Origin of the sequence: Nocardioides sp. SYSU D00038 (genome assembly GCF_016924665.1) — a bacterium.
In the GTDB taxonomy this organism is placed as follows: Bacteria; Actinomycetota; Actinomycetes; order Propionibacteriales; family Nocardioidaceae; genus Nocardioides.
On record NZ_JAFFJT010000026.1, the window covers coordinates 113,651 to 170,672 of the forward strand.

51 protein-coding genes and 2 tRNA genes (2 of these 53 cut by a window edge) are annotated in these 57,022 nt (G+C 73.6%); 15 read left to right on the forward strand and 38 right to left on the reverse strand.

The window, feature by feature from the left end; translation table 11 throughout:
• From JT721_RS16120 to JT721_RS16150, 7 genes are all read right to left on the reverse strand, one after another.
• Positions 1–104, reverse strand: the 5' end (the start) of a protein-coding gene (locus JT721_RS16120) for a methylated-DNA--[protein]-cysteine S-methyltransferase (RefSeq protein ID WP_205474278.1). Its footprint begins 379 nt before the window's first position; 104 of the gene's 483 nt are visible here — the first part of the coding sequence; it begins with the start codon at positions 102–104; its stop codon lies beyond the left edge, outside the window.
• Positions 105–106: 2 nt separating this feature from the next.
• The gene (locus tag JT721_RS16125; RefSeq protein ID WP_205474279.1) at positions 107–1,588 is read right to left on the reverse strand and encodes an AlkA N-terminal domain-containing protein; all 1,482 of its coding nucleotides are present in this window, start codon (positions 1,586–1,588) and stop codon (positions 107–109) included.
• Positions 1,589–1,706: 118 nt separating this feature from the next.
• Positions 1,707–1,779, reverse strand: a tRNA-Glu gene (locus tag JT721_RS16130).
• 108 nt (positions 1,780–1,887) lie between these two features.
• A tRNA-Gln gene (locus JT721_RS16135) sits at positions 1,888–1,959 on the reverse strand.
• A gap of 54 nt (positions 1,960–2,013) precedes the next feature.
• A complete protein-coding gene (locus tag JT721_RS16140; RefSeq protein ID WP_307828093.1) occupies positions 2,014–2,967 on the reverse strand; it encodes a type II CAAX endopeptidase family protein in 954 nt (317 codons plus the stop codon).
• 2 nt (positions 2,968–2,969) lie between these two features.
• A complete protein-coding gene (gene gltX, locus JT721_RS16145) occupies positions 2,970–4,430 on the reverse strand; it encodes a glutamate--tRNA ligase (RefSeq protein ID WP_205474281.1) in 1,461 nt (486 codons plus the stop codon).
• Positions 4,427–5,236 (reverse strand): fumarylacetoacetate hydrolase family protein, encoded by an 810-nt coding sequence (locus JT721_RS16150; protein ID WP_205474282.1) that lies wholly within the window; start codon positions 5,234–5,236, stop codon positions 4,427–4,429. The genes gltX and JT721_RS16150 overlap by 4 nt, the downstream gene beginning before the upstream one ends.
• A 32-nt stretch (positions 5,237–5,268) precedes the next feature.
• On the opposite strand from JT721_RS16150, the gene JT721_RS16155 reads away from it, so the two are divergent.
• Positions 5,269–6,132 carry a 3-methyladenine DNA glycosylase gene (locus tag JT721_RS16155; RefSeq protein WP_205474283.1) on the forward strand — a complete coding sequence of 288 codons (864 nt, stop codon included), beginning with the start codon at positions 5,269–5,271 and terminating at the stop codon, positions 6,130–6,132.
• A gap of 50 nt (positions 6,133–6,182) precedes the next feature.
• Complete coding sequence (locus JT721_RS16160; RefSeq protein ID WP_205474284.1) at positions 6,183–6,590, forward strand: hypothetical protein; 408 nt, start codon at positions 6,183–6,185, stop codon at positions 6,588–6,590.
• Positions 6,591–6,661: 71 nt separating this feature from the next.
• Here JT721_RS16160 and JT721_RS16165 read toward each other — a convergent pair whose 3' ends face one another.
• Positions 6,662–7,240 carry a TetR family transcriptional regulator gene (locus JT721_RS16165; RefSeq protein WP_205474285.1) on the reverse strand — a complete coding sequence of 193 codons (579 nt, stop codon included), beginning with the start codon at positions 7,238–7,240 and terminating at the stop codon, positions 6,662–6,664.
• 152 nt (positions 7,241–7,392) lie between these two features.
• Here JT721_RS16165 and JT721_RS16170 point away from each other — a divergent pair, with 152 nt between their 5' ends.
• Genes JT721_RS16170 through JT721_RS16180 form a run of 3 tightly spaced genes read left to right on the forward strand, consistent with a single transcriptional unit; the run spans position 7,393 to position 9,327 of the window.
• Entirely contained in the window at positions 7,393–8,016 is a 624-nt protein-coding gene (locus JT721_RS16170; protein ID WP_205474286.1) for a biotin transporter BioY, read from the forward strand.
• 1 nt (position 8,017) lies between these two features.
• Positions 8,018–8,719 (forward strand): ABC transporter ATP-binding protein, encoded by a 702-nt coding sequence (locus tag JT721_RS16175; RefSeq protein WP_307828094.1) that lies wholly within the window; start codon positions 8,018–8,020, stop codon positions 8,717–8,719.
• A gap of 8 nt (positions 8,720–8,727) precedes the next feature.
• Positions 8,728–9,327, forward strand: a complete 600-nt coding sequence (locus tag JT721_RS16180) for a CbiQ family ECF transporter T component (protein WP_205474287.1) — start codon at positions 8,728–8,730, stop codon at positions 9,325–9,327.
• Positions 9,328–9,345: 18 nt separating this feature from the next.
• Here JT721_RS16180 and JT721_RS16185 read toward each other — a convergent pair whose 3' ends face one another.
• The 4 genes from JT721_RS16185 to JT721_RS16200 form a co-directional block, all read right to left on the reverse strand.
• Positions 9,346–10,002: an SDR family oxidoreductase gene (locus JT721_RS16185; protein ID WP_205474288.1), complete on the reverse strand. Its 657-nt coding sequence runs from the start codon at positions 10,000–10,002 to the stop codon at positions 9,346–9,348.
• Positions 10,003–10,011: 9 nt separating this feature from the next.
• Positions 10,012–10,566: a GNAT family N-acetyltransferase gene (locus JT721_RS16190; RefSeq protein WP_374220892.1), complete on the reverse strand. Its 555-nt coding sequence runs from the start codon at positions 10,564–10,566 to the stop codon at positions 10,012–10,014.
• Positions 10,536–11,870, reverse strand: coding sequence for an amidase (locus tag JT721_RS16195; RefSeq protein WP_205474289.1), 1,335 nt, complete (start codon positions 11,868–11,870; stop codon positions 10,536–10,538). Before JT721_RS16195 ends, JT721_RS16190 begins: the two co-directional genes overlap by 31 nt.
• Positions 11,871–12,089: 219 nt before the next feature.
• Entirely contained in the window at positions 12,090–12,638 is a 549-nt protein-coding gene (locus JT721_RS16200; protein ID WP_205474290.1) for an NADPH-dependent FMN reductase, read from the reverse strand.
• A 140-nt stretch (positions 12,639–12,778) separates the two neighbouring features.
• Here JT721_RS16200 and JT721_RS16205 point away from each other — a divergent pair, with 140 nt between their 5' ends.
• Positions 12,779–13,390, forward strand: coding sequence for a TetR/AcrR family transcriptional regulator (locus JT721_RS16205; protein ID WP_205474291.1), 612 nt, complete (start codon positions 12,779–12,781; stop codon positions 13,388–13,390).
• A 9-nt stretch (positions 13,391–13,399) separates the two neighbouring features.
• Here the strand turns inward: JT721_RS16205 and cimA are convergent, their stop codons facing one another.
• A complete protein-coding gene (cimA, locus tag JT721_RS16210; RefSeq protein WP_205474292.1) occupies positions 13,400–14,992 on the reverse strand; it encodes a citramalate synthase in 1,593 nt (530 codons plus the stop codon).
• A 183-nt stretch (positions 14,993–15,175) separates the two neighbouring features.
• Positions 15,176–16,906 carry a serine/threonine-protein kinase gene (locus JT721_RS16215; RefSeq protein WP_205474293.1) on the reverse strand — a complete coding sequence of 577 codons (1,731 nt, stop codon included), beginning with the start codon at positions 16,904–16,906 and terminating at the stop codon, positions 15,176–15,178.
• 199 nt (positions 16,907–17,105) lie between these two features.
• On the opposite strand from JT721_RS16215, the gene JT721_RS16220 reads away from it, so the two are divergent.
• Genes JT721_RS16220 through JT721_RS16230 form a run of 3 tightly spaced genes read left to right on the forward strand, consistent with a single transcriptional unit; the run spans position 17,106 to position 20,073 of the window.
• Complete coding sequence (locus JT721_RS16220; RefSeq protein WP_307828096.1) at positions 17,106–18,149, forward strand: iron ABC transporter permease; 1,044 nt, start codon at positions 17,106–17,108, stop codon at positions 18,147–18,149.
• Positions 18,146–19,270: an iron chelate uptake ABC transporter family permease subunit gene (locus JT721_RS16225; RefSeq protein ID WP_205474294.1), complete on the forward strand. Its 1,125-nt coding sequence runs from the start codon at positions 18,146–18,148 to the stop codon at positions 19,268–19,270. Before JT721_RS16220 ends, JT721_RS16225 begins: the two co-directional genes overlap by 4 nt.
• Complete coding sequence (locus tag JT721_RS16230) at positions 19,267–20,073, forward strand: ABC transporter ATP-binding protein (protein ID WP_205474295.1); 807 nt, start codon at positions 19,267–19,269, stop codon at positions 20,071–20,073. Before JT721_RS16225 ends, JT721_RS16230 begins: the two co-directional genes overlap by 4 nt.
• Before the next feature lie 378 nt (positions 20,074–20,451).
• Here JT721_RS16230 and JT721_RS16235 read toward each other — a convergent pair whose 3' ends face one another.
• Positions 20,452–21,501, reverse strand: a complete 1,050-nt coding sequence (locus JT721_RS16235) for an ABC transporter substrate-binding protein (protein WP_205474296.1) — start codon at positions 21,499–21,501, stop codon at positions 20,452–20,454.
• Between the two features lie 46 nt (positions 21,502–21,547).
• On the reverse strand, positions 21,548–22,603 hold the full coding sequence (locus JT721_RS16240) for an iron-siderophore ABC transporter substrate-binding protein (RefSeq protein WP_205474297.1): 1,056 nt from the start codon (positions 22,601–22,603) through the stop codon (positions 21,548–21,550).
• A 149-nt stretch (positions 22,604–22,752) separates the two neighbouring features.
• Between JT721_RS16240 and JT721_RS16245 the strand changes: the two genes are divergently transcribed.
• A complete protein-coding gene (locus tag JT721_RS16245; protein WP_205474298.1) occupies positions 22,753–23,379 on the forward strand; it encodes an SRPBCC family protein in 627 nt (208 codons plus the stop codon).
• A 1-nt stretch (position 23,380) separates the two neighbouring features.
• Positions 23,381–23,725, forward strand: a complete 345-nt coding sequence (locus JT721_RS16250) for a helix-turn-helix transcriptional regulator (RefSeq protein WP_205474299.1) — start codon at positions 23,381–23,383, stop codon at positions 23,723–23,725.
• A gap of 13 nt (positions 23,726–23,738) precedes the next feature.
• Here the strand turns inward: JT721_RS16250 and JT721_RS16255 are convergent, their stop codons facing one another.
• From JT721_RS16255 to JT721_RS16265, 3 genes are all read right to left on the reverse strand, one after another.
• Positions 23,739–24,815, reverse strand: coding sequence for a branched-chain amino acid aminotransferase (locus JT721_RS16255; RefSeq protein ID WP_205474300.1), 1,077 nt, complete (start codon positions 24,813–24,815; stop codon positions 23,739–23,741).
• A 113-nt stretch (positions 24,816–24,928) separates the two neighbouring features.
• Positions 24,929–26,029, reverse strand: a complete 1,101-nt coding sequence (locus JT721_RS16260; RefSeq protein ID WP_205474301.1) for a 3-isopropylmalate dehydrogenase — start codon at positions 26,027–26,029, stop codon at positions 24,929–24,931.
• Positions 26,030–26,039: 10 nt separating this feature from the next.
• Entirely contained in the window at positions 26,040–26,177 is a 138-nt protein-coding gene (locus JT721_RS16265) for a hypothetical protein (RefSeq protein WP_205474302.1), read from the reverse strand.
• A gap of 371 nt (positions 26,178–26,548) precedes the next feature.
• On the opposite strand from JT721_RS16265, the gene JT721_RS16270 reads away from it, so the two are divergent.
• Complete coding sequence (locus tag JT721_RS16270; protein WP_205474303.1) at positions 26,549–27,118, forward strand: O-methyltransferase; 570 nt, start codon at positions 26,549–26,551, stop codon at positions 27,116–27,118.
• A gap of 160 nt (positions 27,119–27,278) precedes the next feature.
• Here JT721_RS16270 and JT721_RS16275 read toward each other — a convergent pair whose 3' ends face one another.
• Positions 27,279–27,965, reverse strand: a complete 687-nt coding sequence (locus tag JT721_RS16275; protein WP_205474304.1) for a YitT family protein — start codon at positions 27,963–27,965, stop codon at positions 27,279–27,281.
• A gap of 61 nt (positions 27,966–28,026) precedes the next feature.
• Between JT721_RS16275 and JT721_RS16280 the strand changes: the two genes are divergently transcribed.
• Entirely contained in the window at positions 28,027–29,457 is a 1,431-nt protein-coding gene (locus tag JT721_RS16280) for a PLP-dependent aminotransferase family protein (RefSeq protein ID WP_205474305.1), read from the forward strand.
• A gap of 19 nt (positions 29,458–29,476) precedes the next feature.
• On the opposite strand, the gene JT721_RS16285 is transcribed toward JT721_RS16280, so the two are convergent.
• Both JT721_RS16285 and serA read right to left on the reverse strand, forming a co-directional pair.
• Positions 29,477–30,538, reverse strand: coding sequence for a family 16 glycosylhydrolase (locus JT721_RS16285; RefSeq protein WP_205474306.1), 1,062 nt, complete (start codon positions 30,536–30,538; stop codon positions 29,477–29,479).
• Positions 30,538–32,136, reverse strand: coding sequence for a phosphoglycerate dehydrogenase (gene serA, locus JT721_RS16290; protein ID WP_205474307.1), 1,599 nt, complete (start codon positions 32,134–32,136; stop codon positions 30,538–30,540). The genes JT721_RS16285 and serA overlap by 1 nt, the downstream gene beginning before the upstream one ends.
• A gap of 251 nt (positions 32,137–32,387) precedes the next feature.
• Here serA and JT721_RS16295 point away from each other — a divergent pair, with 251 nt between their 5' ends.
• A complete protein-coding gene (locus tag JT721_RS16295) occupies positions 32,388–33,998 on the forward strand; it encodes an ABC-F family ATP-binding cassette domain-containing protein (protein ID WP_205474308.1) in 1,611 nt (536 codons plus the stop codon).
• Here the strand turns inward: JT721_RS16295 and JT721_RS16300 are convergent.
• The 12 genes from JT721_RS16300 to JT721_RS16355 form a co-directional block, all read right to left on the reverse strand.
• On the reverse strand, positions 33,976–38,430 hold the full coding sequence (locus JT721_RS16300; RefSeq protein ID WP_205474309.1) for a carboxypeptidase regulatory-like domain-containing protein: 4,455 nt from the start codon (positions 38,428–38,430) through the stop codon (positions 33,976–33,978). The two genes, JT721_RS16295 and JT721_RS16300, sit on opposite strands and share 23 nt — an antisense overlap.
• 124 nt (positions 38,431–38,554) lie before the next feature.
• Positions 38,555–42,163, reverse strand: coding sequence for a carboxypeptidase regulatory-like domain-containing protein (locus JT721_RS16305; protein WP_205474310.1), 3,609 nt, complete (start codon positions 42,161–42,163; stop codon positions 38,555–38,557).
• Positions 42,164–42,332: 169 nt separating this feature from the next.
• Positions 42,333–43,598, reverse strand: coding sequence for an iron uptake transporter deferrochelatase/peroxidase subunit (efeB, locus tag JT721_RS16310; protein ID WP_205474311.1), 1,266 nt, complete (start codon positions 43,596–43,598; stop codon positions 42,333–42,335).
• Between the two features lie 2 nt (positions 43,599–43,600).
• Positions 43,601–44,770, reverse strand: coding sequence for an iron uptake system protein EfeO (gene efeO / locus JT721_RS16315; protein ID WP_205474312.1), 1,170 nt, complete (start codon positions 44,768–44,770; stop codon positions 43,601–43,603).
• Positions 44,771–44,793: 23 nt separating this feature from the next.
• Positions 44,794–45,663 carry an iron uptake transporter permease EfeU gene (gene efeU, locus JT721_RS16320; protein ID WP_205474313.1) on the reverse strand — a complete coding sequence of 290 codons (870 nt, stop codon included), beginning with the start codon at positions 45,661–45,663 and terminating at the stop codon, positions 44,794–44,796.
• Between the two features lie 179 nt (positions 45,664–45,842).
• Positions 45,843–46,550, reverse strand: a complete 708-nt coding sequence (locus tag JT721_RS16325; protein ID WP_205474314.1) for a DsbA family oxidoreductase — start codon at positions 46,548–46,550, stop codon at positions 45,843–45,845.
• Positions 46,551–46,779: 229 nt separating this feature from the next.
• Positions 46,780–47,808 (reverse strand): ketol-acid reductoisomerase, encoded by a 1,029-nt coding sequence (ilvC, locus tag JT721_RS16330; protein ID WP_307828098.1) that lies wholly within the window; start codon positions 47,806–47,808, stop codon positions 46,780–46,782.
• A gap of 54 nt (positions 47,809–47,862) precedes the next feature.
• Positions 47,863–48,405: an acetolactate synthase small subunit gene (ilvN, locus tag JT721_RS16335; protein WP_205474315.1), complete on the reverse strand. Its 543-nt coding sequence runs from the start codon at positions 48,403–48,405 to the stop codon at positions 47,863–47,865.
• A 2-nt stretch (positions 48,406–48,407) separates the two neighbouring features.
• Positions 48,408–50,147, reverse strand: a complete 1,740-nt coding sequence (locus tag JT721_RS16340; protein ID WP_205474316.1) for an acetolactate synthase large subunit — start codon at positions 50,145–50,147, stop codon at positions 48,408–48,410.
• 410 nt (positions 50,148–50,557) lie between these two features.
• Positions 50,558–51,382, reverse strand: coding sequence for a 4a-hydroxytetrahydrobiopterin dehydratase (locus tag JT721_RS21835; protein ID WP_205474317.1), 825 nt, complete (start codon positions 51,380–51,382; stop codon positions 50,558–50,560).
• Positions 51,379–51,795 (reverse strand): VOC family protein, encoded by a 417-nt coding sequence (locus tag JT721_RS16350; RefSeq protein ID WP_205474318.1) that lies wholly within the window; start codon positions 51,793–51,795, stop codon positions 51,379–51,381. The genes JT721_RS21835 and JT721_RS16350 overlap by 4 nt, the downstream gene beginning before the upstream one ends.
• A 110-nt stretch (positions 51,796–51,905) precedes the next feature.
• Entirely contained in the window at positions 51,906–52,541 is a 636-nt protein-coding gene (locus JT721_RS16355) for a GNAT family protein (RefSeq protein WP_307828100.1), read from the reverse strand.
• 102 nt (positions 52,542–52,643) lie between these two features.
• On the opposite strand from JT721_RS16355, the gene JT721_RS16360 reads away from it, so the two are divergent.
• Complete coding sequence (locus JT721_RS16360) at positions 52,644–53,333, forward strand: Pr6Pr family membrane protein (RefSeq protein WP_205474319.1); 690 nt, start codon at positions 52,644–52,646, stop codon at positions 53,331–53,333.
• 29 nt (positions 53,334–53,362) lie between these two features.
• On the opposite strand, the gene JT721_RS16365 is transcribed toward JT721_RS16360, so the two are convergent.
• From JT721_RS16365 to JT721_RS16380, 4 genes are all read right to left on the reverse strand, one after another.
• Positions 53,363–53,707 (reverse strand): UBP-type zinc finger domain-containing protein, encoded by a 345-nt coding sequence (locus JT721_RS16365; protein ID WP_205474320.1) that lies wholly within the window; start codon positions 53,705–53,707, stop codon positions 53,363–53,365.
• Positions 53,708–53,726: 19 nt separating this feature from the next.
• On the reverse strand, positions 53,727–54,947 hold the full coding sequence (locus tag JT721_RS16370; RefSeq protein WP_205474321.1) for an aminotransferase class V-fold PLP-dependent enzyme: 1,221 nt from the start codon (positions 54,945–54,947) through the stop codon (positions 53,727–53,729).
• 179 nt (positions 54,948–55,126) lie between these two features.
• Complete coding sequence (locus tag JT721_RS16375; protein ID WP_205474322.1) at positions 55,127–56,038, reverse strand: endonuclease domain-containing protein; 912 nt, start codon at positions 56,036–56,038, stop codon at positions 55,127–55,129.
• 256 nt (positions 56,039–56,294) lie between these two features.
• Positions 56,295–57,022, reverse strand: the 3' portion of a protein-coding gene (locus JT721_RS16380; protein WP_205474323.1) for a hypothetical protein. 313 nt of this gene lie beyond the right edge of the window; only the last 728 of its 1,041 coding nucleotides appear in the window; its start codon lies off the right edge, out of view; it ends in the stop codon at positions 56,295–56,297.

Consider the following 57,022-nt stretch of genomic DNA (forward strand, 5'->3'; position numbering starts at 1 on the left):
CGGCCGTCGGCGTCGCGGAACGGCGAGAACTCGATCTGGGTGATCGCGTCGTGGGCGGCCACGAGGCGCAGCTCGCCGATCGGCGAGTCGATGACGGTGTACATCTTCAGTCCTCCTGGACGGGCGGGAACAGGGTGCTCCAGAGATGGAGCAGGGCGTAGGAGCGCCAGGGGCGCCAGCGCTCGGTGTCGGCGAGCACGACGGCCGGGTCGTGGCCGAGTCCGGTGAGCGCGTTGCGGACGCCGAGGTCGGTGGGCAGGAACACGTCTGGGTGGCCGAGCGCCCGCATGGCGACGTAGTCGGCGGTCCAGGGGCCGATGCCGGGCAGCGCGACCAGCGCCGCGCGCACGGCCTCGCGCTCCGGGCCGCGGTCGAGGGCGACGGTGCCGTCGGCCAGCGCCCCCGCTAGCGCGACCAGGGCGCGCCCGCGGCTGCGCGGCATCGGCAGCGTCGCGGGGTCGACCTCGGCCAGGGTGGCGGCGTCGGGGAACAGGTGGGTGAGCCCCGGCACCGACGTCTTGACCGGGGTGCCGTGTGCGGCGACCAGCCGCCCGGCGACCGTGCGGGCCCCGGCCACGCTGACCTGCTGGCCGATCACCGTGCGGATCGCGGTCTCGTCGCCGTCGACCTGCCCGGGCACCCGCAGGCCCCGCCGCTGACGGGCCAGGGGACCGATGACGGGATCGCCGGCGAAGTGGTCGGCGACCGCCACCGGGTCGCAGTCGGCGTCGAGCAGCCGACGGGCCCGCTCCACCGCGGCGGCGGTGTCGCGCAGGTCGTGGAGCTCGAACCTGGCCTCGACGAACGCCGTCTCGCCCTCGCTGGGGGCGTCGTCGACGGCCAGCCGCACCGTGCCGGGACCGTGGGGCAGGTCGAGCGTGCGGGCGTACCAACCCGGCCCCGCGGCCTCGACGCCCGGCACCAGGTGGAAGGCCAGGAAGTCGAGCAGCGCCCGGCCGGCGAACGGCGTGCGCACCGCCAGCCGCATGGTCACCCCGCCGGTCGCGGGCGGCCCGCCGCGACGGCCGCGGAGCTCGGTGGGGTTGGCGGCGTAGACCTCGCGGATGGTGTCGTTGAACTGGCGGATGCTGGCGAAGCCCGCCGCGAACGCCACGTCGGCGTGGGTCAGCCCGGTCGTCTCGAGCAGCACCCGCGCGGTCTGGGCGCGCCGGGCCCGGGCGAGCGCCAGCGGACCGGCGCCGAGCTCGCTGGTGAGCAGGCGGGAGAGGTGGCGCGAGGTGTAGCCGACCCGGGCGGCCAGGCCCTCGACCCCCTCGCGGTCGACCACCCCGTCGGCGATCAGCCGCATCGCGCGGCCGGCGACGGTCGCGGCGACGTCCCAGTCGGGGCTGCCGGGGGTCGCGTCGGGCAGGCAGCGCTTGCAGGCGCGGTAGCCGGCCGCCTGGGCGGCCGCGGCGGTGGGGTGGAAGGTGACGTTCGCGAACGCCGGGGTGCGGGCCGGGCACGAGGGGCGGCAGTAGATGCCGGTGGTGCGGACCGCGGTGTAGAACACCCCGTCGAAGCGCCGGTCGCGGGACTTCACCGCGCGGTAGCAGCTCTCGGCGTCGAGGCGCTCGGTCGTGGTCATGGCCCTATCCTGCCCGCTGCCGACGACGCCTTCTGGCGGGAATCGGACACGGCCATGCCGCAGCCTACCGGGCGGGGAAGCAGCGAGGCCCGGTCCTGGTGGACCGGGCCTCGTTCTGTACCCCCGACCGGATTCGAACCGGCGCTACCGCCTTGAGAGGGCGGCGTGCTAGGCCGCTACACAACGGGGGCTTGCTGGTGCTGCTGCGGGACCTGCTCCGAGCAACCTGCGGAACTCTAGCGAAGGCTGTCGTCCGCACAAAATCGCGGCCTCCGCCGTGGGCGCCGGCCGCGATCTCGCTGGGATACTAGGACTCGAACCTAGAATAACTGAACCAGAATCAGTCGTGTTGCCAATTACACCATATCCCACTGTGTTACTGGTGTTCAGCGCTCCCGGGACAGCCCCGAACACGAGTAGAAACCTTACACGCGAGGGATCGAGGGCTCCAAAATGCCCGGCTCGGCGCGGTTGCCGATCCCCATCCGGCGGGCCACGGCCACGGCGAGAGCGAGGTAGACCAGCGACTGGGTGAGCGTGACCGGCAGGCTCCACCACGACCCGCCCGTCGGGTTCAGCGCCGAGCTCATGTCGCCGAAGGCCAGCGCCAACCCGAAGGCCAGCCAGTTGTTGAGCACGTGCATGGCGATGCCCGCCTCCAGGCCACCGGTGGCGATCACCAGGTAGCCGGCGACCAGGCCGAACGCGAACCGGTCGACGAACACCGGCGCGTCCTGGGCGCCGTGGGCCAGCGCGAACAGCAGCGCGGGCACCAGCAGCGCCACCCAGCGGTTGCCGAACAGGCCGCCGAAGGCCTGGGTGAGGTAGCCGCGGAAGGCGTACTCCTCCCCCGCCGCCTGCAGCGGTGTGAGCAGCAGGACGACGAGCACGAAGTCGCGGGTCGTCGACGTCCAGTCGTTGAGCTCGCCGGACACGCTGCTGTCGCTGGTCTCGGGCACCAGCGCGCTCACCACGATCGTGGCCACCAGCGCCACCACCGACAGGCCGAGGCAGACCAGCAGCCAGCGCCAGCGCAGCCGGCCGGCCACCGAGGCCAGCCAGCCCGGGCGCTGCCGGTGGAGCAGCAGCGCGACCAGCATGGTGACCGGGATCGCCGCCGCCAGCGAGAGGTTGAGGTAGGCCAGCGACACCGGGGTCACGTCGCCGGTGTCGGCGATCCGGTCGAGGGCCGCCTCCAGGCCGGCCGCCGAGGTGGTGCCGGTGGCGACGTAGCCGAGCAGGAAGACCAGCACCAGCACGACCTGCACGACGACGAGCACCAGCACACCGAGCAGCAGGGTGCCGAGCAGCGGGCGCCACCAGCTCCACGGCCGGCGGCGCTGCAGCAGGTGGTAGTCGCCGTCGGCGACGCGCGCCACGCTCACCCCAGGGCGCCGGCGAGCCGGGCCAGGCTGCGCTCGCGGCCGAGCAGCTCCATCGACTCGAAGAGCGGGGGCGAGACCCGGCGACCGGTCACGGCGACCCGCACCGGACCGTAGGCGTGGCGCGGCTTGAGCCCCAGCCCGTCGACCAGCGCGGCCTGCAGCGCCTCCTGGATCGCCTCGGTCGACCACGTCTCGAGAGGGGCGACCGCGTCGTGGGCCGCGCGGACGACGGCGCGACCGGCCTCGTCGAGCAGCTTCTCGACGTCCGCCTCGTCGCGCGTGAACGACGCCTCGTCGGCGAACAGGAAGCCGAGCATGTCGACGGCCTCGGTGAGCTTGTTGATCCGCTCGCCGACCAGGGGCATCGCGAGGTCGAGGAGCTGCCGGTCCGCGGCCGAGGCGGGCTGGTCGACGACGCCCGCGGCGGCGAGGAACGGCAGCACCCGCTCGGTGATCTCCTCGAGCGGCAGCATCCGCAGGTGGGCGGTGTTGATCGCCTCCGCCTTCTTGAGGTCGAAGCGCGCGGGGTTGGGATTGACGTCGCCGATGTCGAAGGCCTCGACCATCTCGGCGAGCGTGAACACGTCGCGGTCGGCGGCGATCGCCCAGCCGAGCAGCGCCAGGTAGTTGAGCAGGCCCTCCGGGATGAAGCCCTGGTCGCGGTACATGAACAGGTGGGCCTGGGGGTCGCGCTTGGACAGCTTCTTGTTGCCCTCGCCCATGATCAGCGGCAGGTGGCCGAACTCCGGCACCGCCTCGGAAATGCCGAGCTCGACCAGCGCCCGGTGGAGCGGGAGCTGGCGGGGGGTGCTGGAGAGCAGGTCCTCGCCCCGCAGCACGTGGGTGATCCGCATCAGGGCGTCGTCGACGGGGTTGACCAGCGTGTAGAGCGGGTCGCCGTTGGCCCGGCAGAGCGCGAAGTCGGGCACGAACTCGGTCTCGAACGTGATCTCGCCGCGCACCAGGTCGGTCCAGGTGATCGCGCCGTCGGGCATCCGGAACCGCACGACCGAGGAGCGCCCCTCGGCCTCAAACGCCGCGCGCTGCTCGGTCGAGAGGTCGCGGCAGAACCCGTCGTACCCCTGCACCTTGGAGCCGCCGGCCCGGCGCCGGGCGTCGACCTCGTCGGGGGTGCAGAAGCAATCGTAGGTGTACGACGACTCGGCGAGCCGGGCGAGCACGTCGCGGTAGATCTCGGTGCGCTCGGACTGGCGGTAGGGGCCGTGGGGGCCGCCGACGACCGGTCCCTCGTCCCAGTCCAGGCCCAGCCACTGCATCGACTCGACCATGGCGTCGTAGGACTCCTGGGTCGAGCGCTCCTTGTCGGTGTCCTCGATGCGGAACACGAAAGTGCCGCCGTGGCGGCGCGCGAACACCCAGTTGTAGAGGGCCGCCCGGGCGAAGCCGACGTGCGGCGAGCCGGTCGGGGACGGGCAGAAACGGACGCGGACGGTCACCGCTGGGCCACCTTGTTCGTGAGGGATCCGAGGCCGGCGATCGAGACCTCGACCTCGTCACCGACCTGCATGGGACCGACGCCCTCGGGGGTGCCGGTGAGGATGACGTCGCCGGGCAGCAGTGTCATCACGCTAGAGACGTGGGCGACCAACGCGGGGACGTCGAAGATCAGGTCGCTGGTCGAGCCGTCCTGCACGAGCTCGCCGTTGAGGTAGGTCTGCACGGCGCGACCCTCGGCGAAGTCGTGGGGGTCGAGGTCGGTCTCGATCCACGGGCCCAGCGGGCAGAAGGAGTCGAAGCCCTTGGCCCGGGTGAACTGGCCGTCCCGGCGCTGCAGGTCGCGAGCGGTGACGTCGTTGGCGATCGTGTAGCCGTGGATGACGTCCGTGGCCTGCTCGGCCGGCACGTCGCGGCAGATCCGCCCGATCACGACCGCGAGCTCGCCCTCGTAGTGGAGCTCGCTGGTCTGCGGCGGGTAGAAGACCGGGTCGCCCGGCCCGACCACGCTGGTGTTGGGCTTGAGGAACATCAGCGGCTCCTCGGGGACGTCGTTGCCCATCTCCGCGGCGTGGGCGGCGTAGTTGCGCCCGATGCCGACGACCTTGCTGCGCGGCAGCACCGGCGCCAGCAGCCGCACGTCGGCGAGCCGGTGCTCCTGCTCGAGCAGCTTCACCCCGACGTAGAGCGGGTCGCCGGCGAGGGCGACGACGACCGCGTCCTCCCCGGGCTGGCCGTTCTCGTCGAGCTCTCCGGTGACCACGCCGTAGAGCGGGTCCTCCCCCGTGGTGAATCTGGCGATGCGCACCCGCCGAGCCTATCGACCTACGGTTGGTCCCCATGGAGGTGCTGTCCGAGGACGTCTGGCGCGAGCACGCCGCACGGCACGCCGCACGAGTCGACGCCTTCGTGCGCCCCCACCTCCAGCGCCGGGAGTCGCGGGTCAAGCACCCCGTGCACGACTTCCTGTTCACCTACTACGCCCAGCGTCCGGCCCAGCTGCGCCGCTGGCACCCCGGCTTCGGCGTGCGGCTGGCCGACGCCCCGGAGTACGACGGGCTCAAGGGCTACGCCGACGGCGCGGTGACGGCGTCGTACGCCGAGGGGCAGGCGCCGCTGCTGGAGTCGCTGCACGCGCTGCTCACCGCCACCGCCGCCCGACCGGCGAGCCTCGGCTGCTTCGGGCTGCACGAGTGGGCGATGGTCTACCGCCTCGCCGAGGACGAGACCCGCCACGCCGACTGGCCGCTGCGCCTCGGCCCCGAGGGCACCGACCGGGTCGTGGAGTCGCACCGGATCGCCTGCTCCCACTTCGACGCCTACCGGTTCTTCACCGGGCCGGCCCGGCCGCTGAACACGCTCCTCCCCACCGCGCAGGACCGGCCGGCGTTCGAGCAGCCCGGCTGCCTGCACGCGGGGATGGACCTCTACAAGCACGCGTTCCGGCTGACCCCGATGATCTGCTCCGACCTGGTGGCCGACTGCTTCGAGCTGGCGCGCGACATCCGCGAGCTCGACATGCGGGCGGCGCCGTACGACCTGGCCGGCCTCGGGTTCGAGCCGGTGCGGATCGAGACCCCCGAGGGCAAGCAGGAGTACGTCGCTGCCCAGCGCGCCTTCGCCGAGCGCGGCGCCCCGTTGCGGGCCCGGCTGATCGAGGAGTGCGAGCGGCTGCTCGCGGTCGCCAGGGTTTCCTCGGCCTGACGCGGGGCAGGAGCCCACCAGCATCCCGACCCGGAAGGAACCTCCCGGCCATGTCTCCCCGCCGCCTCGTCCCCACCGGACTGCTGGCCGTCGCCGCGCTGCTCGCGTCCTCGCTCGTCGCCGCGCCCGCGCAGGCCGCGGGCTGGACGACGCTCTTCCGCATCCACGGCGCCAAGTCGCAGGCCTGCAAGGTCTCGATCGACGGCGGCCGCGCCTGGCGGGTCCGGGTGCGGCTGGTCAACGACTCCGCGCACGCCCACCTGTCCGAGTACGCCGTGCAGGTCGACGGCCGCGAGGTGCGCCGGATCGGCTTCCGCACCGCGCCCCGGCGTACGAGCGCGACGAAGACGATCGACGTCGTGCGCAACGGGCGTCAGGTCCTGGTCGGCGGCATCGGTGAGCTGACCGGCGAGGGCCTCGGCAGCGACGTCGGCATGGGGCAGATCTCGCGCTGCTGAGCCCGCCGACCGGGGTAGTCACGGACGTTCGGCATCCGGATCGGCCCGATCGAGGTGCCGAACGTCCGTGACTACCGCGCCGCGGCCGACCCGACCCGCCGCCGGCTCCCGGCGAGCCCCCCCTCGAGCCCGGTCGCGAAGTCGGAGGCGGGGCGGGGCGCGTCGTCGATCGCGCCGGCGCTGCCGGCCTGGAGGTGGAGCTGCTCGTCGGTGGCGTGGCCCAGCACGAAGTGCAGCAGCGTGCGGGCGGCGGTGTCGGCCAGCGACGGGTCGCAGCCGGCCTCGACGAGCAGGACGACCAGCTCGTCGTGGGGCGCGGCGGCGCCGAGGCCGTAGGCGCGCACGGTGGTGACCAGCTCGGCGCCGTCGCGCCACGCGAGTACCGCCTCGCGCAGCCCCGCGCAGACCGCGGCGACCCGCTCGTCCCACGGGGCGCCGGGGTCGTCGAGCCGCGCCGGGCGGTGGCCGCGGCGCAGGATCTCGTCGGCAACCTCGGCCAGCAGCAGCTGCTTGGTGCGGAAGTGGTGGTAGAGCGCGCTCGGGCGGACGTCGAGCTCGGCGGCCAGCCGGCGCATGGTCAGGTCGGCGAGCCCGAACCCGTCGAGCACGGCGAGGGCGGCGGCGACGACGGCGTCGCGGCGGTGGCCCATCTCACTCCTCGCCGACGGACGGGCCGGGTTGACCCGTGGGGGTCGCCAGCCTAACCTGAACGCCGTTCACCTGAACAGCGTTCACAAACCTGTTCAGCCCACCCGTGGCCGCGACTGGTCACGCAGCGCTCCGGAGCCCGAGAATCATGCCCATGCAGGACGAGGCCCGCGACCACACGGCGCCACCGACCGAGATCGTCTCGACGGTCGAGCGTCCGGGGTTCGCCCCCACCGACCTGGCCCTCATCGCCGCCTTCGCCGCGCTGATCTCCGCCTGCGCCTACATCGGCGCCATCCCCACCGGCGGCTCCGGCGTGCCGATCACCCTGCAGACCTTCGGCGTGATGCTCTCCGGCTGCCTGCTGGGCCCGGTGCGCGGGTTCCTCGCCGTGGCGCTCTACCTCGGTCTCGGCGCCATCGGGCTCCCGGTCTTCGCCGAGCACTCCGCCGGCCTCGGGGTCTTCTCCGGCCCCACGGCGGGCTATCTCGTCGCGTTCCCGCTCGCCGCGCTGCTGGCCGGCTTCCTGGTCAAGTACGTCGCGGGCCGGCGCCGCACCCGGGCCTGGGCGGTCTTCCTCTGCTCGATCGCCGGCAGCGCGCTGGTCATCCACCCGCTCGGGATCACCGGCATGAAGCTCCACTTCGACGTCTCCTGGCACGAGGCGTTCAACTACGACACCCCGTTCTGGGTCGGCGACCTGCTCAAGACCACGCTGGTCGCGATCGTGGCCGCCGAGGTGCACCGCGCCTTCCCCGCCCTGCTGCGGCGCCGCTGACGTGGCTCCGGCCACCATCTCCCTCGACGGCGCCGGGGTCACGGTCGAGACCGACGACGGTCACCGGGTGCTGCTCGAGCCCACCACGCTCAGGCTGACCGAGCGCCGGATCGGCGTCATCGGCGCCAACGGCTCGGGCAAGTCCACGCTGGTGCGCCTGCTCAACGGACTGGTCGCGCCGACCACCGGTCGGGTCGAGGTGCACGGCGTCGACGTGGGCCGCGACCCCCGCGCCGCCCGGCGGGTCGTCGGGTTCGCGTTCACCGACCCCAGCGCCCAGCTGGTGATGCCCACCTGCGTCGAGGACGTCGAGCTCTCGCTGCGCCGCCACGTGCGCGCCGGGGCCGAACGGCGGGTGCGGGCGCTCGAGGTCCTCGACCGGTTCGGGCTCGCCGACCACGCCCACGACAGCGTGCACTCGCTGTCGGGCGGGCAGCGCCAGCTGCTCGCGCTGGCCGGGGTGCTGGCGATCGAGCCGGCCCTGCTGGTGGCCGACGAGCCCACCACGTTGCTCGACCTCGCCAACACCCGCCGCGTCGCCGACGTGCTGTTCGGCCTCGACCAGCAGCTGGTGCTGGTCACCCACGACCTCGAGCTGGCCGCCCGCTGCGAGCGGGTGGTCGTGGTCGACGCCGCCCGGGTCGCCTACGACGGCCCCGGCGAGGCCGCCGTCGCCCACTACCGCGACGCGGTGTCGGCTTGAGGTCGGCGATGCCCGCCGGCGCCTTCCGGCCGGGCACCACGCTGCTGCACCGCCTGTCCCCCGGCACCAAGGTGGTGGCCCTGGTGGTGCTCAGCGTCGCCACGGTGGCGATCCGCGACCTGGGCGCGGCCCTCGTCGCGCTGGGGGTCGCCGTGGTCCTCTCGCTGCTGGCGCGGGTGCGGCTGCGCGCGCTGGCCCGCGCGCTGCGCTACGTGCTGCTGCTCGCGGTGGTGGCGGGCGCGGTGCAGTGGTGGTTCCACGGCCGCGACAAGGCGATCGAGACGTTCCTCGACCTGGTGACGCTCACCCTGCTCGCCCTGGTGCTGACGACCACCACCTCGGTCAACGCCATGCTCGACGGCATCGTGCGCTGGGCCGGGCCGTTCCGCCGGCTCGGCTTCAGCCCCGAGCGGCTGGCGCTGACGTTCTCGATGGCGATCCAGGCCCTGCCGGCCACCTTCGCGATCGCGGTCGAGACCCGCGACGCCGCCCGCGCCCGCGGGCTCGACGGGCGGCCGCGGGCCTACCTCACGCCGTTCGTCGTCCGGGTGGTCGCCCGCGCCCACGAGACCGGGGACGCCCTGCAGGCACGCGGGATCGGCGACTGACGCGTCGACGGCGGCGGCTCAACCGGAGTAGGGCACCTCGGTGCGCCACTCCGCCTCGTCCTGCCGGGCCGCGGCCCACAGCGCGTCGGCGACCCGGTCGGGGGTGAAGGCGCCCTCGTCGGACAGCACGCCCCGCACGGTCACCGAGACCGCCCGGATGCCGTCGGCCGCGAGGGTCGTGTCGATGCTGTGCACCAGGTTGCGCACACCGGCCTTCTGCACGCCCAGCGACGCCGCGCGGTGCCACGGCCGGTCGGCCGCCATGCTGCCGGTGACGGTCACCCTCCCGCCCGCCGACAGGAACGGCCGGGCGGCCTGCACGGCGGTGAGCAGCGCGCCCACGCCGAGGGCGACGTCGGCGAGCAGCTCGGCGACGGTGAGCTCGAGGGGGTCGCGCTCGCGGAACGCACTGGGGTTGAAGTGGAGGTGGTCGATCCTCCCGGCGTGCTCCCCCAGCCGGCCGATCGCGGCCCGGGCGGCGGCGTCGTCGGTCACGTCGACGACCGCGTGCCCGACGTCGACGCCGTGCTCGCGGACCGCCTCGGCCAGCTCCGCCAGGCGCTGCTCGTCGGTGCCGAGCAGCCCCACGTCGTAGCCCTCCGCGGCGGCCCGGCGGGCCAGCGACCCGCTGACCCCGGGGCCGGCTCCGACGACGACGAGGACGGGTCTGCTCATGACTCCGGTCTACCAGACGTCGCCCTCGCGCCAGTCGCAGGCGAGGTCGTCGTCGAGGTCGAGCCCGTCCGGCCCACCGAGCACGAGCACGCTGCCGTCGTCGTCGGGGGTGGGCTCGACGCCGGTGGGGCCCAGCACCGACGTGCGGCCCCGCCACGCTGTCCAGCCGCGCGAGCGGTAGAGGGGCAGCCCCTCGTCGGAGCTGCTCAGCGCCAGCAGGTCGTACGCCGGCGCGAGCGCCTCGAGCGCCGCCATCACCTCGTGGCCCAGACCGCGACCGCGGTGGGTGGGCGCCACGGCCACCGCCTCGACGTAGCCGGTGCGCAGCGACCGGCCGCCGGCGACCAGCCGGCGCATCACCAGCGACCCGTGGGCCACGAGCACGCCGTCGTCCTCGACCAGGGCGTGCATGCCGCCGAGCCCGTGCTCCCAGTCGTGGTCGCCGAAGTCGTCGAACGAGGCGTCCATGAGCGCCCGCGCCCGGGTGAGCTCGTCGGCGCTGAGCTCGGCGGTGTGGCAGCGCCGCACGGGGCTCACCACCCCGCCGGCTTCCGGTGCGCCCACGGTGCGGCGAGCTCGACCTGGGCGGCGAGCGAGAGCAGCAGCTCCTCCTCGGCCGGTCGCGCGGCCAGCATCACGCCGACCGGAAGCCCGTCGGGGGTCTGGTGCAGGGGCAGCGAGACCGCCGGCATGCCGGTGACGTTCCACGCCGACGTCCACGGCGTGAACGCCTTCTGGGCCTCGAAGTCGCGGGCCGGGTCGATGTCGTCGCGGATCGCCCCCACCGGCAGCGGCGGGCTGGCCAGCGTGGGGGTGAGCACGGCGTCGTAGGCCGCCAGCTGCTCCAGGGCGGCGGCGGCGAAGCGTCGCATCGCGCCGATCGCCAGCCCCAGCTCGGGTCCGCCGACCGCCCGACCCTGCTCGGTGAGCCAGCGGGTCAGCGGGCGCAGCCGCGGGTCGGGCTCCCCGGACCCGTCGAGGTCGGGCACCGACATCGCCGTCAGCACCGCCCAGCAGGTCTCGAAGACCGGCACCGCCTCGGGCGGCAGCGGCACCGGCACGTCGACGACCTCGTGGCCCAGCGACTCCAGCAGCGTCGAGGCGTCCGCCCAGGCCCGCACGCACTCGGGGTCGACGTCGACCGCGGCGATCACCGGCTCGACGAACCGGGCGATCCGCAGCCGTCCCGGGTCGCGGTCGCAGGCGGCCAGGAACGTGCCCGTCGGCTCCGGCGCCCAGGCCGGGTCGCCGGGCCGGCGCCCGGCCAGCACGTCGAGCAGCGCGGCGGCGTCGCGCACGGTGCGGGCCAGGGGCCCGGCGGTGGCCAGGCCGACCGGGTCGCCGTACATCGGGGCGCCGCTGATCCGGCCCCGGGTGGGCTTGAGGCCCACCAGGCCGCAGCACGACGCCGGGATCCGGATCGAGCCGCCGCCGTCGGAGCCCTGGGCCACCGGTACCAGCCCCGCCGCCACCGCGGCCGCCGCGCCGCCGGACGAGCCGCCCGCCATCCGGGTCGGGTCCCACGGGGTGACCGCCGGCGGCAGCCCCTCGGGCTCGGTGTAGCAGGGCGAGCCCAGCTCGGGGGTCGAGGTCTTGCCGAGGCTGACCATCCCCGCCGCCTCCATCGCCAGCACGACCGCGTCGGAGACGTCGGGCACGAAGTCGGCGAAGAGCGGCGAGCCGAAGGTGGTGCGCACCCCGGCGGTGAGGTTGAGGTCCTTGACCGCGGTCGGCACGCCCCACAGGGGCGGGGCGTGCGGCGGCGGGCTGCCCAGCGCCGCGGCCCGCTGCCGGGCCAGGTCGGGGGTGAGCGTGACGAACGCGCCGACCGCATCGCGGGCGGCCCGGGCGAGGTGGGGGTGGGCCACCGCGAGCGGGGGGGACGCCCCCCAGCGGGCCGGGGGGGGGGGTGCGCGCCCCCCCCCCGCCCCCGCCCGCGCGGGCGGCGCGTCCGAGGTGGTGGTCGACCAGCTCGAGCGGGGAGACCTCGCCGCTGCGGACGAGGGCCCCCTGCTCGAGGGCGGTCAGGTCGTGGAGCTGGGTCACACCACGACGCTAGGGCATCGGGGCCGACCCCGGCCCGGCACTCAGACCGCGACGGCCTCCGGCTGGAACTCCACCAGCGTGCTGACGGCCGCGCTGAGCTTGCCCAGCACCTCGTCGTCCTCGAGCACGTCGACGTCGATCGAGGACTGCGACACCGTGACGTCCTCGACCACGACCGCACCCGCGATCCGGGCGGAGCGGGCGGCGTCCTCGTGCGACCACTTGCCGCCGTAGGGCGTCGGCGTGGTGCCGATGACGCCGAACGGCTTGCCCACCAGGGCGCCGGAGCCGTAGGGGCGCGAGAGCCAGTCGATGGCGTTGTTGAGCACGGCCGGCATGGTGCCGTTGTACTCGGGGGTCACCACCAGCACCCGGTCGGCCGCGGCAACCTGGTCGCGGAGCCGGCTCGCGGCGGCCGGCGCCTGGTCGGCGTCGATCTCCTCGTTGTAGAAGGGCACCTCGCCCAGGCCCTCGACGATGTCGAGCGAGACCCCCTCGGGGGCACGGTCGCGCAGGATCTCGGCCAGGCGGCGGTTGACGGAGTCGGCGCGGAGGCTGCCGACGAGGACGGCGACGCGGGTCTCGGACATGGGTTCTCCTCAGGAGGGTCGGGTGATGGTCCGAGGGCTAAACGGACCCCGGTCCGGTTTCTATTCCGCGACCCGACACTTTTTGCTCTTCGTCTCGACCGCGTGCTCGCCGACCGGCCCCGCCCTACAGTGACGGCACCATGTCCTCCCCCGTCCACTCCCGCCGCGACCTGCCGCTGCTGGACGCGCCGCCGGTCGAGCGGGCCGACGCGGCGCGCAACCGGCAGGCGCTGCTGGTCGCCGCCCGCGAGCTCATCGACTCCTGCGGTGTCGACGCGGTCACCATGGAGAACGTCGCGGCGCGGGCGGGGGTCGGCAAGGGCACCGTCTTCCGGCGCTTCGAGTCCCGCGAGGGGCTGATGGGGGCGATCCTGAACTTCAGCGAGACCGAGTGGCAGGCGGCCGTGATCTCGGGGCCGCCGCCGCTGGGCCCCGGCGCCCCGCCGCTGGACCGGCTGCTGGCCTTCGGCCGCTCCCGTCTCGACACCACGCTGCTGCACGCCGACCTGATCCGCGCCGCCGGGACGGCCGGCAGCCGGGCCGCGGCGGCGTACTCGTTCTCGGTCATGCACGTGCGCTACCTGCTGGCCGAGCTCGGCGTCACCGGCGACCTGCCCCTCCTGGCCACCGCGCTGCTCTCGCCGATGGAGGTGCTGGTGCTCGACCACCAGGTCAACCTCGACGGCCTCTCGGTCGACCGCATCCACGACGGCTGGGTCGACCTGGCGCGCCGGATCGTCGCCGGCGGCTGAGCTCCGCCCTCAGGCCTGGTGGCGGCGCAGCCCGAAGGTGAGGCCGTCGACCAGGGCGCCCCACGACGCCTCGATCACGTTGTGCCCGACGCCGACGGTGACCCACGACGTCTCCCCGTCGCTGGTCTCGATCAGCACCCGGGTGATCGCGTCGGTGCCGTGGCCCTGGTCGAGGATGCGCACCTTGTAGTCGATGAGCTCGAACTTCGCGACCTCGGGGTAGGCCTGCACGATCGCCGAGCGCAGCGCCTGGTCGAGCGCGTTGACCGGCCCGTTGCCCTCGCCGGTGACGACGTAGCGGACCCCGGCGGCCAGCAGCTTGACCGTGGCCTCCGAGACCGCCTCCTCCCCCGCCGCGCGGTGGGCCAGGGTCTCGGTGATCACCCGCCACGACTCCACCTCGAAGTACGACGGGCGCTGCCCCTCGACCTCCTCGACGAGCAGCAGCTCGAAGGAGGCGTCGGCCGCCTCGAAGGTGTAGCCGCCCTGCTCGAGCTGCTTGACCCGGTCGGTGATCCGGGTGACCAGCTCCTTGTCGTGCCCCAGCTCGAAGCCGAGCTCGCGACCCTTGAGCTCGATGCTGGCGCGGCCGGCCATGTCGGAGACCAGCAGCCGCATGTCGTTGCCGACCTCGACCGGGTCGAGGTGCTGGTAGAGGTTGGGGTCGACCTTGATCGCGCTGGCGTGCAGCCCGGCCTTGTGGGCGAACGCCGAGGCGCCGACGTAGGGCTGTCGCGAGGCGGGCGGGAAGTTGGTCACGTCGGCGACGGCGTGGGCGATCCGGGTCGAGTCGCGCAGCAGCCCGGTGGGCAGCACCGGCCGACCGAGCTTGAGCTCGAGGTTGGCCACGACCGTCACCAGGTCGGCGTTGCCGGTGCGCTCGCCGTAGCCGTTGATGCAGCCCTGCACGTGGGTGGCGCCCGCGTTGACCGCCGCGATCGAGTTGGCGACCGCGCAGCCGGAGTCGTTGTGGGCGTGGATGCCGACCCGGCCGCCGGTGCTGGCCACGACGTCCTGCACCACCTCGGTGACCCAGTCGGGCAGCATGCCGCCGTTGGTGTCGCACAGCGCGACCACCTCGGCGCCCGCGTCGTACGCCGTGCGCAGCACCTCGAGCGCGTAGTCGCGGTTGGCGCGGTAGCCGTCGAAGAAGTGCTCGGCGTCGAGGAAGACCTGCTGGCCCTCGGCGCGCAGGTGGCTCACGGTGTCGCGCACCATCGCGAGGTTCTCCTCGAGCGTGGTGCGCAGCGCGAGCTCGACGTGGCGGTCGTGCGACTTCGCCACCAGCGTCACCGTGGGCGCCCCGCTGTCGCGCAGCGCCGCGACCTGGGGGTCGTCGGCGGCGCGCACCCCGGCCCGGCGGGTCGACCCGAACGCCGCGAGCCGGGCGTGCTTGAGGTCGAGCTCGTCGGCCGCGCGGCGGAAGAACTCGGTGTCCTTGGGGTTCGCACCCGGCCAGCCGCCCTCGATGTAGCCGACGCCGAGCCCGTCGATGTGCCGGGCGATGGAGAGCTTGTCGGCCACGGAGAGGTTGAGCCCCTCCTGCTGCGCGCCGTCGCGCAGCGTGGTGTCGTAGACGTGGAAGTCGCCCTGCAGGTCCATCGGTGCGGTCCTCAGCTGTCGGGGTGTCTCGGGGGTGTCTCGGAGGTGTCTCGGGTGGGGCACGGGGTTCGGGGTCGGGGCACAAAAAAACCTCTCGGGGTGCGAGAGGTTGGCGCGTCGAGGGGTCTCGACGCGCTAGCGAATGATGATCACGTGGTGCAGCACGTCCCCCATGCTGCCACGTCAGCGCGGATCTGTCCCCAGGACCGTCCCGGAGAGCGGACGCTGCTGCCCCGGTGCCCAGTCGACGCCGTCGCGGGCGACGAGCAGGCCGAGCGCCGCCGCCAGCCCCACCAGCACGACCACCGCGGCCAGCCAGGCCTGCCACCCGCGCGCCACCGGCGTCACGACCCGACCCAGCGGCGAGCGCAGCCGTGAGCCGCCCGGCCCGGTCCACAGCGCCACCGCCCACGCGATGCCGCTCACCAGCAGCGTCGTCTCCTGGCTGGCCGCGAACGCGTAGCAGAGCAGGGCCGCGGCGACCGCGATGCCGGCGGCCCACAGCAGCAGGCAGATCGTGGCGGGCAGCGACCGCAGCAGCTCCCACGGCGCTCGGAAGATCACCTGCGGCCCGTCGTACCACCGGCGGCCGCGCAGCCGCCGGCGCTCGCCGACCGCGGTGGCCGCCAGCGAGCCGCTGCGCAGCAACCAGACCACCACGCACGACAGCACCGTGGTCGGCCACGGGAACGCCGTGAGCGCGGCGCCCACGAGGAGGGCGGCCGCGGCCAGGAGCACCCCCCGGCGCAGTCGCTCGCCGAGCGGCGGCCGCGCCGGCACCGGTGGCGGCGCCAGCTCGGCCGGGTCGAGCTCCCGCTCGAGTCCGGTGTCGTGGGGGCGGCCCGGCGGGTCCTCGCGCCCCGGGGGGCCGGGGTCGACCAGCGTCGCCTCGTCGGGGTAGAGCCGGGTGCCGCGCGGTGGGGCCGGTGGCGGGCCGGCCGGTGGGGCCGGTCGGGCGTCCGGCGGCGCCGGGGTGCCGGTGGGCAGCACGTCGGTGGGCCGCAGCGCCGGGGCCTGCGGGTCGGCGGCCAGCGGCAGCGTCTCCTGCTCGGGCGGGGCCGGCGGCGGCACCGGCGCCGGACGGGTGCCCGGCGCGACCTGGGGGCGCAGCCAGCCCAGGATCGCGGCGAGGTCGGGGCGCTGCGCCGGCTCGGGGTGCAGGGCCGCGGCCACCAGCCCGCCGAGGCCGGGCGGCAGGCCGGTGAGGTCGTGCTCGCCGCGGCGGACCCGGTCCATGATCGCCATCGACGGCCCGCGCCCGAACGGCGGCCGGGCCAGCCCGGCGTACGCCACGGTCGCGGCCCAGGAGTGCACGTCGGAGGCGGCGGTGGCGTCGTCGCCGTAGAGGATCTCGGGCGCGAGATATCCCGGGGTGCCGAGCAGCCAGCCGGTGTGGGTGAGCCGCGGGTCGTCGGCCACCCGGGCCAGCCCGAAGTCGATGAGGATCGGGGTGCGGCCCTCCATGATCACGTTGGAGGGCTTGACGTCGCGGTGCAGCACGCCGGCCGCGTGCACCGACGCGACGCCCTCGGCCAGGCAGGCGGCGAACCACAGCAGGTCCGGCCCCTCGACCGGCCCCTCCTCGTGCACGTGGTCGTGCAGCGAGAGGCCCGGCACGTAGCGGGTCGCGACGTAGGGCACCGGCCCCCACGGGTCGGCGTCGACGATCTCGGCCACCCACCGGCTGCTGATCCGGGCCAACGAGCTGACCTCGCGGGCCAGCCGGGCGCGGGCCTCCTCGTCGCCGACGATGTGGGGGCGCAGCACCTTGAGCGCCACCCGGTCGCCGCCGGGCCGGCGGGCGAGGTGGACGACGCCCATGCCGCCCTCGCCGATCCGGGTGAGCAGCTCGTAACCCCCGACGGTCGCGGTGACGCGGTCGCGGGGCGCCTCCGGGGCGGGCGGGTTGCTCACCCCTGCAGGGTAGTGCGGCCGACGACGCGGTCCGGGTTTCGCGCGCGGACCGATCGGGCGCCTCGATCGCGCCTTGGCGCGGTTCGTGCGTCGGGCCGGGGGCGATCCGTCGCCTCGACCGCGCCTTTGCGTGGTTCGTGCGTCGGGCCACACGTCCGGGTGCGGCATTCCGGCCCCACTTAGGTTAGCCTCACCTGTTGTGACCAGCACCCTGCCGGACTCGCTGCTGCCGGAGCGCGCACCGCGCGCCCCGCGGCGCGGCTCGACGACCGGACTGGTGGTGCTGCTCGGCCTCACCGTGCTGCTGGGGCTGGTCAGCCTCGCGATCGGCAGCCGGACCATCCCGCTCGGCACCGTGCTCGACGTGCTGCTCCACGACGACGGCTCCGAGGCCGCGACGATCATCCACGACCTGCGGGTCCCGCGCACGGTGCTGGCGCTGACCGTGGGCCTCTCGCTCGGCATCGCCGGCGCGCTCATGCAGGGCCACACCCGCAACCCGCTGGCCGAGCCGGGCCTGCTCGGGGTCGAGGCCGGCGCGGCGTTCGCGGTGGTGCTGGCGATCTACACGCTCGGGATCGAGGACCTCGGCGGCTACGCCTGGTTCGCGATGCTGGGCGCCGGCATCGCCTCGGCCGTGGTGTTCGCGATCGGCTCGACGCGCGGTGGCCCCGACCCGATCTCGCTCATCCTCGCCGGCGCGGCCGTCACCGCGCTGCTCGCGGCGCTCACCCAGGCGGTCGTCATCCGCAGCACCGACGTGCTCGACGCCTACCGGTTCTGGGTGGTGGGCTCGACCGCCGGGCGCCAGCTCGACGTGTTCTGGCAGGTGCTGCCGTTCGTGCTGGCCGGCCTGCTCGTGGCCGCCGTCTCGACGCCCGGCCTCAACCTGCTCCAGCTCGGCGACGACGTCGCCCGGTCGCTGGGGCTCAACCCCGTGCTCCACAAGGTGCTCGGCATCACCGCGGTGATGCTGCTGACCGGCGCCGCGACCGCCGCCTGCGGGCCGGTGGGCTTCGTGGGCCTGGTGGTCCCCCACATGGCCCGGTTCTTCGGCGGTGTCGACTACCGCTGGGTGGTGCCCTACTCGGCGCTGTTCGGTGCGTTGCTGGTGCTCGGCGCCGACATCATCGGCCGCCTCGTCGTCCGCCCCGGCGAGCTCCAGGTCGGCATCGTGATGGCCCTCGTCGGCGGTCCGGTCTTCATCCTCCTCGCCCGGCGCACCCGGCTGGTGAAGCTGTGAGCGCCGACGTGGTCGACCGCCCCGCCGCCGACGGACCGACGCCTGTCCGCCGGCTGGCGGCCAGCCCGCTGCGGATGGGCCCGGCCTCCTGGCTGGTGCCGGTGCGGGCCGGGCTGGTCACCGTGGTGGCCGTGCTCGTGCTGGCGCTGCTGGTCGTGGTCGACCTGTCGGTCGGTGACTTCTCGATCCCCTTCGGCGTGGTGGTCGAGACGCTGCTCGCCGGCGGCGACCCGGGCCAGCAGTTCATCGTGCGCGAGCTGCGGCTCCCCCAGACCGTGGTCGCCCTGCTGGCCGGCGCCTCGCTCGGTCTCGCCGGGGCGCTGTGCCAGACCTTCGCCCGTAACCCGCTGGCCAGCCCCGACATCCTCGGCGTCACCCGCGGCGCGTCGTTCGCGGCGGTCGCGGTGATCGTGCTCGCCGGCGGCAGCGGCTACAACGGCGGCCTGGTCACCGGCCGCCTCCAGCAGGTGGGCCTGCCCCTCGCGGCGTTCGCCGGCGGCATGCTCGCCGCGGCGTTCCTCTACCTGATGTCGGTGCGCCGCGGCGGTCTCGACAGCCAGCGGCTGGTGCTCATCGGCATCGGGCTCGGGGCCGCGCTCACCGCGGCCACCTCGTGGCTGCTCACCCGCGCCCGGATCATGGACGCCCAGAGCGCCCAGGTCTGGCTCAACGGCTCGCTCAACGGTCGCGGCTGGGAGCAGGCGCTGCCCATGGCGGCCGTGCTGGCGGTGATGCTGCCGGTCTCGCTGGTGCTGGTGCGCTCGCTCAACGCGATGCAGCTCGGCGACGACGCCGCGCGCGGCCTCGGCGTCCGGCTCCAGGGCACCCAGGTGATGGTGCTCGTCTGCGCCGTCGCGCTCTCCTCGGTGGCCGTCGCCGGTGTGGGGCCGCTGGAGTTCGTCGCGTTCGTCGTGCCGCAGGTGGCGCTGCGGCTCACCGGCGGCTCCCGGCCGCCGCTGGTCGCCGCCATGGTGCTCGGCGGGATCCTCGTCGTCGGCGCCGACATCATCACCCGGGCCGTCCTGCCCTTCGCCCTGCCGGCCGGCATCGTCACCGCGGTCATCGGGGCGCCGTACCTGATCTGGCTGCTCGTCCGCACCAACCGGAGGAAGTCCGCATGACCACCACCCGCCTCGGCGCCGAGTCCGTCACCGTCGGCTACGGCGACGCCCCCGTCGTCCGCGACCTCACCCTCGACGTCGCCGACGGCAAGGTCACCTCGATCATCGGGCCCAACGGCTGCGGCAAGTCCACGCTGCTGCGCACGCTGTCGCGGCTGCTCAAGCCCACCTCGGGCCGGGTACGGCTCGACGGCGGCGGCATCGACGACATCCACACCCGCGAGATCTCGCAGCGGCTGGCCCTGCTCCCCCAGAGCCCGATCGCCCCCGACGGGCTGATCGTGCGCGACCTGGTCGGCCGGGGCCGCCACCCCCACCAGCGCTGGTTCAGCCAGTGGTCGCCCGACGACGAGCGCGCGGTGGAGGAGTCGCTGCGGCTCACCGACACCTGGGAGCTGCGCGACCGGCCGATCGACCAGCTCTCGGGCGGCCAGCGGCAGCGGGCCTGGATCGCGATGACGCTGGCCCAGGAGACCGACCTGATGCTGCTCGACGAGCCCACGACGTTCCTCGACCTGGCCCACCAGGTCGAGGTGCTCGAGCTCGTCACGCGCCTCAACCGGGAGCGCGGCCGCACGGTCGCCATGGTGCTCCACGACCTCAACCTCGCCGCCCGCTACAGCGACCTGATCGTGGTGATGAAGGACGGCCGGATCGTCACCCAGGGCCGCCCCGCCGAGGTCTTCACCGAGGAGCTGCTCTCCGCCGTCTTCGGCCTCGACGCCACCGTGCTCCCCGACCCGCGCACCGGCCTGCCGATCGTGGTGCCGGTCTCCTGCGCGACGCCTGCGGTCGCCGTCTGACGGGTCGTCGGTCCGGCGCACCAACCGCGCAAAGGCGCCGTTCGTGCACCCGGCCCCACCCAGCACAACCGCTCGATGGCGTGGTGTGGTCGTTCCGCTGCCGCCCAACCGACCGCAACTCCTCGATCGCGCCCTTCCGGTCGATTGCGCCCGCCCAAACGACCACAACCGCTCAATCGCGTAGTTCCGGTCGAATGCCACCCGCCCCAAACGACCACAACCGCTCGATCGCGTGGTTCCGGTCGAATGCCACCCACCCCAAACGACCACAACCGCTCGATCGCGTAGTTCCGGTCGAATGCCACCCACCCCAAAAAGCCGCCCGGCCGCCGACCCGCCGCGACAGGCGGGACGACGACCGGGCGACGTAGCGGGCGACTACTCCGCCGAGACCGGCGGCACGGTGGCCGGGTCGCCGTCGACGGCGGCGGCGAGCTGGGGCACGTAGCGCTCGAGCACGTAGGGGATGCTCAGCGGCGTGACGAAGGAGTGGGCGACGTAGTAGGCACCGGCGTCGGCCGAGATGTCGAACCAGCGACCCTCCTTGGCGGTCGTGGTCTTGTCGAAGACCGACTTCACCGCCTTGTCGGCCTCGATGTCGAGCCAGACGGCGACGTCGACCTTCGCCAGGTCGGAGGTCCGCTCGGCGCTGAGCGAGGTGCCGAACTCCTCCTGCTTGCCGCCGAAGACCTCGGTGGGGAACTCGAAGCCGAGGTCCATCAGCATCCGCGAGCGCGGGTCCTCGGGGCCGTAGATGAACAGGCCCTCGTACGGCGTCACGCACATCGCGGTCTTGCCGGCGAACTCCGGGTTGTCGGACGCCGCCTTGGCGATCTGCGCCTTCACGTCGTCGACGATCTCCTGCATCTTCGGCTCCTGGCCCACGGCGCGACCGATGGTGAGCGCCATCTCGTCCCACGGGGCGCCGTAGTCGGCGTAGCCGCCCGACTGGGCCACGACCGGGGCGATCTTCGACAGGAGCTCGTACTCCTTCTCGGTGATGCCGGCGTACTGGCCGATGATCAGGTCGGGTGCGAACGACGCGACCTTCTCGACCTCGATGCCGTTGGTCGAGTCGAGCACCTCCGGCAGCTCGCCATCACCGAGGGCGTCGGTGGCCCACGGGAAGATGAAGCCGGGCGCCTCGCCGAACCACTTCGTCACCGCGAGCGGCACCACGCCGACCGCGAGCAGCGCGTCCTGCTCGGTGAGGCCGACGCAGACCACCCGCGTGGGAGCCTTCTCGATCGTGGTCTCGCCGAACTTGTGCTCGATCGTCACCGGGAAGGCGTCGGCGGCGGGCTCCGCACCCGTGCCGGTCGAGCCGCCGGACGTCGAGGACTCGTCCTCGGAGCCGCAGGCCACGAGCACGGGGGCGACGGCCATGGCGGACAGGCCGGCAAGGAAGCTGCGGCGGGTGGGGTTCATCGGGTGGTCTCTCCTCGGCTGAAGGGTGCTGGGTGGGTGGTGGCGCTCAGGCGGTGGTGGGAAACTCGGTGGGAGCCTCGCCCGCGGTGGCCTTCTCGAGCAGCGGGGTGAGCTCGTCGAGGACGTACTCGATGCTGAGCGGGGTCAGGAAGTAGATGGCACCGGCCAGGACGTCGTCGGTGTAGACGGCCCGGCCCTCCTTGACCGCCGCGAGGTCCGCGATGGTGCCGAACCCCTGGAGCTCGTCGAACATCTCCTTGCTCTCGGTCGCGAACACGATCACGTCGGCGTCGATGAGGCCGACGTTCTCGGCCGAGATCAGCGCCTGCGAGCCCGCCTCGGGCGCGTACTCCTCGAGGCCGGTGGTGAGCTCGAAGCCGAGCTCGGAGAGGAAGTCGGTGTTGAGGCCGGCCGGGTAGACGTAGAGGTTGCCGTCGTAGGGGCCGCCCTGCGAGAACGTCGCGGTCATGTCCTGCCACTCGGGGTGCTCCTCGCGGAGCTCGGCGTAGCGCTGCTCGATGCCGTCGATCAGGGCCTGTCCCTCGTCCTCGCGGCCGAGCGCCCGGGCGATCTGGAGGGTCTGGTCCTGCCAGTCGGAGAAGTAGTCCTCCGAGCCCTCGCTGCTGGTGACGGTCGGGGCGATCGCGGACAGCTTCTCGTAGTCGTCCTCGGTGAGGCCGGCGTTGGTGCCGACGATCAGGTCGGGCTGCAGCGCCGCGATCTTCTCGAACTGCAGGCCGTTGGTCGTGGTCAGCACCTCGGGCTCGGCGTCACCGAGCAGCTCCTGCGCCCAGGGCCAGGTCGCCGAGGGCTGCTCGCCGTACCACTCGGTCACGCCCACCGGCACCACGCCGAGCTGGAGCACGACGTCCTGCTCGGTGACGCCGACGGTCACGACCCGCTCGGGCTCCTCCGGCACGGTGGTCTCGCCGTACTTGTGCTCGACCACGGCCGGGAAGGTGCCGCCGGCCTCGCTGCCGGCCTCCGCGCTGCTGCCGCCGGCGCTGGGGGCGGGGTCGCCGTCGTTCTCGTTGCCGCACGCAGCGAGGGCGGTGGCGGCCAGCAGGACAGGGGTGAGCAACAGCAGGGGACGGCGCATCATCGGGTACGGCTCCTTGGATTAGGTGAGCCTTACCTTAGGGTACGCCGACCCGCCTCTCCCCCTCGGGGTCGGATCGTGGGCGCGGGCGGAGTTGCACATATCAGCCCGTCTTGATATCAAGATGCCCTGATACCCGAGAGAGGAATCCCATGGACTTCGATCCCGCCAGCCACCTCGGCGCCGTGCGCCGCCGACTGACCACCACCAGCCGTGAGGGCGTCGAGCTGCGGCTGCTCACCGTGGAGCGCACCTTCGACGCCGCCCAGGAGGAGGTGTGGGAGGCGCTGACCACGGCCGACCGGATCGAGCGGTGGATGCTCCCGGTCACCGGCGACCTCCGGGTCGGCGGCCGCTTCCAGCTCGAGGACAACGCCGGCGGCGAGGTGCTGGAGTGCGTGGAGCCCGAGCGGCTCGCCATCACCTGGGAGTACGGCGGCCAGCTGAGCTGGGTCGACGTGAGCCTGCGCCCCGTCGACGACGGCACGCTGCTCCAGCTCGACCACGCCGCGCCGGTCGACCCGCAGACGTGGGAGGAGTTCGGGCCCGGTGCGGTCGGCATCGGCTGGGAGATGGGGCTGCTCGGCATGGCGCTGCACCTCGCGAACCCCGGCGCCCCGCGACCCGACGTCAGCGCCTCCCCCGAGCTCGTCGAGCTGATGACCGGGTCGAGCAAGGGCTGGGCCGAGGCCGAGGTCGCCGCGGGCGGCGACCCCGAGCGGGCCCGAGCGGCGGCCGACCGAACCCTGGCGGCGTACACGGCCACGCCCGAGGAGTGAGGTGCACGCCTTCGACGTGCTCGGCGACCCGGTGCGTCGGCGGATCCTGGAGCTGCTGGCCGGGGGCGAGCTGAGCTCGGGCGAGGTCGTGGAGGCGATCTCGGCCGAGTTCGGCATCGGGCAGCCCGCGGTGTCGATGCAGCTGCGGGTGCTGCGCGAGAACGGGTTCGCGACCGTGCGCGCCGAGGGCCCACGCCGGATCTACGCGATCGACGCCGGCCCGCTGGCCGAGGTGGACGCCTGGCTCGGCCAGTTCCGCGCCTTCTGGGAGCAGCGGCTCGACGCGCTCGCGACCGAGCTGCGCCGCGGCCGGCGCACCCCGCGGGGCGCGGCCGGCCGCGACTGAGCCAGGCGCCGGGTCAGACGATCCGGTGCATCCAGCCGAACGGGTCCTCCGCGCGGCCGAACTGGATGCCGACGAGCTCCTCGCGCAGCGCCATCGTGACCTCGGAGCCCGGGGCCGCCGCGATCTCGCCGTGCTCGGAGAGCACCGCGCCGACCGGCGTGATGACCGCCGCGGTGCCGCAGGCGAACACCTCGGTGATCGCGCCGGACGCGACGCCCTCGCGCCACTCGTCGATCGAGAACCGGCGCTCCTCGACCTTGTGGCCCTGGTGCCCGGCGAGCTCGATGATGCTGGCGCGGGTGATCCCCTCGAGGATGGTCCCGGTCTCGGGCGTCACGATGGTGCCGTCGGCGTGGACGAAGAACAGGTTCATGCCGCCGAGCTCCTCGACGTACCTGCCCTCGGTCGCGTCGAGGAAGACCACCTGGTCGCAGCCCTTGGCCATGCCCTCGCGCTGGGCGGCGAGCGAGGCGGCGTAGTTGCCACCGGTCTTGGCCGCGCCCATGCCGCCGCGGCCGGCGCGGGTGAGGTGCTCGCTGAGCCAGAGCGTGACCGGCTTGATGCCGCCCTTGAAGTAGGCACCGGCCGGGCTGGCGATCACCATGAACGTGACGTGCTCCGCGGGCCGCACCCCCAGGAAGGTCTCGCTCGCGAACATGAACGGCCTCAGGTACAGCGCGTTCTCGCCGCCGTCGGGGGTCGGCACCCAGCGCTGGTCGGCGGCCACGAGCGCGTCGACGGCCTGGACGAAGTCCTCGACCGGCAGCTCGGGGAAGGCCAGGCGGTGGCTGGAGCGGACCATCCGGGCGGCGTTGGCCTCCGGCCGGAACGACCAGATGGAGCCGTCGGGGTGCCGGTAGGCCTTCATCCCCTCGAAGGTCTCCTGCGCGTAGTGCAGGACCGCGGTCGCGGGGTCGAGGCTGAGCGGTCCGTAGGCCTCGATCCGACCGCCGTGCCACCCCGCCTCGGGGGTCCACTCCAGCGTGAGCATGTGGTCGGTGAAGTGCTTGCCGAAGCCGGGATCGGCCAGGATCTCGGCGACCCGCTCGTCGCTGGCCGGGCTGCTCGAGGGCGACGTGGTGATCTGCATGGACATCAAAGTATCTCCCGCCGGAGGACGGACAAAGGGTTGGGTCGGCTTTCGCCGCAGGACTTCCCGAGACGCGACGCCGGACCCGCCTCAGCGGCGGTGCTGCACCGGCGTCAGCCGGCTACTCGCGCGGCGATCGCGTCGCCCACCTCGGACGTACGACGTCCGCCGGTCGGGCCGCTGCCGGGCGTGCGCTCGGCCAGGTCGGCGATCACCGCCGCCTCGATCGTGGCGGCCGCGTCGGCGTACCCGAGGTGATCGAGGAGCAACGAGGCGGACAGGACCGCCGCGGTGGGGTCGGCCTTCTGCTGGCCGGCGATGTCCGGGGCCGACCCGTGGACGGGCTCGAACATGCTCGGGCTGGTCCGGTCGGGGTTGACGTTGCCGGAGGCCGCGAGGCCGATGCCGCCGGTGATCGCGGCGGCGAGGTCGGTGATGATGTCGCCGAAGAGGTTGTCGGTGACGATCACGTCGAAGCGCGCGGGGTCGGTGGTCATGAAGATCATCGCCGCGTCGATGTGCATGTAGTCGGTGGTCACCTCGGGGTGCTCCGCGGCCACCTGCTCGAAGAGGCGCCACCACACGGAGCCGGCGTTGACGAGCACGTTGGTCTTGTGGACCAGGGTGAGCTTCTTGCGCGGCCGGCGCGAGGCCCGGGCGAACGCGTCGCGGACGACCCGCTCGACGCCGAACGCGGTGTTGACCGAGACCTCGGTCGCGACCTCGTGGGGAGTGCCGACGCGCAGCGCGCCGCCGTTGCCGGTGTAGGGACCCTCGGTGCCCTCGCGCACGACGACGAAGTCGATCTCGCGGCCGCCCACCACGTGGTCGGCGAGCGGCGAGACCGAGCCCGGGAAGATCCGCGACGGGCGCAGGTTGACGTAGTGGTCGAGCTCGAAGCGCAGCCGCAGCAGCAGCCCGCGCTCGAGGATGCCCGGGGGCAGGTTCGGGTCGTTGGGCTTGCCACCGACCGCGCCGAGCAGGATCGCGTCGTGCTCGCGGATCTCGGCGAGCACCGAGTCGGGCAGCACCTCGCCGGTCGCGAGGTAGCGCTCCGCGCCGAGGTCGTAGCGGGTCTGCTCGAACTTCACGCCCTCGGGCGAGGCGACCTCGAGCACCTTGAGGGCCTCGGCGGTCACCTCCTGGCCGATGCCGTCGCCGGGGATGACGGCGAGCCGCAGCGAGCCGGTGCGTGGGTTCGGGTCGGTGGTCATGGGCGAGACGTTAGTTGTCGTCGGGGCGCTGGCCGCCGTTGTCCCGCAGGTCGAGAGCGGCCTGCAGGGCCAGGGTGACGTTCTCGTGGCTGCGCGGGTTGTCGGGGTCGTGGCTGGCGGGTCCCCAGTCGGGATACATGTCGTACACGGGTGCTCCTGGTCGGTTCCGGTGGGTGGTCGCGGACGGTCTCGCGATGCACCGGGAACGAAGCTGCTCCACGACGGGAGACGTCGTCGTGGATCGCACGATGATCAACCTGGGAGATCGCGGGTCACGCTGCCCAACCGGGTGCGTCCCGCCGCGGAGTCGTCTTCGATCCTGATGCACCGAGAGACCACGTCAACGCCGAACGCCGCGGCGAGGTGGCCTCTCTGTCAGGCCTCGCCGCGGCAGTCGATAAGTACGAAGACGCTCCGCATGGTCCGACCACCGTACGTCGCTCCCCCGTGTCGTGTCACCGGGATTCCACGACGTGTTCGCGATGCGAGATGCCCCCGCTCCGGTGCGACACTGGCCGCATGAGCGCACCCCCCGACCTCCCCGAGATCGTCGAGCGTGCGTTCGCCGTCTCCCGCCGGGCCGGCTACGTGTCGTTCTGCCGCAACGAGACCGGGCGCCTGCTGGCCACGCTCGCCGCCACCCGCGACGGCACGATGGCCGAGTTCGGCACCGGCTGCGGCGTCGGCACCGCCTGGCTGCGCTCGGGGGTCCGCGGCGAGAAGGCCCGGATCGTCACCGCCGAGCTCGACACCCGCCTCGCCGGCGCCGCCACCACCATCTTCGAGGCCGACCCCCTGGTCGAGGTGCTCACCGCCGACTGGTCGACCCTGCTCGACAAAGGCCCCTACTCGCTGCTCTTCCTCGACGCCGGCGAGCCCTCCGAGGTCGGCGTCGACCGGGTCGCCGACCTGGTCGAGGACGGCGGCATCGTGGTCCTCGACGACTTCACCCCCTCCGAGGGCTGGCCGCCGGTCACCTACGGCAGGGTCGACACCCTCCGTGAGCAGTGGCTCACCGACGACCGGTTCACCGCCGTCGAGGTCATGGTCGCCACCGACGCCGCCACGATCATCGCCACCAAGCGCTGACGCCGCTCCGCGCGCGGCCCAGTGTCGCCGAGCCGTCGTTAATTAACGCCGGGTCGGCGTGATCCGGTGACGACAAGCGCCGGGTCGGTGATACCCCGACCGGCACTCGGGTTGCTGGGCAACCTCCTCAGCCAGCGGCTTCCCACCGCTGGTCGAGGGCTCAGCCGGGGCAGGACGACGGCTCGACGACCCTGGGCGTGCCGAGGTCGACGACCCACGCGGGCAGCATCCACTGGGTGAGCGGGCCGATGGTGAGGGCGAAGAGCACGGTGCCGACGCCGAGGACGCCGCCGAGGGCCAGGCCGATGAGGACGACGGTCACCTCGAGGCCGGTGCGCACCAGCCGCAGCGACCACCCGGTCCGGCGGACCAGGCCGGTCATCAGGCCGTCGCGGGGACCGCGGCCGAGCTGGGCGCCGATGTACATCGCGGTGGCGAGGGCGCAGAGCACGACGCCGCCGGCCATCAGGCCGATCCGGGCGGCGAAGGCGTCGGGGCGGTCGACGACCCAGAGCGTGAGGTCGGCGAAGGCGCCGACCAGGAGGGCGTTGAGCACGGTGGCGATGCCGGGGGTCTCCCGCAGCGGGATCCAGAGCAGCAGCACCACGAAGCTGAACAGCACCACGGCCTGGCCGAAGCTCACGTCGACGTGCTGGATGAAGCCGGAGTGCAGCACGTCCCACGGCGCGAGGCCGAGGTCGCCGCGGAACATGATCGCCAGCGAGACGCCGTAGAGGAACAGGCCGACGAGCAGCTGCGGCAGCCGGCGGGTCAGGCGGCCGGCGCGCAGCTGGGCGACCGGGCCGAGGTCGCTGAGCCGGACGGCGGGTTGGGGGGTCGTGGACACGGGACCAGCCTCTCGTCGATTGGCCTGTTCCGAAATAGCCAATCGTGAGAGAGTGGCCTTCGTGACCCGCTCCATCAGCGCCGCCCGGACCGCCGCCCTCGTCGGCGACTTCGACCGCTCCCCCGCCTACGTCGGGCTCAGCGACGCCCTCGTCCTGCTCGTCGGCGACGGGCGGATCGGCCTCGACGTGCGGCTGCCCAGCGAGCGCGAGCTCACGGAGGCGCTCGGCGTCTCGCGGACCACGGTGACCCGCGCCTACGCCCGGCTGCGCGAGGCGGGGTACGCCGAGGCACGCCAGGGCTCCGGCACCTTCACCCGGGTGCCGGGCGGCTCCGCCCGCGCCCACGACCGTGCCCTGCTCCCCCGCCCCGGTGACCACGAGGCCATCGACCTCAACTGCGCGGCTCCCTCGGCCCCGCCCCAGCTCGCCGGGGCGTACGCCGCCGCCGGGGCCGAGCTGCCGGCGTACCTCGGCGGTCACGGGTACTTCCCCGCCGGGATGCCCGATCTCCAGGCCGCCATCGCCCGCGACTACGAGGCGCGCGGCCTGCCCACCGACCCCGAGCAGGTGATGGTCACGCCCGGCGCGCTCTCGGCGGCCTCGATCGTCGCGCAGGCGCTCACCGGCCCCGGCGACCGTGCGCTGGTGGAGTCGCCGGTCTACCCCAACGCCACCCAGGCGATCGCCTGCAGCGGCGCCCGGCTGGCCGCCAACCCGGTCGACCCCGAGGGCTGGGACCTCGACGCGGTGGGCGCCGCGCTGCGTCAGGTCGCGCCCCGCATCGCCTACCTGATCCCCGACTTCCAGAACCCCACCGGCCACCTGATGACCGACGAGCAGCGCGAGCGCTACGCCGACCACCTGCGCCGCGCGCACGTCGTCCCCGTCGTCGACGAGGCCCACCAGGCCCTGGCCCTCGAGGGGCAGGCGATGCCGCGGCCGTTCGCGGCGTTCCACCGCGACACCATCTCGATCGGCAGCGCCAGCAAGTCGTTCTGGGGCGGTCTGCGGCTGGGCTGGATCCGCGCACCGCACGCGATGGTGGAGCGGCTCACCCACGCCCGGGTCTCGCTCGACCTCGGCGCCCCGGTGCTCGAGCAGCTGGTTCTCACCCGGCTGCTCGCCGACCCCGCGCCGCTCCTCGAAGGCCACCGGGCCCGGCTGCGCGAGGCACGCGACCGGCTGGTCGCCGCGCTGCGTGCCCAGCTGCCCGACTGGGAGTTCGTCGTGCCTGCCGGCGGGCTGGCGCTGTGGTGCCGGCTGCCGGTGGCCCGGGCGACCGCGCTGGCCGCGGCCGGCGAGCGGCTGGGCGTGATCGTCGCGCCCGGGCCGGTGTTCGCGGCCGAGGGCGGCCTCGACCGGTTCGTGCGGATCCCGTGGACCCGCCCCGTCGAGGAGCTCGAGGAGGGCGTGCGACGGCTCGCGGCCGCGTGGGCCGGCGTCGGCGAGGCCGGTGGGCCGGGTCGCCCGGCCCGGGTGATGGTCGCCTGAGCCTCCTCGACGGACGCCCTCAGCCCTCGTCGGTGCCGTCGGGGCAGGGCTCCTCCGACGGCTCCGCGGACTCCCCGCCGGGCTCCTCGGGCAGCTCGGGCTCCTCGGCAGAGCGCAGCGCCGCCCCCTGGGTCGACCCGGAGCCGCAGGAGGCCTCCCAGACCCGCACGTAGTCGATCCGCATCGTGCCCGGCAGCGGGCTGTCGTCGGGGTCGAGCTGGTTCATGGTGCCGTTGGGCGACAACGCCTGGAGGAGGTTGACAGCGTAGGGGCTGCCGAACGGCTCGGCCCGGGTGTCGCTCGCGGGCTCGATGTCGTGCTCGAGGCACGGCTCGCCGTCGTAGAGGACGCGGATCTTGTCCTCGTCCCACACCAGGAAGTAGGTGTGGAACTCCTCGGGGTCGGCGACCCGGCAGCCGCTCAGCACCGGGGAGGTGCCGACCGCCCGCTTGTAGTAGGCCGCGGCGTTGACCCGGTTGGAGACGTAGGAGTAGTACTCGCCGATGTCGAGCTCGCCGCTGGCCTTGCCCTGCTCGACCTGCGGGTCGGGGTAGAGCCACAGCGCGGAGTGGGTGCCGGGCTTGGTCGACTCCGGGAAAGCGGCCCGGATCTCCACCCGCGCGTAGCGCACGGCGAGCTTGCCGAAGGTGGAGACGAACGCACCCACGTAGCGGCTCTTGAACCCGCCGTTGATCGAGGGGCAGGTGAACTCCTCGTCCTCCTGCGTGGCGGTGAGCCGCAGCTCGCCGTCGGCCACCTCGACGTTGTCGCCGGCGTCACCGCGGTAGCACTCCGGCCCGTTGCGGTAGCCGGTCTCGGCGCTCGACACGATGCTCCACACCGAGGTGTCGAGCACGGTGCCGTCGAAGTCCTCGTCGAGCACGCAGTCCCAGATCCGGCCGTCCTCCTCCAGCGGCTCCGGGCCGCAGGCGGCTCCCGCCTCCACCTCGTCGTCCGACCCGCACGCCGAGAGCAGCACCGCCCCGAGGAGCAGGGCGGCGAGCAGGGCGAGGGCGCGGTGCGGAAGGCGGTGCGGAAGGCGGAGCGGCAGCGGCCGGCCAGGACGGGGAGGCCGCGCCATCAGACCAGGTCGACGGCCCGCACCGTCACCGCGTCGATCGACGACCCGATCTCGTCGAGGGTGTCGGGACCGATGGCGGTGTCGACCGAGACCGCGACCAGCGCCAGCCCGCCCTTGGCGTCGCGGGCCACCTGCATGCCGGCGATGTTGATCCCGGCGTCGCCGAGGATCTGGCCGACGGTGCCGACCATCCCGGGCCGGTCGGCGTAGGTGAAGAACGCGAGGTGCTCGGTGGGCTCGATGTCGACGTCGTAGCCGTTGACCTCCACCAGCCGCTCGCGCTGGTTGATGCCGATCAGCGTGCCGCTCACCGAGACCTGCGCACCGTCGGCGAGCGTGCCGCGCAGCGTGATCAGGTTGCGGTGGTCGGGGCTCTCGGCGTCGGTCACCAGGCGTACGGCGGTGCCGCGCTCCGCGGCGAGCAGGGGCGCGTTGACGTAGGAGACCTGCTCCTCGACCACGTCGGCGAAGACTCCCTTGAGCGCCGCCAGCTCGAGCACCTTGACGTCGTAGTCGGTGATCTCGCCGCGCACCTCGACGTCGATCGACTGCGCGACCTCGCCGGCCAGCGCGGTGAAGACCCGACCGAGCTTCTCGGTGAGCGGGATGCCGGGGCGCACGTCCTCGGCGATCACCCCGCCCTGCACGTTGACGGCGTCGGGCACCAGCTCGCCGGCCAGCGCCAGCCGCACCGAGCGTGCGACGGCGATGCCGGCCTTCTCCTGGGCCTCGTCGGTGGAGGCGCCGAGGTGAGGCGTGGCGACGACGTTCTCGAGCTCGAAGAGCGGGCTGTCGGTGCACGGCTCCTGGGCGAACACGTCGAGCCCGGCCGCGGCGACCCGGCCCTCCTTGAGAGCGGCGTAGAGCGCGTCCTCGTCGACGATGCCGCCGCGCGCGGCGTTGACGAGCACCAGCGACGGCTTGACCCGGTGCAGCTGCTCGGCGCCGATCAGGCCGACGGTCTCGGGGGTCTTCGGCAGGTGCACCGACATGAAGTCGGCCTCGGCGAGCAGCGCGTCGAGGTCGACCAGCCGCACGCCCATCTGGGCGGCCCGGCCGGCCTGGACGTAGGGGTCGTAGGCGATGACCTTCATGCCGAACGCCGAGAGCCGCTGCGCGACCAGCACGCCGATCCGGCCCAGCCCGACGATCCCGACGGTCTTCTCGTAGAGCTCGGTGCCGGTGTAGCGCGACCGCTTCCACTCCCCCTGCCGCAGTGCGGCGTGGGCCGGCGAGACGTGGCGGGCGGCCGCGAGCATCAGGGCGACCGCGAGCTCGGCGGCCGAGACGATGTTGGAGGTCGGGGCGTTGACCACCATCACGCCGGACTGGGTGGCCGCGCGCACGTCGACGTTGTCGAGTCCCACCCCGGCCCGCGCGACGACCCGCAGCCGCGGGGCGGCGGCCAGCGCCTCGGCGTCGACCTGGGTGGCCGAGCGCACCAGCACCGCCTCGGCGTCGGCGAGCGCGGGCAGCAGCGCCGCCCGGTCGGCGCCGTCGCAGTGCCGGACGTCGAAGTCCGGGCCGAGCGCCTCGATCGTGGCGGGGCTGAGCTCCTCGGCGATCAGGACGACCGGCCGGGCAGGGGTGTCGCTCACAGGGTTCCTCGCGAGGGTGGGGTGCACGGGATGCACGGGGGACGCACGACACTGTGCCGGGCGCCACACTACCCGAGCGCGGACCGCGAAATGGGGTGCGTCCGTGACATTGCGCTCGCTACCGTGGCGACGTCCCACCCCCCACCGACGGCAGGTCCAGTTGAAGCGTTGAGGCCGTTGCCCCGTGCACGCGTCGAGCCCGTCCCGCGGCTCCGCGTGCGCATCCCCACGACCTCACCAGGAGCGCTTCCATGTCACCCCACGCTGTCGCGATCACCTTCTCCGCCGTCGGCCTGACCTGGCCCGACGGCACGCCCGTCCTCGACGGGCTCGACCTGCTCGTCCCTCCCGGCCGCTCGGGCCTGGTCGGCGCCAACGGCTCGGGCAAGTCCACGCTGCTGCGGCTCGCCGCGGGCCTGCTCTCACCCACGTCCGGCCACGTCCACGTCGCCGGCGAGGTCGGCTACCTGCCCCAGGACGTCACCGGCGACGTCGACCGCCCGGTCGAGGAGTTCCTCGGCGTCGCCGCCACCCGGCGGGCGCTGCGGGCGGTCGAGGCCGGCTCGGTCGACCCGGCCGACTTCGACACCGTCGGCGACGACTGGGACGTCGAGGAGCGGCTGGTCGCCGAGCTCGACCGCCTCGGCCTGCCCACCGACCTGCTCGACCGGCGGCTCGGCGAGCTGTCGGGCGGCGAGGTGGTGCGGCTCGGGCTGGCCCGGCTGCTGCTGCGCCGCCCCGAGGTGCTGCTGCTCGACGAACCGACCAACAACCTCGACCGCGAGGCCCGGCGCCACCTGCACGACCTGGTCGCGTCGTGGCCGCGCACCCTGCTCGTGGTCAGCCACGACCGCGACCTGCTCGAGCACGTCGACCGGATCGGCGACCTGCATGACGGCGCGGTGCGGTGGTACGGCGGCGGCTGGTCGGCGTACGCCGAGCGGGTGGCGGCCGAGCAGGCCGCCGCCGAGCAGGCGGTCACGGCCGCCCGCTCCGACCTGCGCAGGCAGCGCCACAACCGTCAGGAGGCCGAACGGGTCCTGGCCCAGCGGCAGCGCAAGGGCCGCCAGACCCAGCTGTCGGGGAGCCTGCCGCGGATCGTGTCGGGCATGCGCCGCGAGGCTGCGGAGCGGTCGGCCGCGGGCTACCGCAAGGTCCACGAGGAACGGCTCGAGCAGGCCCGCGACCGGCTGGCCGATGCCGAGTCACGGTTGCGCGAGGACCGGGAGATCCGCGTCGACCTGCCGGGGACCACCGTCGCCCGCGGCTCGCTGGTGCTGACCACCGACGACCTGGTGCTGCGCACCGGCCGGGCGGTCGACCTCGACGTCAGCGGTCCGGACCGGGTGGCCGTGGTCGGTCCCAACGGCGCGGGCAAGACCACGCTCCTCGAGACCGTGCTGGGGCTGGTGCCGCCGGCCTCCGGCAGCGCCCGCGTGCATGTGCCGGCGGCGTACCTCCCCCAGCGCCTCGACCTCCTCGACGACGCCCTCAGCGTCGCCGACAACGTCCGGCTGCGGGCCCCGCACGCCGACCCCACCGAGGTCCGCTCCCGGCTGGCGCGGTTCCTGTTCCGGGGGCGCGCCGCCGACCAGCCGGTGCACACCCTCTCCGGGGGCGAGCGCTTCCGGGCCACCCTGGCGGCGCTGCTGCTGGCGGACCCCGCGCCCCGGCTGCTGCTGCTCGACGAGCCCACCAACAACCTCGACCTGGCCTCCTACGAGGCCCTGGTCTCGGCGCTGTCGTCCTACCGGGGCGCGCTGGTCGTGGTGAGCCACGACCCGGTGTTCCTGGCCGACGCCGGGGTCGACCGGGTGGTCGACCTCGGCCCCGGCGACGTCACCACGCCCAGCGAGGAGTGACCGCGCTCCGGCCGCGCTGGCCGGGCTTGGCGGCCTTCACCTTGCCGGTGGGCCGGCTGGTCGCGCGGCCGGTCGCGTAGCCGGTGCGGGTGGCGGTGACCACGACCTTGATCCGCTTGCCCTGGTGCTTGGCCTTGAGCACCAGCTTGGCCTTCGTCGCGCCCGTGAGGAGCTTGCCGTTGGCGTACCACTGGTAGCGCACCGTGACCAGCTTGGGATCCCAGCTGCCCCGGGTGACCTTGAGCGTGCGGCCGACCCAGGGCTTGCCGGTGATCCTGGGCTTGGCGACGTTGCGGATCGCCCGCGGCGTCGCGGCCGGCTGCACGGCGGCGGTCTCGAGCGAGGTCTCGGTCGCGGGAAGGCGGCCGGCCCGGGTGGCGGTCACCCGCACCGAGAGCCGCCTGCCCACCTGCGCCGCGCCGGGCACGTACGTCGCTGCGGTGGCGCCGGCGATCGGCGCACCGTTCGCCAGCCACTGGAAGGCGGTCGTAACGTCGGCCGGCGACCAGGTGCCGGCGGTGGCGGTGAGCCGTACGCCCACCCGCGGCGTGCCCGCGATCGTCGGCCGGGCGGTGTTCTGCACCGGCACCAGCACGGGCACGACCGGCCCGACGGCCGCGGTGGTGACGACCGCGGCGGTGTAGCCCGCCCGGCTGGCGGTCACCCGCACCGAGACGTCCTTGCCAACGTCGCCGGCCGCCGGGGTGTAGGTGGCGCCGGTGGCGCCCTCGACCGGCTGGCCGTCGACCAGCCACTGGAAGGCGGTGGCCACGTCGCCGGGTTGCCAGGTGCCGGTGGTGACGGTCAGCGCCGAGCCGACCGCGGGCGTCCCGGTCACGGCGGGCGGCGAGGTGTTGGTGATGGTGCCGGGCGCGACGGTGCCCGCGGCGACGGTCACCGACTCGGGGGCGTAGCCCGCGCGCGCGGCGGTCACCCGCACCGCGAGCGGCTCGCCGACGTCGCCGGGGCCGGGCGTGTACGACGGGCCCGTCGCGCCGGGCACGTCGACGCCGTCGACCCGCCACTGGAAAGACGTGGTGACCTCGGCGGGCGTCCAGGTGCCGGCGGTGGCGGTGACCGGCTGTCCGACGGCGGCGGTCCCGGTGACGGTGGGCTCGGTGTCGACGGCGATGGTGCCGGGCGCGACCGCCGCGGTGGGCGCCGAGTCGACCGTGGCCGGGGTGTGGCCGTCCTTGGTCGCTCGCACCCGCACGGTGACGGTGCCGCCGACGTCGGCCGGCACCGGGGTGTACGACGCGCCGGTGGCCCCGGCGACCTCGACGCCCCGCACCAGCCACTGGTAGGCGGTGGCGGCGTCGGCGGGGTCCCAGGTGCCGGGCGTGGCGGTGAGCGCCACCCCCACCTGCGAAGTGCCGGTGACCGTGGGCGCCGTGACGTTGCTGACCGCCGGGATCTCGACGTCGGTCACCGGCCCGCGCGACGCGGAGGTGACCGACGAGGAGGTGTAGCCGGCGCGGGTCGCGGTGACCCGGACGGCGACGGACCTACCGACGTCGGCGTCGGTGAGCGTGTAGGTCGGGCCGGTCGCACCCGCGACCTCGGCCCCGCCGGAGAGCCACTGGAAGGTGGTGGTGACGTCGGCCGGCGACCAGGTGCCGGCCGTGGCCGAGAGCTGCTGGCCCACGACCGGGCTGCCGCTCACGACCGGGGTGGCGGTGTTGGCGATGCTGCCCGGGGTCACCGTGACGGCCGCCGACGTGGCGGTCGCGTCGGCGTAGCCGGCCCGGCTCGCGGTGACCCGCGCGCTCACCTGCTGGGTGACGTCGCCGGGGCGCGGCGTGAAGGTCGCGCTGGTCGCGCCCGCCACGGGCGCGCCGGCGACGAGCCACTCGTAGGTCGTCGTCACGTCGGCCGGCGTCCAGCCGCCGGGGGTCGCGGTCAGCGGTTCCCCCACCCGGCCCGAGCCGGTCACGACCGGTGCCGAGACGGCCTCGATCGTGCCCGGCGCCACCGTCGCGGCGGCGGAGGTCGCGCTCGCGGGGGCGTAGCCGGCGCGGGTGGCGGTGACCCGCACGGCGACCTGCTTGCCCGCGTCGCCCGGCACCGGCGTGTACGACGCGCCCGTGGCGCCGGCGACCTCGGCGCCGCCCACCAGCCACTGGAACGCGGTGGTGACGCCCGCGGGCGTCCACGCGCCGGCGGTCGCGGTGAGCGTCGAGCCGACCTTCGCCGTGCCGCTCACCACGGGCGGTGCCGTGCTGGTGATCGTGCCGGGCGCGACCTCGACCGCCGCGGACGTGGCGGTCGCGGTGGTGTGGGCCGGCTTGGTGGCGGTGACCCGCACCGCGAGCTGCTTGCCGGCGTCGGCCGGCACCGGCGTGTACGACGCGCCCGTGGCGCCGGCGACCTCGGTGCCGCCGACCAGCCACTGGAACGCCGTGGTGACGTCGGCGGGGGTCCAGGTGCCGGCCGACGCCGTGACGGACGAGCCCACCGCGGCGGTGCCGCTCACCACCGGGGACGAGGTGTTGGTGATCGTCGCCGCCGCGACCGGTGCGGTCGCGGCCGAGAACGCGGTGGCCGCGGTGTGGCCGGTCTTGGTGGCGGTGACCCGCACCGCCAGCTGGGCGCCCACGTCGGCGGGGCCGGGCGTGTAGGTCGCAGACGTGGCGCCGGCGATCTCGTCGCCGCCCTTGAGCCAGCGGTAGGCCAGCGTGACGTCGGCGGGGTCCCAGGTGCCGGGCGTCGCGGTCAGCACCTGGCCGACCCGCGCGGTGCCGGTGATCGCCGGCGGGGCGGTGTTGGTGATCGCCGGCGGCACCGAGGCGTCGGCGAGCTCGGCGGTGGTGATCGTCGCCGTGCCGCCGGCCGCGACGTTCACGGTGGTGGCGGTGGCGAGGGTGGTCCTGTCGTCGTGGAACTCCGGGGCGAGCCCCGGGTCGTGGGGCTCGAAGCCGATCCGGTAGGCACCGGCCGGCAGTCCGTCGATCTCGTAGCTCCCGCCGAAGGTGCTCTCGCGCACGACCTGGGTCCACGCGGCGTCGACCGAGCGGTAGAGCACCACGTCGGCGTCGGTCTGGTCGCCCTCGTCGTCGGTCACGTCCCCGGCGACGGCGCCGCCGGGGACCAGCCGGACGTTGGTGCCGAGCCGCTGCCCGTTGGCGGCGAGCGTGATGGTCTCGCCTCCGCCGACGTCGGCCACGTTGCTGCCGATGGTGCTGGTCCAGTACTCCCGCGCCAGGCCCGCGCCCGACCAGTCGCGGAACCCGAGGCGGTAGCTGCCCGCGGGGAGCTGGGTCAGGGCGTAGTTGCCGTTGGCCTCGCTGAACGTCGACGACACGGGTCGCCACGCGCCGCCGCCGTCCTGGGCGTAGGCGGTCACCTCGACGTCGCCGACGGCGACGTCGACCAGGCCGTTGAGGCGCACCGTCCGGCCCAGGATCCGCGCCGCTCGGGCGAGCGTGGCGTCGCGGCCGGTGACGACCTGGCCGCTGCCGACGACGATGGTGTCGGCCGTCTCGAGCATCCGCTCGTCGTCCCACCACTCCTGGGCGACGGTGGCGTCGGAGGGCTGGAACAGCAGCCGGTACGAGCCGGCCGCCAGACCGCCGACGCTGTAGGCGCCCCCGGTGTCGGTGGTGGTGACGGCGGCCAGCTCCCAGACGCCGTCGCGCTCGTCGAGGCGGTGCACCTGGACGTAGACCTCACCCGAGGAGAGGCCGCTGGGCAGGGTGACCGTGCCGGAGATCCGGGCGGCGGTGCCGAGCACGGCGTCGACCCCCGAGCGGACCTGACCGGCGACCAGCGCGATGTCGTCGGCCTCGTCGACCGCCCGCGCGTCGTCCCAGAACTCCGGGAACAGCACGCCGGTCGGGTCCTCGTAGCCGAGCCGGTAGGTGCCGGCCTGCAGCCCGGCCAGCTCGTAGGAGCCGTTGGCGGCGGTCGTCGTGCTGGCCGTCACGTCCCAGAACCCGCCGCTGGACTGGGAGTAGGCGTCGACGTGCACGCCGGCCAGCGGCTGGCCGGCGGTGCCGGTCACGGTGCCGCGGACCTTCGGCGAGAGCGCCAGCTGTGCGTTGCGCTGCGGGACCGCCGTGGTGCCGTCGACGACGACGTCGTCGGCCTCGAAGATCGACGCGGCGTCGTCGTAGAACTCGGTGGCGTAGGTCTTGGCGGGGTCGGAGAAGCTGAGCCGGTAGGTGTCGGCCGGCAGGTCGGGCAGCACGAACGCGCCGGTGGAGCTGGTGGAGGCGAACGCCGCCGGCGCCCAGCTGCCGTCGCCCGCGGGGTCGACGTAGGCGTAGACGTAGATGCTGCCGAGCGGTGCCCCGCCGACGCCGGTGACGGTGCCCGACACGGTCGAGCCGGCCGCGTGGGCGGGGGCCGGTGCGAGCAGGACGGCGGCCGCGGTGGCCAGGGCCAGCAGGCCGGCCACCCATCGAGGTCGGGACAGCGCGGTCCGAGTGCGCACGGGAGCTCCTGGGGGGTGACCGGTCGCCGGGTGCGGGGTCACCCGGTCGGGACGACCTCACGCTAGGGGAACCACGCCCCGCTCCGCGGTCGAACGCCGAACCCCGGACGGTCGCACCTGCCGGCTAGCGGCGCTGCTTGGCCTTGACCTTCGCGGTCGGGCGGCTGGTGGCGGTGGCGCCGACGTAGCCGGGGCGGGTCGCGGTGACGACGACGGTGAGCTTCTTGCCCTGCTGCTTGCGGGTGGGCACGAACGTCGCGCGGGTGGCGCCCCGGACGGCAGTCCGGCCGACGTACCACTGGAACCGCAGGGTGACCCCCGCGGGGCTCCAGGTGCCACCGCTGGCCCTCAGCCGCTTGCCGACGACGGCCTGGCCGGTGATCCGGGGGGCCGCGAGGTTGCGCAGCGGCACCGGCTTCACCACCGGCGCCCGCACCGTCTCGGTGGTCTCCGACACGGCCGAGACCGGGTCGTAGCCCGTGCGGCTCGCGGTGACCCGCACCGAGACCCGCTTGCCGGCGTCGGCCAGCACCGGCACGTAGGTCGCCCCGGTCGCGCCCGGCACCGCCACCCCGGCCACCAGCCACTGCCGGGTCAGCGTCACGTCCTCCGGTGACCAGCTGCCGTCCGTGGCGGTGAGCGAGAGCCCGACGTACGGCGAGCCGCTCACCGTCGGGGGCGAGGTGACCGTGATCGTGCCCAGCGCCACCGGCCCGGTGGCGGGCGAGTCGGCGGTGGCGGAGGTGTGGCCGGCACGGGTGGCGCGCACCCGCACCGCGACCACCTTGCCCACATCGGCGGGGCGTGGCGTCCACGTCGCACCGGTAGCCCCCGGCACCTCGACGCCGCCGACCAGCCACTGGAGCGCCGGCGTCGCGTCGCCCGGTGCCCACGCCCCGGCGTCGGCGGTGAGCGGCAGCCCGACGCGGGGGGTCCCGCTCACCGAGGGCAGGGTGGTGTTGGTGACCTCCGGTGCGGGGGCCTCGGTCACCGGACCCACCGCCGCCGACGTCACGGTCGCTGCGACGTGCCCGGCCTTGGTCGCGGTGACCCGCACGGCGATGCTGCGGCCGAGGTCGGCGGCCACCGGCGTGTAGGTCGGGGAGGTGGCACCGACGACGTCCTGGCCGTTGGAGAGCCACTGGTACGCGAGCGTGGCGTCGCTCGGCGTCCAGGTCCCGCTGCCGGCCGTCAGCCGCTGCCCCACCGCCGGCGAGCCGGCGATCGCCGGCGCGGAGGTGTTGGCGACCACGCCGGCGACGACGGGGTTGGTGAAGGTCGACGAGGCGACGTTGGAGCTGAACCCGTCGCGGGTGGCCGTCACCCGCACCGAGAGCACCTTGCCGAGCTCGCTCGGGGTGGGGGTGTGGCTGATGCCGGTCGCGCCGGCGATCGGCACGTTGTTGGCCAGCCACTGGTAGTCGCGGGTGACCTCGGCCGGGTTGAACGCCGCCTCGGCGGCGGCGGTCACCGGCGAGCCGACGCGGGGCGAGTTGGTGCTCACCGTGGGGGCGCCGGCGACGTAGATGACGCCGCCGAGCGTCGCGGCGGTCGGCTCGGAGACCGACGACACCGGCGTGTAGCCGTCGCGTACGCCGGTGACGCGCACCGTGATGGGCTTGTCGCGGTCGACCGGGCGGGGCACGAACGTCGCCTCGGTGGCGCCCGGCACCTCGACCCCGCCGGCGAGCCACTGGTAGGTCGGGGTGACGCCGACCGGCGACCAGGCACCCGGCCAGGCGCTGAGCTGGGAGCCGACCCGAGCCAGCCCCCCGATCACCGGCCTGGCGTTGTTGGTGATCAGGCCGGGCTCCACGACCGGGGCGGTCGCGGAGGTCGCGGTGCCGGGCAGGTAGCCCTCGCGGGTCGCGGTGACCCGGATCGCGATCCGCTTGCCGACGTCGGCCGCCACCGGCGCGTAGCTCTGCGCGGTCGCACCGGCGATCGGCACGCCGTCGGCGAGCCACTGCCACGCCACCGACGCCGAGGTGGGCTCCCACCAACCGGCGGTGGCGTTGAGCACCCGTCCCACCTGGGCGGTGCCGTTGACCGTGGGCAGCATGGTGTTGGCGACCTCGGGCACCTGGGTCGCGGCCAGCACGGCGGTGAGGGCCTGGCTCGCGCCGGCCCCGACCACGACGTCGACGGCGGTCGCCAGCGTGGCGCGGTCCGGGTGGAACTCCGGCACGAACGCGTTGTCGAGCGGCCGGTAGCCCACCCGGTAGGTGCCGGGCGGCAGGCCGCGGAGCACCCACGCTCCCACGAACGACGTCGTGTCGGTGTACTTCGTGTACGCGCCGTTCGGTCCGCGGCGGTAGACGTCGACAGCAACGTCGAGGCCGGTGCCGTCGGCGCCGGTCACCGTGCCGCTGAGGGTGGCGCCGGGCTGGAGCTGGGCGTTGACCAGGGTCCGGGTGGCGCCGGCGGCGAGCGAGATGTCGGCGGCGGAGGCGAGGTCGGGCTGGTTGTTCCAGTACTCGTCGGCGTAGTCGTTGCCCGACCAGTCGCGGTAGCCGAGCCGGTAGGTGCCGGGCGGCAGGTCCCCGACGTCGAAGGCGCCCAGGGCGTTGGTGACGTCGGAGGAGACCGGCTGCCAGCGCTCGGTCGTGCCGACGCGGGCGTAGGCGGTCACGTCGACGTTCGCCATCGGCAGCAGCAGCGGCCCGGTGACCAGCCCGGTGATGTGGGCCGCCGGGGCGAGCTGGGCGTTGCGGCCGGTGACGACCTGCACGCTCGCCACGGTGATGACGTCGGCGTTCTCGAGCACCGCCTGGTTGTTCCACCACTCCACGGCGTAGGCGCCGTCGGCGTCCTGGAAAGCGAGGCGGTAGCTGCCGGGCGCGAGGCCGTCGATGGCGTAGCCGCCGGTCGCGTCGGTGTCGCCGGCCGAGCTGAACTCCCAGTAGTCCTCGCCCGGCACCTGCCGGTAGGCCGACACGAAAGCACCCGGCACCGCGTCGCCGCCGGGGCCGGTCACGGTGCCGCGGATGCTCCCGCCGCTGGCCAGCAGGGCGTCCACGCCGGTGCGCACCGCGCCCGCCGCGACGGTCACGTCGGTGGCGGCCTCGACGCTGGTGGCGTCGTTCCACCACTCCCCCAGGTGGGTGCCGAGGTAGTCCTGGAAGCCGAGCCGGTAGGTCCCGGCCCGCAGCCCGGTGACGGCGTAGCCGCCGTCGGTGGCGGTCTGCACCGAGTCGACCACCTCCCACCGGTCGCCGTGCTGGTCGACCACGCGGGCGAGGACGTCGACGGTGACGTCGGGCAGCGGTGCGCCCGACCCGGTGACGGTGCCGCGGATCGTGGCGGTGCGCGCCAGCGAGGCGTTGCGCCCCGCGACCGTGCCGTCGGCGGGCACCACGACGTCGGTGGCCGCCTCGACGCTCGTGGCGTCGTTCCACCACTCGGCCGCGTGGGCGCCGGTGTCGTCGGCGAAGCCGAGCCGCCAGGTGCCGGGCGGCAGGCCGGCGAGGTCGTAGGCGCCGGTCGCGCCGGTCAGGGTCGAGGTGAGCCGCGTCCAGGCGCCGTCCTCGTTCCGCTGGTGGCCCCACACCCGGATGCCGGCCAGCGGCGCGCCCGTCGGCCCCGTGACCGTGCCGGTGACGTGTCCACCGGCGGCCGCCGCGGGCGGCGCCACCACGGTCGCGACGGCGCCCGACAGCACCACTGCCAGGGCGAGCACCAGCAGCGCGACCACCCCACCGGGTCGTCGCGTCAGCCACGGACGAGCACGCACAAAGGGCTCCCAACCTGTGTGCCGGTGCCCGGAGCACCCTCCCGCGCCCCGGATCACGATCACCGTAGGTCGGCGGCCGGGCCCGCACGACCGATCCGGGCCGGAATGACGAGGGGTGACTAGGAGGTCTGACCGATCGTCCGGACGGTGGTCTGGTCCGGTGCCCCGGTCAGGCGAACAGCGCCTGCCCGACGTGCTCGCCGGCCGCGGCCCCGGGCGGCACGGCGAAGAGCGCCGAGCCGGTCACCTTGAGGTACTCCATGAGCGCGTCGGAGCGCGCCATCGCGTTCTGGATCGGGATGAAGTGGGTGTCGGGATCGCGCACGTAGGCGAGGAAGAAGAGCCCGGCGTCGAGGGCGCCGAGGGCGTCGGTGCCGTCGACGAAGTTGTAGCCGCGACGCAGCATCCGGGCGCCGCCGTGCTGGTCGGGGTGGACCAGCCGCACGTGGGCGTCGACCGGGACCACCGGCTGGTCGTTGCTGCCCGGCATCTCGAGGTCGGGTTGGTCGTGCTCGGTGCCGCCCGACAGCGGCGCCCCGCTGCCCTTGGTGCGGCCGACGAAGGCCTCCTGGTCGCCGAGCGGCTGACGGTCCCAGACCTCGATGGTCATGTTGAAGCGCCGGGCCACCAGGTAGGAGCCGCCGGCCAGCCACGTGGCCCGCGGGTCGTCCTCGGGGGCGACCCAGACGTGCCGGTCGAGGGCCTCGGTCTCCTCCGCCTTGACGTTCATCGTCCCGTCCTTGAAGCCGAACAGGTTGCGGGGGGTGTCCTGGTTGACCGAGGTGGTCGACGTCCGGCCGAACCCCAGCTGCGACCAGCGCACCGCGACGGTGCCGAAGCCGATCCGGGCCAGGTTGCGGATCGCGTGCACCGCCACCTGCGGGTCGTTGGCGCAGGCCTGCACGCACAGGTCGCCGTAGGAGCGTGCGGGGTCGAGGGCGTCGGCGGGAAAGTGCGGCAGGGTGCGTAGCGCCCTCGGCTGGCGGTCGGCCAGCCCGAACCGGTCGTGGCCCTCGGCGTCGCGGAACAGGCCCGGCCCGAACCCGAAGGTGATCGTGAGACCACTGGCGGGCAGCCCGATCGCCTCGCCGGTGTCGTCGGGCGGCAGGTTGGTGGCACCCTCCACGGGGCCGACCGGCCCGGCCGGCAGCCCTCGCGTCATCCGGTCGGCGGCCTCGGTCCAGGCCTCCAGCAGCGCGACGAGCTCCGAGCGGTCGTCGGTGCGGACGTCGAACGCCGCGAAGTGCAGCCGGTCCTGGGCGGGTGTGACGATGCCTGCCTGGTGGGCGCCGCGGAAGGCGTAGGCCAGCGGGGTCGCCGCCGGACCCGGCTCCGGCTCGGTGGCGCGGCCGGCGACGAAGGCGCCCGCGACCCCCGCCGCGGCGACCCCGCCGCCGAGGAGGCCGCGGCGCGAGATCCGGCCGCCGTTCGCCACGGTCAGGACAGTACCGCCGCGGTCAGGCGCGACAGCGGCTCGGAGAGGGCGTTGACAGCGTCGGAGAGCGCCTTCACCTCGTCGGGGGTCAGCTCGTCGTAGTAGACGAAGCCGGTGCCGTCGCGGTGGGAGTCGAGCAGCTCCTGCAGCTCCGCGAAGCGGGCGTCGAGCTGGTCGGCCAGCGCGGCGTCCTTGCCGGCGACGATCGGCCGGACGCCCTCGTAGGCGACCCGGGCACCGTCGACGTTGGCCTGGAAGTCCCACAGGTCGGTGCGCGACCAGTACTCCTCCTCGCCGGTGACCTTGCCGGTGGCGACCTCCTCGAGCAGGCCGCGCGAGCCGTTGGCGATCTGGTCGACGGTGAAGGTGAGCTCCTGGATCCGCTCGTCGAGGGTGCGGGTGTTGGCGAGCAGGTCGTCGGCGTACGTCGCGCGCTCGGCCGGGGTCAGGGCCGTGTAGCCCTCGGCACGTGCCGGCCACAGGTCCTTCTCGATGCGGTGCCACCCGGTCCACTCCTGGCCGGGCTCGAGGTCGGCCTCGCGGGCGTCCATCTTCGGGTCGAGGTCGCCGAACGACTCCGCCACGGTCTCGATCCGCTCCCAGTGGGTGCGGGCCACGGCGTAGAGGTCGCGGGCCGCGTCGTCGTCGCCCGTCTTGTAGAGCTCGACGAAGTCGGTGGTCTTCACCAGCAGCTGGTCGGACTGGTCCTGCACGTAGGCGGCGTAGTTGGCCAGCGCCTGGTCGACGAGCTCCTGGTCGTCGGCGTCGACCTCGGGCTCCGCGTCCGACCCGGTGACGGTGAACGGCGCCCGGATACCGTCGCCCTTCATCCCGGGCTTGCAGGCGGTGAAGTAGTCGCCCGCCGGAGCGTTGACGACCAGCTCGCGGTTGAGGTTCGGGCCGATGTTCTCGACCTCGGCCACGATCCGCAGCCCGTCCTCGCCCAGCAGGTAGAACTCGGTCACCTGCGAGCCGGTGTTGGTGACGTCGAAGGTGAGGGTGCCGGCCGGCGCCTCGCCCGCCGAGACGTCGCAGGCGTCGTCGGAGGAGGCCACGGTGAGGGCCCGGGCGTCGCCGTCCTCGCCTGCGGGGCGGTCGGTGCTCTCGGTGCCGCAGGCCACGAGCGCGGGCACGGCGAGGGCGAGCGCGGCGAGGTGGAGGGACGTGCGCATGGTGAGGTCTTCCTTCGAGTGGGTCAGCGCGCGGCCGGCTCGGGCGCCGGTCGCGCGGTCGTGGGGCGTCGCCGGATCGACCGGGCGAAGAGGAGCGAGACGGGGACGACGTAGAGCACCCAGACCAGGGCCTCGAGCCTCGTCGTGCGGGGCGAGAAGTTCAGCACGCCCTTGAGCAGGGTGCCGTACCAGCTGTTGGGGTCGATGACGTCCTCGACGTTCCACGCCAGCGAGTGCAGGCCCGGGAGGAACTGCGCCTCCTGCAGGTCGTGGACGCCGTAGGCGAGCACACCGGCCGCCACCACGATCAGGAAGGCGCCGGTCCAGGTGAAGAACCGGGTGAGGTTGATGGAGATCGCGCCGCGGTAGACGAGGTATCCCAGGGCGACGGCGGTCAGGATGCCGAGCGCGCCCGCCACCAGCGCCTCCGAGGACTGCACCTGGCCGGGCGCGAGGTCGCGACCGATCGCGGCGCGGGTGTTGGTCCACATGATCAGCGCGGTCTCGAGGCCCTCGCGGCCGACCGCGAGGAACGCGACCAGCACCAGCGACCAGGCCCGGCCGTCGGCGGCGTCGTCGACGCGGCCGCGCAGCTCGGTGCCGATGGTCCTCGCCGCGCCGGCCATCCAGAAGATCATCCAGGTGACGAACCCGACCGCGACGATCGAGAGCACGCCGCCGATGAGCTCCTGGGTCTCGAAGGTGAACTGCCGCGACTGCAGCCCCAGCGCCAGCGTGACCGCGACGCTGAGCAGCACCGCCAGCCCCACCCCGGTCCACACCCTCGGCAGCAGGTGGCGCCGGTCGGACTTCACGAGGTAGGCCACCAGGATGCTGACGACCAACGCGGCCTCGAGGCCCTCGCGGAGGCCGATCAGGTAGTTCGCCAGCACGAACGGCGACTGTACGCCTGTTGGTTAGGTGAACCTAACCCGTGGGTGGTGTCGGATGGGTCACAGCCGGTCGGTCGGGCGGGGAATCCCCGGTCGACCGGGGATTCGCGGTGTTGTCGGGCATTGCCATGCCCGACAACGAGGAGGAACGCCCGACAACATCGGGCCCCCCGGCACGGTCAGATGGCGCAGCCGTCGGGGCCGCAGGCCTCACCGCCGCTGCCGATCACGTCGAGCTGCGGGTGCGCCGCCGCCCACGCCTGCTCCAGCGCCTGCCCGAACAGGGCGGCCGGCTGGGCACCGGAGACGGCGTACTTGCCGTCGAGCACGAAGAACGGCACCCCGCCGATGCCGAGGGTCCGGGCGCGGTGGATGTCGCGGCCCACCGCGTCGCCGTACTCCTCCGACGCCAGCACCGCGTCGACGCGCTCGCCGTCGAGCCCCGCCGAGACCGCCACGGCGCGCAGCACCGCGTGGTCGCCGACGTCCTCGGCCCACTCGAAGTACGCCGAGAGCAGCGCCTCCTTGAGCTCGCGCTGCTGCGCGGCTCCGCCCTCGTCGAGCGCGAGGTGGAGCAGCCGGTGGGCGTCGACGGTGTTGGTGTGCACGGTCTCGAAGAGCCGGAACGCCAGGCCCTCCTGGGCGGCCAGGTCGACGAGCTGCTGCTGCATGTCGCGCATCTCGTCCTCGCTGCGCCCGTACTTCTGCGCGATCACCGACGTGCTGAGCTCGTGGCCGTGCCGCGGGGCGCTCGGATCGAGCTCGAAGGACCGGTAGACCACCTCGACCTCGTCGCGGTGCTCGAACCCCGCGAGGGCCGTCTCCAGCCGCCGCTTCCCGACGTAGCACCACGGGCAGACGACGTCGGACCAGATCTCGATGCGCATGTCCGGGCAACACCGGACCCCGGTCCGCTTGTTCCGCCCCAGGAACGCGGTGCACCCGTTCAGGTCCGGTGTTGACGGGCACTTCTCGGTGTTGTCGGGCATTGCCATGCCGACAACACTCCGAATCCCCGGTCGGCCGGGGATTCACGACCCCCCACGACCCCTCACGACCACGACGACCCGCCACCGACCATGTCGGGGCGGGCCGTCGTACGACGATCGGGTGGCGTCAGCGGGCGGCCGTGCCCTCGACGTAGTCGGAGTCGTGCGACTTCACCCAGGCCATCAGCTTGCGCAGCTCGCGGCCGGTCTTCTCGATCGGGTGCGACTCGCCCTGCTGACGGAACTTGGTGAACTCCGGCGAACCGTTGTCCATGTCGGTGATGAACCGCTCGGCGAACGAGCCGTTCTTGATGTCCTCGAGGACGCCCTGCATGTTCTCCTTCACGCGCGGGTCGATCACCCGGGGGCCGGAGACGTAGTCGCCGAACTCGGCGGTGTCGGAGACCGACCAGCGCTGCTTGGCGATGCCGCCCTCGTACATGAGGTCGACGATCAGCTTCAGCTCGTGGAGGCACTCGAAGTACGCGACCTCGGGCTGGTAGCCGGCCTCGGTGAGGACCTCGAAGCCGTACTGCACCAGCTGCGAGGCGCCGCCGCAGAGCACGGCCTGCTCGCCGAACAGGTCGGTCTCGGTCTCCTCGGTGAAGGTGGTCTTGATGCCGCCGGCGCGCAGGCCGCCGATGCCCTTGGCGTACGACAGCGCGAGCGCCCAGGCGCCACCCGAGGCGTCCTGCTCGACGGCGACGAGCACGGGGACGCCGCGGCCGTCGACGTACTCGCGGCGGACCAGGTGGCCGGGGCCCTTGGGGGCGACCATGAAGACGTCGACGTCCTCGGGCGGGGTGATGTAGCCGAACCGGATGTTGAACCCGTGGCCGAAGACCAGGGTGTCACCGGCCTTGAGCTGGGGCGCGATCTCCTCGGCGTAGAGCTTCCGCTGGTGCTGGTCCGGCGCGAGGATCACGATCACGTCGGCCTCGGCGGCGGCGTCGGCCGGGGTGAGCACGCGCAGCCCCTCGGCCTCGGCCTTGGGGGTCGACTTCGAGCCCGGCTGGAGGCCGATGCGGACGTCGACGCCCGAGTCCCGCAGCGACAGCGAGTGGGCGTGGCCCTGGCTGCCGTAGCCGATCACCGCGACCTTCTTGCCCTGGATCAGGCTCAGGTCGGCGTCGTCGTCGTAGAACATCTCAGCCACGGGGGCTTCTCCTTCTGGTGGTTTTCTCTGTGGGGATCGTGGTTCGGGGGCCGGTCAGACCGCGGCCGGGGGCGCCGGCACGGCGACCGGGCGCAGGTTGCGCTCGGAGATCGAGCGCGCGCCCCGGCCGATGGCGACCATGCCCGACTGCACGAGCTCGCGGACGCCGAACGGCTCCACGACGCGCAGGAAGTCGGCGATCTTGCCGGCGTTGCCGGTGATCTGCACGGTGACGGCGTCCGGGGCGACGTCGACGACCTTGGCGCGGAACAGCTGCACGGTGTCGAGCACCTGGCCGCGGGTCTCGGCGGTGGCGGCGATCTTGACCATCACCAGCTCGCGGTGCACCGACGCGGTCGGCTCGAGCTCGACGATCTTGATCACCTCGACCAGCTTGTTGAGCTGCTTGGTGACCTGCTCCAGCGGCGAGCCCTCGACGTTGACCACGATGGTCATCCGCGAGACCTCGGGGTGCTCGGTCGGGCCGACGGCGAGCGAGTCGATGTTGAAGCCGCGGCGGCTGAACAGGCCCGCGATCCGGGCCAGGACGCCGGGCTTGTCCTCGACGAGGACGGACAGGGTGTGCTTGTCGCTCATGTCTACAGGTCGTCCTCGTCGAACTGGGGCGCGAGGTCACGCGCGTACTTGATGTCGTCGTTGCTGGTGCCGGCGGCGACCATGGGCCACACCATCGCGTCGCGGTGCACCCGGAAGTCGACCACGACCGGCACGTCGTTGATCGCCATCGCCTTCTCGATCGTGCTGTCCACGTCGTCGGGCGAGTCGCAGGCCAGGCCCACGCAGCCGTAGGCGTCAGCGAGCTTGACGAAGTCGGGGATCCGCTTGGAGTGCAGGTCGGTGTTGGAGTAGCGCTCGTTGTAGAAGAGCGTCTGCCACTGCCGCACCATGCCGAGCGACTCGTTGTTGATGATCGCGACCTTGATCGGGATGTCGTTGATCGCGCAGGTGGCCAGCTCCTGGTTGGTCATCTGGAAGCAGCCGTCGCCGTCGACGGCCCACACGGTGGTGTCGGGCATGCCCACCTTGGCGCCCATCGCGGCCGGCACGGCGAACCCCATCGTGCCGAGGCCACCGGAGTTGAGCCAGGTGCGCGGCTTCTCGTAGCTGACGAACTGCGCGGCCCACATCTGGTGCTGGCCGACGCCGGCGGCGTAGATCGCGTCGGGGCCGGCGATGTCGCCGAGCCGCTCGATCACGTACTGCGGCGAGAGGCCCTCGACCGGCTTGTCGTAGCCGAGCGGGTACTTGCCCTTGACGCCGGACAGGAACGCCACCCAGCCCTCGTAGTCGCCCTGGCGGCCGGCCTCGGCCTCGGCGCGCAGCGCGACGAGCAGGTCGCCGAGCACCTCGCGCACGTCGCCGACGATCGGGACGTCGGCGTGCCGGTTCTTGCCGATCTCGGCGGGGTCGATGTCGGCGTGGATCACCTTGGCGCCGGGGGCGAAGGAGTCGAGGTTGCCGGTGACCCGGTCGTCGAAGCGGGCGCCGAGGCTGATGATCAGGTCGCTCTTCTGCAGGCCGGCCACCGCGGCGACCGTGCCGTGCATGCCCGGCATGCCGAGGTGCTGCGGGTGGCTGTCAGGGAACGCGCCGCGGGCCATCAGGGTGGTGACGACCGGGATGCCGGTGAGCTCGGCCAGCAGCCGCAGCTCGGCGTGCGCGTTGGCGCGGATGGTGCCCCCGCCGACGTACAGCACCGGGCGGCGCGACTCCAGGATCAGTCGGGCGGCCTCGCGGATCTGCTTGGAGTGGGGCTTGGTCACCGGTCGGTAGCCGGGCAGGTGGAGCTCGGTGGGCCAGTCGAACGACGTCATCGAGGTGAGCGCCGACTTGGCGACGTCGACGAGCACCGGGCCGGGCCGGCCGGTCGAGGCGATGTAGAACGCCTCGGCGACCGTGCGCGGGATGTCGGCAGGGTCGGTGACGAGGAAGTTGTGCTTGGTGATGGGCATCGTGATGCCCCGGATGTCGGCCTCCTGGAAGGCGTCGGTGCCGATCAGCGAGGAGCCGACCTGGCCGGTGACCGCCACCATCGGCACCGAGTCCATGTGGGCGTCGGCGATGGGGGTGACCAGGTTGGTCGCGCCCGGGCCCGAGGTCGCCATGCAGACGCCGACCTTGCCGGACGCCGTGGCGTAGCCCTGCGCGGCGTGGCCGGCGCCCTGCTCGTGGCGCACGAGCACGTGCCGGATGGAGGAGTCCATGAGCGGGTCGTACGCCGGGAGGATCGCGCCTCCCGGGATGCCGAAGATGTCCTCGACACCCGCTGCCTCCAGCGACCTGACCAGGCTCTGCGCCCCGGTGATCTGCTCGCTCATCCTTCTGCTTCCCTGTCCTGCCCTTCGCGGGCCGTCCGTGGTGTCCTGTGCATGAAAAAACCCCTCAGTTGCGTGGGCAACGAGGGGCGACGCGTCGGCTGTCTGACGATCAGCTGGCGCGTCCCATGCGTACGAGGAGGTCGAAGTGCATGCGACCACGGTAGCCGCCGGGGCGTCGTCCCGTCACCACAGTGTGACTGGCGTCCCACCATACGGGATCGGCGTCCCATCATGTGGCGGGTTCGGGGTGGCGGCTCCGGCTAGTCCCGGACGAAGTGGTCGGGTCGCGGGCCGGTGGAGCGACCACATCGTCCGGGACTACCGCGGTGGGCGGGTGCACGAATCACGCAAAGGCGCGGTTCGCACCGGGTGACGGGGGCTCCGGCGCACCAACCACGCAAAGGCGCCGTTCAGGCGAAGCCCCGCCCCAGCCAGGTGGTGATGCAGGCCTGGTTGCCCTGCGGATCGGCCAGCACCCAGAACCGGGGTGCCCGGGCGTCGCTGACCAGGGTGCCGCCAGCGGCGAGGGCGTCGCGGATCCGGCCCTCGGCCTGCTCGGGCGGCACCCGTACGTCGAGGTGCCAGCGCTGCGGCACCGTAGCCCCTCCCCCGTCGGCGTCGGCGCCGACCGGTCGCTCGGTGGGCTGGAACCAGATGGTCGGCAGCCGCCCGGTGGGGTCGGTGAGCTCGTCGTCGCCCGAGTCGGAGTCGGCGAGGCCGAGCAGCGCCTTCCAGAACGGCTTGACCTCCGCGTGGTCCCACGTGTCGAGCGCGAGCTCGAGCACGCTCAGCTCCTCGGTCGCGCCCTTCGCACCGAGCCGTCCGGCGGCGTCGGAGATCTCGCGGGCCAGCCGGATGTCGCGCATGGTGATGCCGCGCACGTCGTGGGAGACCAGGCGTACGTCGAGGTGCCGGTAGCGCAGGTCGAGGTCGGGGTGGTGGTCGGCCGCCTCGGCGAGCGCGCCGACGTCGTTGGCCAGCCGGAGGCCGGTGGCGAAGTCGCCGGTCACGAAGCGGGCCTGCAGGGTGCCGAGGAGCGGGCGCCAGTCGTCGAGGAGCTCGGCCTCGATGGCGTGCCCGTCGAGCGGGGTCCGGTCGTCCGGCTGCGGATGGTCCGGCTGGGGCTGGTCCGACTGCCGCTGGTCCGACCCCTCCTGGTCCGACTGCGGCTGGTCCGACCCCTCCTGGTCCGGCTGCTCCTGGTCCGGCTGCTCCTGCTCGGGCTCGCTGCTCACGGCAGCACCTCCTGTCCGATCGGTCCGGGGTTGAACGCGACCTCCCACCGGTACCCGTCGGGGTCGCCGAAGTATCCGGTGTAGCCGCCCCACGCGCGCTCCTCGGCCTCGTGCACCGGGTCGGCACCGGCGGCCCGCGCGGTGGCCAGCACGGCGTCGACCTCGGCCCGGGTGGCGACGTTGTGGGCGATCGTGAAGGGCGCCACGCCCTCGCCGGTCGCGATGGTGCCGACCTCGGCCTCGAAGTGCCCGCGGTCCCACAGCGACAGCACCAGCCGCTCGCCCGCCTTGATCATCACGACGTCCCCCTCGACCTCCACGCTGGCGTGCCAGCCGAGGCCGTCGAGGTAGAAGCGTCTGCTCGCCGCCAGGTCGCGCACGGCCAGGGTCAGGAAGCTGATGCGTTGGTCCATCCCGCCAGCCTTCCAGACCGGTGCTCGGTGGGCCCGGCCGCTGGATCGGGCCGCTGGATCGGGTGGCTGAATCGACCAGAACCACGCAATTGCGTGGATCTGGCAGTTTCCTAGCCCGCGCCCACCGACCCGGTCAGTGCGGAGAGCGCGGTCCGCTGCCGTCCGTCGGCGTCGAAGTTCGCCGGGTCGAGCCAGCGCTCGTGGGCGGCGCGCACCGAGGGCCACTCGGCGTCGGTGACGCTGAACCAGTCGGTGTCGCGGTTGCGGCCCTTGGTCACCATGCGGTGGCGGAACCGGCCCTCGTAGGTGAAGCCCAACCGCAGCGCCGCGCGCCGCGACGGCTCGTTGAGGCTGTCGCACTTCCACTCGAAGCGGCGGTAGCCGAGGTCGTCGAGGGCGTGGCGCATGGCGAGGTGGACCGCCTCGGTGGCGGCCCGGGTGCGCTGCAGGCTGCGCGCGTAGAGGACGCCCGCGATCTCCACCTGTCCCGTCGTCTCGTCGATCCGCATCAGGCAGGCGAGGCCCCGGGCGCCCTCCCCCGCCGGCACCAGGGCGAAGCTGACCCAGTCGGTGGTGGCGAGGTGGTCCTCGACCAGACCGACCATCGCGGGTACGTCGGCGGGCGGCTCGGTGGGGCGGTAGGTCCACAGCGGCCGGTCGCCCGGTCCGCACAGGCTGGCGTGGAGCTCGGGGGCGTGGTCGACGGTGAGGGGCTCGAGCGCGACGTACCGCCCCTCGAGCCGCACCGCCTCGGGCCGCCGGCGCGGCGTCCACGGGGCTCGACCGGGTCGCCGACGGGCTGGCCGTACTCGTTCACCTCGGGCACCCCGTCACCCTAGGGTCGGGGCGTGACCCGAGCACGCGCCTTCCACGGCCTCACCGCGGTGGTGGCGGTCGCGGGCCTGGTCCTCCAGCTGATGCTGGTGCTCCAGGGCGGGCGGGTGCTCGACGAGGTGCGGCCGCCCGCGACCGGTCAGCGGGTCTACCGGTTCTTCGCCTACTTCACCGTGCAGAGCAACCTGCTCGTGGCATGGGCTGCGGCGACCTTGTGGCTCGACCCCGGCCGCGACGGCCCCCGCTGGCGGGTGCTGCGGCTGGCCGGCACCGCGGGGATCACCGTCACCGCCGTCGTCCACTTCGTGCTCCTGCGACCGCTGCTCGACCTGCACGGCTGGGACCGGGTTGCCGACACGGTGCTCCACCTGGTGGTGCCGACCCTCGCAGTGCTCGGCTGGGTGCTCTTTGGGCCGCGGCCGCGCGTCGACCTGCGCACCCTCGGCGGCGCACTGCTCCACCCACTGGTCTGGGTCGTGTGGACGATGGCCTTCGGCGCCGTCGACGGGTGGTACCCCTACCCGTTCCTCGACCCCGACCAGGAGGGCTGGACGGCGGTGGTGGTCGCCCTGCTCGCGATCACCGCCTTCGTCGTGGGGGTGCTGGCGGCGTACCGGTGGCTGGACGGCCGGCTGCGCCCTGCCGGGGTAGTCACGGACGTTCGGCAGGGCCGGACGGCGGATCCGCCTGCCGAACGTCCGTGACTATCCCGATCGGGCAGCCGGGCGGAGGCTCAGTCGTGGATGAGCTGCTCCCAGTCGGCGGGGACCCGGCCGGCGGGGCCGGGGACGGGCTGGTCGGCGGGGCGGGAGGTGGGCGGGGCCAGGGCAGGGCCGAGGACGCCGACCTCGCGGGAGTAGTCCCAGAACCAGTCCTCGCCGGGCTCGAAGCTCTGCACCACCGGGTGCCCCGTCTCGCGGAAGTGGGCGGTGGCGTGCTGGCCGGGCGAGGTGTCGCAGCAGCCGACGTGACCGCACTGCGCACACCGGCGCAGGTGCACCCAGAAGCCGCCGGCCTCGTCGCAGTCGACGCAGCCGGAGCCGCTGGGCGGGACGTCGGGGTCGATGCCGGTGGTCATGGCGCCAGTCTGGCGCGCCTCAGGCCACGGCGTCGAGCGCCTCGCGCACCTGCGTGATCCCGTCGCGCACCTCGGTGAACGACGTCGACAGCGGCGACAGCCCGAGGCGCAACCCGTCGGGGTGGCGGAAGTCGGGGATCACGTCGCGCTCCCAGAGCCGGGCCGTGACCGCCTGCATGGCCGGGTGGTCGAGGGTGACGTGGCCGCCGCGCCGCTCGGGGTCGCGGGGCGACGCCAGCCGGACCTCGGGGAGCAGCGCGTCGGCCAGGTCGACGGCGTACGACGTCAGCGCGACCGACTTGGCGCGGACGGCGTCGATGCCGGCCTCGTCGAGGAGCGTGACCATGTCGCGCATCGCCAGCATCCCGACCACCGGCGGGGTGCCGGACAGGAAGGCCCGGACCCCGCTCGCGGGCTCGAACCCGGGCCCCATCGCGAACGGCTCGGCGTGCCCCATCCAGCCCTGCACCGGTTGTCTGAGCCCACCCTGGTGCCTCGCGGCGACGTAGCAGAACGCCGGGGAGCCGGGTCCGCCGTTGAGGTACTTGTAGGTGCAGCCCACCGCCAGGTCGACGCCCCACTCGTCGAGCCGCACCGGCACCGCACCGACGGAGTGGCACTCGTCGCTGAGCAGCAGCGCGCCGGCGGCGTGCGCGACGTCGACGAGGGCGGGGAGGTCGGCGCGGAACGCGGAGCGGTAGGCGACGTGGCTGACCAGCACGACCGCGGTCCGCTCGTCCACCACGGTGGCGAGGAGGTCTGGGGTGATGCCCCCGTCGTGCGGCACGTCGAGCCATCGGACGGTGAGCCCGCACTCACGCGCGACGCCCTCGGCGACGTAGCGATCCGTGGGGAAGTTGTCGCGGTCGACGACGATGTCGCTGCGGCCGGGCCGCGCGGCGACCGCTGCCCGGAGCAGCTTGTAGAGCAGGACGGTGGTCGAGTCGCCGATCGCCGTCTGCCCGGGCGCGGCCCCGAGCACGACCCGGCCCAGCTCGTCGCCGAGGGTCAGCGGCAGGTCGAGCCATCCCTCGTCCCAGCCCCGGATCAGCCGACCGCCCCACTCCTCGTCGACGAACCGCCCGATCCGCTCGCCGGTCCCCCGCAGCGGCCGGCCGAGCGAGTTGCCGTCGAAGTACACGAGTGGGCTGTCGGCCCCCACGAACCGGTCGCGGTACGCCGCCAGCGGGTCGGTCGCGTCGAGGTCGGCCGGGTCGGCTGGGGTCGGGTGGTCGGTCACCGGGTGAGGCTAGCCCGGCGGTGGGGTGGGCGAATCGACCAGAACCACGCGATTGACGAGTTGCGGTCGTAACTGCCGGGGCCGGAGGTGCCACAACTCCTCGATCGCGGAGTTCCGGTCGACTCAGCCGGCGCCAAACGACCAGAACCACTCGATTGCATAGTTGTGGTCGGACCGGCTCAGACCAGGACGTGCTGCCGCCAGGCGTCGTCCACATCCGGCACGGCCGGCCAGCCGCGCCGCACTAGTGCCTCCCGAACGCGTTCGATCGTCAGCTCGGGCGTTGTGAAGTACCCGTCCGCCGTCACCACGACGAACTCGTACCCCTCCTCCGTGAGCTCGGCTCGCCGCGCCAGGTCCTCATCGCGCCGAGACTCGTGGTGGCGCCCGTCGTACTCGACGACGAGCTTCACCTCCGGGTAGCAGAGGTCCAGCCGGAACCGCCAAGCGCCGTCCTCGAAGCGCAGGATGACGTTGACCTTCGGCTCGGGCAGTCCGGCAAGCACGATCAGGAGTCGGATGCGGGATTCCATCGGCGAGTCGACACCGGCGCGGACCAACAGCGCGGCGACCAGGGCCGCGCCCGCGTAGTAGGCCGTGCTCCTCTCGCAGGCAGCGACCAGCGCGCTCGGGGCCATCCGAAACCGCTTCACCAACGCGTCACCGAGCACAACCATGTCGATCAGCCCGAGCGATCCAGCCAGGTCGATGAACGTCTCCACCGGGTCGGTGACCCGGAGGCCCTGGACGGTTGTCACCCGGCGCTGGCGTTGCGTGACGTGCGACTTGATCAAGGGATGGGGACGTCGGTCGGCCTCGTCGAAGACCAGGATGTGCTCGAAGGCGTGCTCCGGCACCGGTAGCCCGTGCAGGCGCGCGGCGCTGAACCGGCATGCGACCGCACTTTCGGGGTGCAGCATGAGCGCGGCCCGGATCCGGTTCGTCTGGCACACCGCGTCTTCGTGGGCCCAGATGCCGCGGAAGAGCTGTCGGAACTCCCGGCGCCGCAGCACCGCGACGCTCACCCCGGCGCGCTTCAGGTCATCGCGGGTGAACGGCGTCCCGAGGTCGAAGTCGTTCGGCAGCTGCATCCGGGGCCTCATCCATCGAGGGTCGGGCGCTTGTGCTGGTGCCGGCTCGGTCAGCTGCTCCGCCTGTGAGTGAGTCTCGACCGGGGGCCACGTGTGGACGACAAGTGGCGCGTGGCCAATTCACCAGAACGGCTCAATCGCGTAGTTCTGGTCGATTGCCGGCAACCCGAACGACCAGAACCTCGCGATCGAGCGATTCCGGTAGGTTGCGGCCCGACCAATCGACCACAACTCGTCAATCGCGTAGTTGCGGCACTTACTGGAAGCTCACGAACCGCACCCGAGGACGGACGGCGTGCACGGCACGGGCACCCATCCGGCGCACGTCCTCGTCGTAGAACAGCTTGAACCCCATCCGGAACGTCGCGGGGTGGGCGACGGCGCGGTAGGTGTCGAGCTTCTGGCCCGGCGTGCCGAAGCCGTCGACGTGCTGGACGAGGGCGAGGCCGGGGCGGCGGACGATCCGGTCGATGCCGGAGATCATCGAGGTGCGGAACTGGTGCAGCACGAGCAGCTTCTCCGGCAGGTCGTGCCGCGCGACCAGCCCGGACAGCCAGGCCGAGACCCGGTTGACCTCGGTGTGGGTCACCGACCCGATCCGCTGCCCGGGAACTCCGTGCCGGCCCATCCGCCACTCCGGGTCGAGCGCGAGGCCGACGTAGGGGTCGCGCAGCGCCCACTCCCACCGCTTCGCCACCGCCAGGAACCCGGCCCGCCCGGGCTGCACGTCGAGCAGCAGCAGCGCGCCGTGCCGGTGCGCGGCCCGGATGTAGCGGCGCACGTCGGCGCGCGCGATGTCGTGGTTGAAGTCGCGGCCCGGGCCGGGGTGGGGGTCGGCGACGGTGACGATCAGCTCGTAGACCGGCTGCACCGGGCGCCCGGGCCGGGCGAACGGCCGGGCCGCGCGCACCAGTCGGCGGTGCATCCGGTCGGGCGGGTCCTCCCCGAGCACGCCGAGGGCGCCCGTGCGCGCCGAGCCGTAGT

Bases quoted from the DNA above. Each gene is read 5' to 3' on its own strand.
- JT721_RS16125 (WP_205474279.1), bottom strand. From the start codon at position 1,588: ATGACCACGACCGAGCGCCTCGACGCCGAGAGCTGCTACCGCGCGGTG.
- JT721_RS16155 (WP_205474283.1), top strand. From the start codon at position 5,269: ATGGAGGTGCTGTCCGAGGACGTCTGGCGCGAGCACGCCGCACGGCAC.
- JT721_RS16160 (WP_205474284.1), top strand. From the start codon at position 6,183: ATGTCTCCCCGCCGCCTCGTCCCCACCGGACTGCTGGCCGTCGCCGCG.
- JT721_RS16165 (WP_205474285.1), bottom strand. From the start codon at position 7,240: ATGGGCCACCGCCGCGACGCCGTCGTCGCCGCCGCCCTCGCCGTGCTC.
- JT721_RS16170 (WP_205474286.1), top strand. From the start codon at position 7,393: ATGCAGGACGAGGCCCGCGACCACACGGCGCCACCGACCGAGATCGTC.
- JT721_RS16180 (WP_205474287.1), top strand. From the start codon at position 8,728: ATGCCCGCCGGCGCCTTCCGGCCGGGCACCACGCTGCTGCACCGCCTG.
- JT721_RS16185 (WP_205474288.1), bottom strand. From the start codon at position 10,002: ATGAGCAGACCCGTCCTCGTCGTCGTCGGAGCCGGCCCCGGGGTCAGC.
- JT721_RS16200 (WP_205474290.1), bottom strand. From the start codon at position 12,638: ATGTCCGAGACCCGCGTCGCCGTCCTCGTCGGCAGCCTCCGCGCCGAC.
- JT721_RS16205 (WP_205474291.1), top strand. From the start codon at position 12,779: ATGTCCTCCCCCGTCCACTCCCGCCGCGACCTGCCGCTGCTGGACGCG.
- cimA (WP_205474292.1), bottom strand. From the start codon at position 14,992: ATGGACCTGCAGGGCGACTTCCACGTCTACGACACCACGCTGCGCGAC.
- JT721_RS16230 (WP_205474295.1), top strand. From the start codon at position 19,267: ATGACCACCACCCGCCTCGGCGCCGAGTCCGTCACCGTCGGCTACGGC.
- JT721_RS16235 (WP_205474296.1), bottom strand. From the start codon at position 21,501: ATGAACCCCACCCGCCGCAGCTTCCTTGCCGGCCTGTCCGCCATGGCC.
- JT721_RS16240 (WP_205474297.1), bottom strand. From the start codon at position 22,603: ATGATGCGCCGTCCCCTGCTGTTGCTCACCCCTGTCCTGCTGGCCGCC.
- JT721_RS16245 (WP_205474298.1), top strand. From the start codon at position 22,753: ATGGACTTCGATCCCGCCAGCCACCTCGGCGCCGTGCGCCGCCGACTG.
- JT721_RS16255 (WP_205474300.1), bottom strand. From the start codon at position 24,815: ATGCAGATCACCACGTCGCCCTCGAGCAGCCCGGCCAGCGACGAGCGG.
- JT721_RS16260 (WP_205474301.1), bottom strand. From the start codon at position 26,029: ATGACCACCGACCCGAACCCACGCACCGGCTCGCTGCGGCTCGCCGTC.
- JT721_RS16270 (WP_205474303.1), top strand. From the start codon at position 26,549: ATGAGCGCACCCCCCGACCTCCCCGAGATCGTCGAGCGTGCGTTCGCC.
- JT721_RS16285 (WP_205474306.1), bottom strand. From the start codon at position 30,538: ATGGCGCGGCCTCCCCGTCCTGGCCGGCCGCTGCCGCTCCGCCTTCCG.
- JT721_RS16295 (WP_205474308.1), top strand. From the start codon at position 32,388: ATGTCACCCCACGCTGTCGCGATCACCTTCTCCGCCGTCGGCCTGACC.
- efeO (WP_205474312.1), bottom strand. From the start codon at position 44,770: ATGCGCACGTCCCTCCACCTCGCCGCGCTCGCCCTCGCCGTGCCCGCG.
- JT721_RS16325 (WP_205474314.1), bottom strand. From the start codon at position 46,550: ATGCGCATCGAGATCTGGTCCGACGTCGTCTGCCCGTGGTGCTACGTC.
- ilvN (WP_205474315.1), bottom strand. From the start codon at position 48,405: ATGAGCGACAAGCACACCCTGTCCGTCCTCGTCGAGGACAAGCCCGGC.
- JT721_RS16340 (WP_205474316.1), bottom strand. From the start codon at position 50,147: ATGAGCGAGCAGATCACCGGGGCGCAGAGCCTGGTCAGGTCGCTGGAG.
- JT721_RS16350 (WP_205474318.1), bottom strand. From the start codon at position 51,795: ATGGACCAACGCATCAGCTTCCTGACCCTGGCCGTGCGCGACCTGGCG.
- JT721_RS16365 (WP_205474320.1), bottom strand. From the start codon at position 53,707: ATGACCACCGGCATCGACCCCGACGTCCCGCCCAGCGGCTCCGGCTGC.
- JT721_RS16375 (WP_205474322.1), bottom strand. From the start codon at position 56,038: ATGCAGCTGCCGAACGACTTCGACCTCGGGACGCCGTTCACCCGCGAT.